The organism is Paenibacillus sambharensis, from assembly GCF_003233845.1.
In the GTDB taxonomy this organism is placed as follows: Bacteria; Bacillota; Bacilli; order Paenibacillales; family Paenibacillaceae; genus Paenibacillus_I; species Paenibacillus_I sambharensis.
In genome coordinates this window covers 57,672-115,342 of record NZ_QKRB01000053.1, presented here as the reverse complement: position 1 = coordinate 115,342, position 57,671 = coordinate 57,672, and the positions used below count along the sequence as shown (strand labels likewise).

Genomic DNA, 57,671 nt, shown 5'->3' with positions numbered 1-57,671 from the left:
GGCCAGCGGCATTATCGCAGGTTCGATTGTTCAATGCCCACCCGACTGGTGAGATGAACAAGGATGAGCGTCTGGAGACCCTGATGGATGACGGCGGCATTGAAGGCTGCGGCAACTCGCAGAACTGTGTGCGCGCCTGCCCGAAGGGAATTCCGCTCACAACCTCGATAGCAGCGCTGAACAAGGACACAAGCAAGCATATGTTCAAGAAATGGCTTGGCATGTAATACCATAATAATAATCAAGAGGCGCCCGGATTCCGGGCGCCTCTTATTCATACATGGGCATGGGCAATTAACCGTCACAGTGAGCTGTGAGAGAAGACCGGGAATACAGAAGAAGACCGCCAGGCACTAAAGGTGCAGAGGCAGTCTTCTTATTCGTACAGGCTGTATAGAGAAGAAAATGAGACGCTTACATCCACTGCTCGCCCCACTGCTGAATCGATTGAATGACGGGCTCCAGGCCGCGTCCCTTCTCGGTCAGCTCGTATTCAATACGAACCGGCATTTCAGGGTATACGTTCCGTTTGACGATACCGAGCAGTTCAAGCTCCTTCATACGGTCGGTCAGCATCTTGTCGCTCATCTCCGGAATCTGTTCCTTTATTTCCTTGAACCGCTTGGGTCCGCCGAGCAGTACACGGATGATGAGGCCAGTCCACTTCTTTCCGAGCAGTTCGGCTGCGGATTCGTATTTCGGGCACATTCTTGAGTAGTCCACAGATTCTCACCCCACTTTATATGCTCTATTGTACCACGATAGCTGCTAAAAGGTAAGAGTGCGGTTAACAAATTTATCATAACTAAATAAAAAATATCTACTTGACTTATGTAAGTGACTAAATTATGATGTGAATATCCGTAAGGAACTAAAGCAAAAGGATGAAGGAGAGAATTAAGATGATGGATACAGGATTGCTGATTATTCGAGTCATTATCGGCTTGTTGTTTGTGGGTCACGGTGCGCAGAAGCTGTTCGGCTGGTTTGGCGGATATGGCATTAAAGGGACCGGCGGCTGGTTTGAATCTATGGGCATGAAGCCGGGAGCGGCTATGGCCGTTGCGGCGGGTCTGTCGGAACTGATCGGCGGGCTTCTGCTTGGCTTAGGTCTGTGGATGCCTGTAGCAGCTGTTCTGATTGGCGGAGCCATGATTGTCTCTATTGTTAAGGTACACGGTCCTAACGGCCTGTGGGCGACCCAGAACGGCTATGAATACAATCTGGTACTGCTCGCCGTTGTAGTTGGTCTGGCCTTGACAGGGGCGGGGGATTTGGCCCTGGATGCGGTACTGCGTTAACGATTTTCGTTACACACAACCCCCTTGCTCCTCACGCATACAGCGATTTGGTGCAAGGGGGTTGTGTACTTTGTTATTCATGCGCCAAGGGTCCTGTCAGCTCTGGAACATACGGATGAGCAGGATGCCGGCCATCGTGAAGCAAAGCGCAGCCGTCTGGAGAACGGTAAGCCGTTCACGCAGCAGGACAATGGCTCCTAGAGCAACGACCAGACTGTTGGTGGCGAAGATCGGGGCAGCGATATTGGCTTTGCCCGCTGCCAGCGCATTCGCATACAGCTGCAGCCCGGCATAGGAGAAGATGCCGCTTGCCAGCCCCCAGTACATACCGGTCCAGCGGCGGCCTGCCGCAAGCTCACGCGAAGCGGCTGCCGGGGGTGCCGGCTGGCGTTCCCGCACAACATACGGCAGAAACCACAGCGCTGACAGGGCATAGCCGATCAGCAGAATCGGCGTGCTGTTCAGCCCCATCTCCTCCGTGACCTTGAGGCCTCCATTACGCAGGGTGAACAGTACGATACCAGCAGCGACATAGAAGAACCACCGCTTGTCCGACAAAGTCAGCTTCTCTCTGCGCCTGATGGAGAGCAGCATGACAGCGGCAAGCAGCAGCATGATGCCGCAGAGCTCGCCCAGTCCAAGCGGTTCACGGTAATAGAAGGTAGAGAAGAGCACAACGACAGCGATGTTCATGTTGGTCAGCGGAGCAGTCAAGCTTGCGGGTCCATATTCAAGCGCCTTCATGAAGACCAGATTTCCCCATGCGGAGCCTGCCCCGATAATCAGCGAGGCGGTCCAGAACCGCCAATCGCTCCAGGACACCGAGCCCCCGGTGATAATCAGATGCAGGCCAAAGCCCAGCGTGCCGGACAAATACAGCCCGAGCAGCAGCTGATTCATCGAGCCTTTCATCGTCTGGCTCAGCTTCATGCCAAGCCCGGCAAAGCCGAACAGGATGGCGCTGCCGGCTGCTGTTAAGATCCACATGCTGTTGATGCTTCCTTGGAATAATTAAGCGTGTGATACACGTGCATAAATAAGGGCCTCCTGGGCGTAACCGGCAGATTGCACTGCCGTTCATTTAGATGGAAAGACTTGTATAGGTATGTAACACAATTGAAATGTTCCTGTTACCCGCTTTTCACACAGGTGGGCTATTATAATAAACAAGACCCCCTTTTTTATATAAGACACTTGGGACCCGGCCGACGCGGCAGGGTCCACTTTTTTTGTATAGAGGAATTGGCTCACGGTTACAGCGGGACGGCAACGGGCTGCTTGCTCCGGTAGAATACCCACTGGGTAAACCCAATCTCCTTCAGCCTGCTGCGCACAAGCTCCCACTCGTCCCCAACGCGCGCTGGAACGTGGGCATCTGAACCGAAGGTGACTTGAACGCCGAAGTGAAGGGCTCTCTCCAGCATGGCATCGGATGGATACCAGCCGCCGACATCCTTTGTTTTGCCGGACGTATTAATCTCAATGGCTATTCCGCACTCACCGATCGTCCGCAGAGCTTCATCAACGGCCTCATCAGCCTTAATAGCGGAGAAGGCCGGGTAATACCCCTTCATGGCGTCAATATGTCCGAGCACCTGGAACATGCCGCTGCGTGCGGATTGCGCGATCAGGTCATAGTAATGCTTCTTCTCCACAATTTGCTCCGCATCGGACAGCTTCTTCCACCGGTTGCGATTGAAGATGCTGACCCCGCGGGTCTGGTGGACAGAGCCGATAATATAGTCGAAGGGGTAACGGGCATACGCTTCCTTGTAAGCATCCACCTGATCCGGGAAAAAGTCGGATTCCACGCCGAGCAATATTTCAATCTGGCCGCTGTACTGCTGCTTAAGGCGAAGCACTTCTTCCACATAGCGGGGAAATTCGCTGCGCGCCATGGCAATCCCTGGCTGGGGCTGGTCGTCCTTGTGGGCGAAATACGGCGAGTGATCCGATATTCCAATTACCTGCAGCCCGGCTTTGATTGCCGCCTGAACATAATCTTCAATAGTCCCTTCGGCATGGCCGCAGCGGAGATGGTGGGTATGCAGATCAAATTTCATCTTGAGTTGCGCCTCCTTAAATATGTAATCATACAGCAGCGTCCCTCCAGCAGCAGGGCGGGAGGGATTGCTTGCGCTATTCGCTGCTTATAAAGTGGTCCTCCGGCATGCCCTTCAAGTCGCTCAGAAACTGCTGCATGGCCGAGTTGAGATAACGCCCAGATTTATACACCACGCCAACCGGGTGACTGAGCTCCAGTTCATTGACCTTGATCATCCGCAGCGTGCCCAGCCTAAGCTCATTGGCGATGGACTGCTTGGAGACAATGGCTGCCCCGAGGTTAATTTCCGCCATCCGCTTGACCTCCTCGCTGCTCGACAGCTCCATTACGATGTTGGGCTGTATGTCATACTGCTTGAACAGCCGATCCACGAATCTTCTGCCGAGCGTATCGGGGGAGAGCATAATGAACGGAATGTCCTTTAGTTTGTCCACGGTGATATGTTTCAGTCCGCTGAGCGGGTGGTCGGGCGCAACAACAAGCTCGAATGTGTCGTAGTACAGCACAGAGGTAAGCAGGTTTGGGTTGCGCTCGGATAAGTAGGTTATCCCGATGTCCAGTGTCCCGTTCTCTACGCTCGCCATTACCTGAGAGGACGGCATGGTATGGATGGTTGTCTTGATCATAGGGAATTGATCCTGAAAATACGATAATACCCGAGGCAGGATTTGAATAGCGATGGATGACGTGGTGCCAAGTATGATATGGCCCTGCGGTGTTTCATTCAGGTCGGATAGCTTCTGCTTGAGCTCTTCGACGATGGCAAGAATACGCTCGGCATGTTCCAGAAACACCTGACCTCTGTCCGTAAGGGTCACAGGCTGATTCCGGTCAATAAGAACCGTCTTGAATTCATCCTCGAGGCTCTTGATCTGGGCTGAGACAGCAGGCTGAGTCAGATTGAGCAGCTCCCCCGCCTTCCGGAAGCTCATTGTCTTCGAAATTGTCAGAAGCGTTTCCAATTGGCTGATATTCATGTACACCCCTCCTTCGGCCGCAGCGCGGTATTCGTTCCGATCGGCATACTTCCTCTATTATAGGTCATTCCGTTACAGGCGGCAATTTCGTGAGAAAAAAAGCACAAGCAGTCAGCCTGCCCCGTTATACCGGCCGCAGGCTGCTCGCTTGTGCTTTGGTGGCTGTCTTGCTACTTCGCTCCCTTGCCTTCCTTAAGAAGAAGTAGAATGTCATCAGTAAGATCGCCGAACAGCGGTCCATTATTAAACTGATGGAAATTGATTTCCTGCCCAATGAGATTCAGCTCGACCAGGACCGGCCTTGCTTCCGGGTCAACAGCAATGTCCCAGGAGACAAGGTCGAAGTAGGGGAGCTGTGCATGAAGGTCGAATACATGCTGAACCGCCTGTTCATATTTCGGTATGACCTTTTCGCCGAATACGGCACCCGTATAAGGGTGGGCTTGATGCTTGCGTCCATATTTGTCTATAGCATAGGTGTTCAGCCGGCCATCCGGGTGAACGCTGCATGAGACGCCGCCTGCAGCCTGGTTATCGACGACACTTCCTTGATTGCCAAAGCGGGCAAGCGTGGACAGCAGATGAATACGCCCATTCAGCCGCAGAGTCAGGATGCGGAGCGTGTTAATGGCATTGGGGTAAATGCCGTTCAGGACGGCATGCTGCTCCAGCTTGTCCTGGACAATAAAGTCTCTGCCATAATAAGCGGCCACCTGAGAGAATGAAGCCGGCTGATCACGGAAGCGGATACGTCCCTGCTCAATATACAGGGCCTCCACACCCTTGCCTCCGCCGCTTTCGATACTCGGCTTGATGAAGAACATCCCGTTCCGTGCGAGAAGGCGCTTCTCCGCATCCTCCAGGGAAAGCGGGGCATCCGAACCGTCTGCGTAATACCCGTTCCTGTTCTTGAGTATGGTCTCGGGTGACAGGTAGCCCTTCAGGATCCGTTCGTAGCCGCTCTTGTCCACATAGGCCTTGAACAGCTCACGCCTGTTAAGCTTGGGCTCGATCTCAATATAATAGACATCCTCGGGAATATACCGCTCGTCGAACACCCCGTTGACGCTGGCATAGGCCTGATGCCAGGCTTTTTTAATTTTGCTCCCGTAGTGCTGCTCCCAGTATAGGTCAATCCGCTGGCTGTATTCCTGCTGTATCGTGCCGACATTCCCGTTGGAACGGGCGATGGATGCAATTTTGTTCTTATACTTGGCGCGTTTCATGGCAGTTTGGATCGTCTTTCCGCTTCTGCGGACTGTCCGCATGACGGTTTGTGCAATCATGGCTGTTTTCCTCCCGTGTTGACCATATTTGGTGGAAAAGATGAGTATTTGTAGTGTTTTGTCCCATATTTTGGTCAGGTATATTATAGTGGCGCCATTTTCAAACAACAAGGGATCTAATTTGTCGATAGAGAACTTCTTTTGCGGAACCCCGTCGAAACTGCTCGTTTTACAAAAATGATAAAAAGGAATGGAAGAGAAGCCGTCGAAATGTCATTCTACCGCTTGCAGACAGGACGGCTTCCCGTGCAGGGCAGGCGCAAGACGAATGGGAGGGAATTAACAGAAGTGAATAAACGGGCGGTTCGTTCCTGGATTATGTATGACTGGGCAAACTCGGCTTATGCGACCACGATGATCGCGGCCGTTATGCCCATCTACTACGAGAAGGTCGCAGCCTCGACGCTGCCGGGCAATATGCCTCAAAATTACTGGGGCTTTACGCAGACGATTGCCATGCTGTTCGTAGCGCTGCTTTCTCCGGTTCTTGGCGCCATATCGGATCAGAGCGGTTCGAAGGTCAGGTTCCTGGCTGGCTTCACGATCCTCGGCTCGATCTCCGCTTCGGCTATGGGACTTGTCGGGGAAGGGGGCTGGCAGCTTGCCTCCATCCTCGTTGTGCTTGGCACCATCGGCTTTTCCGTAGGCAACACCTTTTACGATGCGCTGCTGACGGATCTGGTACCGCTGGAAAAGCGGGATTATGTGAGTTCACAGGGCTATGCAATGGGCTACATCGGGGGCGGGGTGCTGCTGGCCATTAACCTAGTGATGATTAACAATCCGTCGCTGTTCGGTTTCCCTGATGAAACCACAGCAACACGGGTCGTATTTGTCACGGTGGGGATCTGGTGGCTGCTGTTTTCCATTCCGCTGCTCCGCCATGTGAAGGATCGGCCGCGGGCAGTCAATATGAAGATATCCGCTGTGGTCCGCACCAGCTTCTCCAATATGGGGAGGACATTCCGGGGAATCCGGCGGTACCCCCAGCTGCTAAAGTACATGCTGTCTTACTGGTTCTTCAATGATGGCATTAATACGATCATTATAATGGCGACCATATATGGCAGCGGCATTGGAATTGGTACCAGCGATCTTATTCTGGCGCTGCTGATCACGCAGTTTGTCGGCTTTCCAAGCACACTGCTGTTCGGCAAATTCGCCGTTCGCTCCGGCGCGAAGCGGGCGCTCTATGTCTCGTTGTCGGTCTACGTGGTGATCGTCATCCTGGGCTATTTCATGACATCAGCCGTCCACTTCTACATATTAGCGACGCTGGTTGGACTGGTGCAGGGCGGAAGCCAGGCCCTTGCAAGGTCGCTGTATGCGAACCTAGTGCCGCCATCGCGATCAGCGGAGTTCTTCGGCTTCCTCAGCCTGTCGAGCAAATTCTCATCGGTTGCCGGTCCGTTCGTGTTCTCGGTAACAGGTACGATTACCGGATCAAGCAGGCTGGCTATTATCTCGCTGCTCGCGTTCTTCGTAATCGGGATGCTGCTGCTTGCGCGGGTTGATTTCACCAGGGGGCGCATCGAAGCTCTGGCGGAGGAGCCGCATTAAGCAGGTCTGCCCGTAATAAAAGAAGGGACGGTCCTGATTTGGACTGTCCCTTACTATATAGAAGAATTAAAGGGGATATTGGTGGCGCCGCAAGACCTTCTACAGCCAGTCTTTCTTACGGAAGATGTAGAACATCCCGAAGCCGACTACAACCATGAAGGTCAGCAGGATCAGGGAACCGCCCTTCGTATGCAGACCGGGAATGTAGTCGAAATTCATGCCGTATATCCCGGTAATGAAGGTCAGAGGCATGAAGATCGTAGTCAGCGCGGTGAAGACGCGCATGATTTCATTGGCCCGGCCGGCGATGCTGGACTGATAGGCTTCCCTTAAGTTGGCCATCAGATCGCGGTAGGTGTCGAAGGTTTCACTAACCTTGACGGCATTCTCATAGATGTCGCGAAAATACTTTTGCAGCTCGGGATCGATCAGCTTCAGGTCCCGCTTGTTGAGTGTGCCGATCACTTCCCGCTGCGGTCCGAGAACCCGCTTCAGCCAAAGAATCTCACTACGCAAACCGATGATTTCGGTGAGGTGGGACTTCTTGGTGTGCATGAGGATATCCTCTTCAAGCTTCTCGATCCGGTCTTCGATCCGGTCGCCAACGACGAAGTAATTATCAACGACAAGGTCGGTAAGATAGTACAGGAACCGGTCGGGACTGCTGACCCTCTCTTCAAGCAGAAGCGGCTTCAGCGAGCGCAGCTCATTGATCTTCTGCTTGGTCACGGTAATGATATAACCCTTGCTGAGGAAAATGTTCAGGGAACGAAGGAAAATTTCTTCATCATCAAATCGGATGCTGTTAACGACAATAAAATAATGGCCTTCATGAACTTCAATCTTAGGCCGCTGCTCCTCATCATTGAGACAGTCCTCGACCTCCAGGTCATGGAGCCCGAAGAGCGGCTGCAGCACTTCAAGATCCTCCAGATCGGCATCAATCCAGTAGAAGCCTTCTGCAGGCGGCTTAAGTGCGGTCCGGACATCGTCCAGAACCGTAAATACACCGTTGTTAACCAGACGGATTTTCATCCGCGCTCACTCCTTTCATCCGCTCGTTCCCATTGGAACGGAGGACACCGGCAGGAGGCGGCAGTACGGCACTACACGAAGCTGCGCTTACAAAGGGTGAAAGGGCAGGTGCGCATATGCCGGCATGCGGCAGCCCGGACGGTGTCCGGTCGTCGACTCTGGCATGGGAACTGGCCCAGATCCGTCGCCTTCCATATGTTGCAAGCACCCCTTTGTCATGTAGTAGTACGGACGCCTGGTTACAAGCGTCAATCCTTGTCTAGTATACTCTCAGCCCCTATCACATTCAAGCAAAAAAACGGCTTCGGGCCTTACCCCATCGTATGCTTGCTCGGCCCGTCTGTGCCTGTACGAAAATACGCATCCAGCAGTGATTTTTCGTACTGGCAAGCCAGGTTCTTGACGGGGACTGAGGAATACGGTACATTAAGTGAAGCACGTAATTGAATAGTATTCTTTCTTATCAAGAGCAGGCGGAGGGACTAGCCCGATGAAGCCCGGCAACCGGCGAACAGCACGGTGCTAATTCTTGCGGAAACACAGGTTTCTGAGAGATGAGAGAGGCGCATGATGCAACCATTCGAGCCCTTTCTCTGCAGAGAAAGGGCTTTTGTTCATGCCTTCGCTCCGACCGAGGTATCAGAGACAGAGTCTACTACTAAGGAGTGATTATTAATGCCGATCAAGATACCGGACAGTTTACCGGCCAAAGAAATACTGATGAACGAGAACATCTTCGTTATGGATGAGTCGACCGCCTATCACCAGGATATCCGTCCCCTGCGCATAGGCATATTAAACCTGATGCCGACCAAGGAAACGACGGAAACCCAGCTGCTGAGGCTGATCGGCAATACGCCGCTTCAGGTCGAAGCCGTGCTCATCCATCCGAAAACCCATACATCTAAGAATACATCTTTCGAGCATCTGGAATCGTTCTACAAAACCTTCGATGAAGTGGCGCATCAATATTTTGACGGCTTCATCATTACGGGCGCGCCGGTTGAGCATCTGCCGTTCGAGGAGGTTACGTACTGGGAAGAGCTGAAGGATATTATGGACTGGACCCGCCGTCATGTAACCTCAACGTTTCATATATGCTGGGGATCGCAGGCAGGCTTATACCACCACTTCGGCGTGCCGAAATATGATTTGGACGAGAAGATATTCGGTGTCTTCCCGCATACGATCACCAAACGGAACGTGCCGCTGCTGCGAGGCTTCGACGAGCAGTTCTATGTCCCGCAGTCCAGGCACACGGATGTCAGACGTGAAGACATCGAAGCGCATCCGGAGCTGGAAATCTGGTCTGAGTCTGACGATGCCGGCGTCTATATCGCAGCGACCCAAGACGGCAAGCAGATTTTCGTAACTGGCCATTCCGAGTATGACCCGTATACGCTGAAGTGGGAGTATGACCGTGACAAGGCGAAGGGCCTGCGCGTCAATCTGCCGAAGAACTATTTTCCAGGCGATGACCCTACCCGTGTGCCGCTGTCATCCTGGCGGGCGCATGCCAACCTGCTGTACTCCAACTGGCTGAATTACTATGTCTACCAGCAGACCCCATATGATCTGGGCGCAGGCATATAGCCGGCGCTAATCCATATAGAAGGAGTTATCCGACCATGAAAATCGAAAGCCGTTTGGCACAAATCGGCTCTGTTCAGGAACCTGTTACAGGTGCTGTCAGCTTCCCGATCTATCCGGCAACCGCATTCCGCCACCCGAGGCTTGGGGAGAGTACAGGCTTTGATTATGCCCGTACGAAGAGCCCAACACGGAAGGTGCTTGAGGATGCAGCCGCTGAGCTTGAGAGCGGGGATGCAGGCTTCGCATGCAGCTCCGGCATGGCAGCCCTGCAGACTGTATTCGCGCTGTTTAGCCAGGGTGACCACCTGCTTGTCTCGCTGGATCTCTATGGCGGCACCTACCGCCTGCTTGAGCAGATTATGTCCCGCTTTGGGGTAACGGCCTCTTATGTGGATACGAATGATATCGATGCGCTTGAGTCGCTGCGGACTCCGAATACGAAAGCGGTACTGATTGAGACGCCGACGAACCCGCTTATGATGATTACCGATCTGGCCCGTGTAAGTGAATGGGCGAAGAGCAAGGACCTGCTGGTTATTGTGGACAATACGCTTCTTACTCCGTTCTTCCAGCGTCCGATCGAGCTCGGGGCAGATATCGTCGTTCACAGCGCGACCAAATATCTGGGAGGACACAATGATGTGCTGGCCGGACTGATCGTAACCAAGGGCAAGGTGCTGTCTGAGCAGATGTTTATCCTGCACAATTCGATTGGTGCCGTGCTCGGAGCACAGGATTCCTGGCTGCTGATGCGGGGCATGAAGACGCTGGCCCTGCGGATGGAGCGCCATCAGCATAACGCCACGCGAGTTGCGGGCTATCTGCTGGAGCATCCGGCTATCGCGGAGGTGTTCTATCCGGCGCTGCCGCATCATCCAGGACATGACATACAAAGCCGGCAGTCGTCCGGCAATACCGGCATTTTCTCCTTCCGTGTGAAGGATGCGCGTTATGTGGAGCCGATTCTGCGGCATATCAAGCTGATCGCCTTCGCAGAGAGTCTTGGCGGGGTTGAATCGCTGATGACGTATCCGGCTGTCCAGACCCATGCGGATATTCCGGAGGAGATTCGGCGCCGTGTCGGAGTGGATGACCGCCTGCTGCGTTTCTCGGTCGGAATCGAGCATGCAGATGATATAATAGAAGATCTTAGTCAGGCTTTAGAAGCCGCTTATTCGGAAATCGGGGAGTGATTGCGAAGTGGGAGAGCAGCCAGTTAACGGACAAGGCGACACAGGCAAGGAAGGCGGGGACCGGAAGTTCGCGACCAGACTGATCCATTTTGGCGGGGAAATTGATAAGACAACGGGCGCATCCAGCGTTCCGATCTACCAGGCATCCACCTTTCACCACCATGATATCTTCAATCCGCCGGAGTATGATTACAGCCGGTCGGGCAATCCGACACGGCAGGCTCTGGAGGACTATATAGCCCAGCTGGAAGGCGGAGCGCGCGGCTTTGCATTCTCGTCAGGCATGTCGGCTATCTCGACCGCATGTCTGCTGATGTCGGCCGGGGATCACATGATTGTGACGGAGGATGTGTACGGAGGTACATACCGGCTCCTGACTTCCATTCTCAGCAGGCTTGGCATTGAAGCGACATTCGTGGATATGACGGACTTCGAAGCTGTCAAGGCTGCCCGCAAGGATAACACGAAGGCGGTCTTCATGGAAACACCGTCTAATCCAACGCTGAAAATAACCGGTATCGCCGAGATAGCCGCTTGGGCGAAGGAGAATGAGCTCCTGACCCTGCTGGACAATACGTTCATGACACCGTATCATCAGCGGCCGATTGAGCAGGGCGTCGATATTGTGCTGCACAGCGCAACCAAGTTCCTCGGGGGGCATAGCGATGTGCTTGCAGGTCTGGCTGTTGCAGCAACCGACAGTCTGGGACGCCGGCTCAAGCAGCTGCAGAATGGTCTTGGCACGGTGCTGGGCGCGCAGGAGAGCTGGCTCTTGATGCGCGGCATGAAGACGCTGCAGGCACGGATGGAGCACAGCGAGCGGGGAGCCCGGAAGCTGGCCGAGTGGCTGTCCGAACAGCCTGAGATCAGCGCAGTCTATTATCCGGGGCTTGCCGATCACCCGCGCCGCGAGGTGCACGAGAAGCAGTCGAAGGGTTATGGCGCTGTCGTCTCGTTTGACGTGGGCAGCGGGGACCGGGCCAAGACACTGCTGAGCAGGGTGCAGCTGCCTCTGGTAGCTGTCAGCCTTGGCGCGGTGGAGAGCATCCTGTCCTATCCGGCCATGATGTCGCACGCGGCAATGCCGCAGCAGGTCCGCCATGAGCGGGGAATAACGGACGGGCTGCTCCGCTACTCGGTGGGCCTTGAGGATATAGACGATCTGATCGCAGACCTGGAGCAGGCGCTGCGCTCATGATCACTTATAACGGCTGGCAGGCGGTGACTCCCGGGTAGATGACGGGGGTCACCGTTTGTGTTACCATCAGTAGTGTGAACAACAGGGTTGGCTGTGCGGGTTTCACGCACGGCGCTATTAAGCGTTTCCGCCTGATTAGGCGGGATATGGTAAGGAGGCAGCGGCATGCAGCAGGTAGACCGCATTTTGGATAAAGCGCTGAACGGGGAACGTCTCAGCCTGGAAGATACGATAACGCTGTTTGAATCAGACGAGATTGAGAAGATGGGCCACGCGGCCAATCAGATTATGCTGCGGAAGCACCCGGAGCCGGTCACGACTTTCGTTGTGGGACGCAATGTCAATTACACGAATGTGTGTGATGTATACTGCCGGTTCTGTGCATTCTACCGCAAGCCGGGCTCGGAGGAAGGCTATGTGCTGCCTGACGAGGCGATCTTCCAGAAGATCCAGGAGACGATTGATGTTGGCGGTACGGAAATTCTGATGCAGGGCGGAACGAATCCGGACCTTCCGTTCTCGTATTATACGAACCTGCTGCGCGGGATCAAGCAGCGGTTCCCGGGCATTACCATGCATTCCTTCTCGCCTGCAGAGATTCGCAAGATGAAGGATGTTTCGGATGGGCTGTCCCTCGAAGAGGTCGTCCGCCAGCTGCATGAAGCGGGCCTTGATTCGCTGCCCGGCGGCGGTGCCGAGATACTGGACAACCGTACGCGCAAGAAGATCAGCCGGCTTAAGGGTACGTGGGAGGACTGGATGGAGGTCATGACGACCGCCCACCGGATCGGAATGAACACGACCGCGACCATGGTCATCGGCTTCGGCGAATCGATGGAGGAGAGAGGGCTTCATATTCACCGGGTACGCGAAGCGCAGGATCAGTGTATCCAAAACGGCTATAACTCCAAGGGCTTTCTGGCCTTCATTCCATGGACGTTCCAGCCGGATAACACGAACATGAAGCGTGAGAAGGCATCCCCGGAGGAGTACTTGAAGACATTGGCGATCAGCCGGCTGACGCTGGACAACATCGACAATTTTCAGTCCTCATGGGTAACGATGGGACCGGAGATCGGCAAGCTGTCCCTGAGCTACGGCTGCAATGATTTTGGCAGCACGATGATTGAAGAGAACGTTGTATCGGCGGCAGGCACGACCCACAAGGTCAACATTCAGCTGATCCTCCAGCTGATCCGTGAATGCGGCAAGATACCGGCCCAGCGCAACACGCGGTATGAGATCTTGAAGACGTATCATGAATCCGAAGCAGCGAGCACAGACTTTATCATGCAGAATTAATTCATCCCTTCCCCGCCTCATCTCTTACTAGCTGCGGGGCTTGGCAACGCCAGTCAGATCTCTCCCTATCCCGGGAGGGGCACAGACTGGCGTTTTTTTATTTGGCGCATCTGTTAATCCAGTTATTAAACAGCATACGGTTGTGGTTAAAGAAGATATAAGCTGGCAGCAGCTGGAAAGTGGCCGCAAGCTGTTAAACCTTTTCAGTCATTCCACACCCTTCATTGTATATCCGCTAAGCAGGGACCATATACTGTAACGGAAAGGAGTGAGCGTATGGAGTTATTTGCGGTTACCCTGGGAGCCGTGTCTGAAGAGAAGCTCTCCTGTTTAACCCGGTGTTTATCGGATGCATTCGCGGATTTGCATCGTGAGACAGCCGATATCGGTTACTGGGAAGTGGACGCAGATCACGGAAGACTTGCGTATATAAGCCGGACACCCGCCGCAGCTACGGACACCAACCGCAAGCTGGTTCATTCCCTGGCCGCCAGCGGGATGGCGGCTTATATTATGACGGAGACGGAACCGTTACTTCTTCGTACGATTGCCCGCAAACAGTTCCGGTATGAACATGATGAAGATTTGGACCGTATTATATGGCACTGCCGTCAGCAGCTGGACGGACCTGAAGCAGATTCGGATGAAGAGGCAGGCATGCTTTGGGATCCCGAAGCCAAGGCCCGCCGGAAAAGCCTGATTGCCGGGGAGCTGGAGCAATTTCTGGCCAATCAGCATCGCGTCCATCTGGAAGGCTTCATAACCTTCCGCCTGTCCTCCTATTGGCAGGAGCTGAGGGAAGTGGTTGAATATGCGGTGGACGAATTCGTCATGGACAAACAGTATCAGGAGTTTATCTCGCTGCTGCGATATTTCGTATGCCTGCAGGAGCCGAAGCTGGAGCTGCTGCATGTGATTCACCGCAATGACAACGATTTTGCCTTCTACGATGCCCAGTACGAGCCAATCGAGCATCGGCAGGTCGACCGGATTGTGGCAGATATGCTCGAAGCTGAAATGAATGTCGAAGATATGGTGGTCAGCAATCTGATCTCGATATCGCCGCAGGAGATCATCATCCACACACGAGAGCCTGAACAGCAGGTGATTCGGACCATTGAGTCCATATTCGACAGCCGGGTTACGATCTGCACCAGCTGCCGGACATGCCGCCCGGCATTCGACGGACATGTTCAGCCGCGTGACCAAAGGCTGACCTGACCCTTGACCAGTCCTGCCTTTAGCAGGTATAATTTGTTTCATCAGCAACGACAAAGACATGTTTCGGCTTACAAGGTACGGCTCAGAGAGAGGAAACGAGGCTGCAATTTCCTCCCGTAACCGAGGCACGGAATACCCCTTTGGAGCTGTATGGCTGAAGCCGGTTAATCCGGTGGGTAGGCTGTACCGGTTCATCACCGTTACGTGATGGTCAATGAAGGATAATGCATGACGAACCGGGAATGGAGGGCCGTGCATTGTCGAATCAGGGTGGAACCACGGGTATACAAGCACTCGTCCCTATCGGGATGTGTGCTTTTTTGTATTTATTCACAGTTGGAGGTTGAACGAGGATGTCAGTGAACGTTACGTTTCCGGATGGAGCAGTCAAGCAGTTTGAGCAGGGAACGACGATTGAGGAGGTAGCCGGTTCGATCAGCCCGGGCCTGCGCAAGAACGCGATTGCAGGCAAGCTGAACGGCAAGGTGGTCGATGTATATACGCCGATCCGTGAGGATGCCTCGATTGAGATTGTGACGGTTGACTCGCCGGATGGCCTTGAGGTATACCGCCACAGCACCGCGCATTTGATGGCACAGGCGATTAAACGGCTGTATGGTAAAGAAGCGAACGTTAAGCTTGGTATTGGTCCTGTTATTGAAGACGGCTTCTATTATGACATTGACATGGATCAGTCGCTTACGCCTGAGGATCTGGAGAAGATTGAGAAGGAAATGGCCAAGATCGTTCAGGAGGATCTGCCGATCCGCCGCCGGGAAGTAAGCCGGGAAGAAGCGATCAAGATCTATACGGAGCTGAGCGACAACCTGAAGCTGGAGCTGATCCGTGATCTGCCGGAGGACTCGGTTATCACGATCTATGATCAGGGCGAATTCTTTGACCTCTGCCGGGGGCCGCATCTTCCTTCAACCGGCAAGATCAAAGCGTTCAAGCTGCTGTCCGTTGCAGGTGCCTACTGGCGCGGTGATTCCAAGAACAAGATGCTGCAGCGTATTTACGGAACAGCCTTCCCTAAGAAAGCACAGCTGGATGAGCACCTGCATCTTCTGGAAGAGGCTAAGAAACGCGACCACCGGAAGCTTGGCAAGGAGCTCGGAATGTTCACCTTCGCCAAGGAGGTCGGACAAGGACTGCCGATCTGGCTGCCAAACGGCTCCAAGGTCCGCCGGACACTGGAACGCTATATTGTAGATCTTGAAGAACGTCTCGGTTATGAGCATGTTTACACGCCAGTTATGGGCAGTGTGGAGCTGTACAAAATTTCCGGACACTGGGAGCATTACCAGGAGGATATGTTCCCGCCGATGCAGATGGATAACGAGGAGCTTGTGCTGCGTCCAATGAACTGTCCTCATCACATGATGGTCTATAAGAGTGCGATGCGCAGCTACCGTGATCTGCCGATCCGGATTGCTGAGCTCGGAACCATGCACCGCTATGAGATGTCAGGCGCGCTGACCGGTCTGCACCGTGTACGCGCCATGACGCTGAATGACGCGCACATCTTCTGTCGTCCTGACCAGATCAAGGAAGAGTTTGCCCGTGTTGTCAACCTGATCCGCAAGGTTTATGAGGATTTTGGCATTAAGGATTACCGCTTCCGCTTGTCTTACCGCGATCCGCAGGATACGGAGAAATACTTCCAGAATGATGAGATGTGGGAGATGTCCCAGCGTATGCTGAAGGAAGTAGTGGAAGAGCTCGATCTGCCATTCTTCGAAGCGGAGGGCGAAGCGGCATTCTACGGACCGAAGCTTGATGTACAGATCAAGACGGCGCTTGGCAAGGAAGAGACGCTGTCAACTGCACAGCTGGATTTCCTGCTGCCAGAGCGATTCGAGCTGGAGTATGTCGGTGATGACGGGAAGAAGCACCGCCCGGTTGTTATTCACCGCGGCATTATTAGCACAATGGAGCGCATGACGGCGTTCCTGCTCGAGAATTTCGCGGGCGCGCTGCCGCTCTGGCTGTCACCGGTTCAGGCGCGTGTTATCCCGGTCTCAACCGTTTACGAGGAGTACGCGAGGAATGTTCAGGAGCAGCTGGTTGAAGCGGGCATCCGCGCAGAATCCGATCTGCGCAATGAGAAGCTTGGCTATAAGATCCGCGAAGCGCAGCTGGAGAAGATACCGTACATGCTGATTGTAGGCGAGAATGAAGCTGGCAGCGGCACAGTATCGATCCGCAAGCGCGGGGAAGGCGACATTGGCGCCAAGACAATTGCGGAAACAAGCAAGCTGCTGCTGGAAGAAATTATATCAAAACAGGTGTAAATCTAGCATTCTAGCAAAAAAAATAGCGGAAACTGAATAAAGCTTGTTGACATTGGGTAACCTTCGATAAGAGGGGGAGATCAGCCAAATGTTAACAAGCTTTAAGCTTTCCGCACGATGGGTGAATGCACTGCTGATACTCTTGACGGTTGTGGTGGCCTACGGCACCATAAGGACAATCGCCATATCAAGAGCCCAACTGCCGGCTTCAGGCATCGTAGTGGAAGAGCAGAGTGATTATAAGAAAGCGGATTTGCAGCTCAACATAGCGAGCCCTGCTAACTTGTTTGCCATTAAGCCCGAACAGATAAAGAGAATCCGGGAAGCCGCAAGCAAGAAGGCGGACAAGCAGGCGGACAAGAAGGAAGTCCGCGCTTTAGCTGCTTCGCCGGTTGGCAAGGCTGCGGCGGACGGGATAGCCGACGCCCGGACACTGGACAAGACAACCGGAGCAAATGCAATACTGACACATAAGGCAGTTGATACCGTGCAGGTAACCGCGACCGGCTATACAGCAGGCGTTGAATCAACCGGGAAGAAGCCGGGCATGCGGGGGTACGGCATTACATACTCGGGCGTTAAGGTGAGAAGGGATCATGTGTCGACGATCGCCGCCGATCCAAAGGTGTTTCCGATCGGGACGCTGCTGTATATACCAGGGTACGGCTACGGCGTGGTAGCAGACACGGGTTCCGCGATTAAAGGCCGTAAGATTGACCTTTACTTTGAGACCACCAAGCAGGTATTTAAGCAGTGGGGTAAGCGCAAGGTGCATGTTGATGTGATTAAGATGGGAGACGGCAAGCTGGACGAGGATTGGCTGAAGGAGATCAACCGCGCGGTTTCTGCCGAAAAAACGATTCCGACTGAGTTTATTGCCTCGTAAAAATAAGTCTTTCGTCCTGCCAGGAATTTGGCAGGACGAATTTTCTTTTTCCGGTTTACATGGTATGATAACAATGTATTTACCAGTTTTGTAAACGTTATCATAGCGGGGCGATCAACCAATGTCCAACTGGTTACCGGACGGCGATCTGCCGCCTTTGAGCGCAGAGTCGTCCAAGCAGGAAGCTGTGCTTCGGGAGCTGTACAACCACATGATTCGAGTGGCCTATTCGAAGGTACGGAATAAGTCCGATGCACACGATGTCGTTCAGGATGCATGGGTCAAGATGCTCTCCAATCACGCGACGCTTCGCGAAGAGAGCAAGCTGACGGCATGGGCCAAGGCGATTACCAAGAACGTGGCTCTTAATGTCAACAAGACGGCAGGACGCATCCAGCCCTGCGAGGAATGGCCGTCCGCAGTCGATCACTCGGCTGCGCTAACGGAAGCCGAGCTTATGATGGAAATTTCCGAGCTGCTCGGCGCATTGGACCCGACGACCAGAACCTTGATATTGTACAAGTTCTATTACGGGTTCAAGGACCAGGAAATCGCAGATGTGATGAAGATGCCTGTCGGTACTGTCAAGGCGAAGATTCACCGCACCAAGGAACGTCTGAAGAGAACGGATATTGCGCCCAATATGTAGATATAAGGATCCGCAGCAAGCGGCGCGGCAATCGGATCAATTATTATCACGCTGTGCAAGGGGCTGTCCTGTGCTGGTTCACGGGAGCCCCTTCTTTGTGCTGTGCGTTTTGGGTGGAGCTGTACGCGGGAGCGCACAAGAGAAGGTTATCAGTCAGCGGAAAAGACTTGCTCTCCGTCTCGGGACCGAGGCTGTTTTCAATCGCTCGGCCCTGTGCGGGCAGGGGAGTGTCAGCTATACTAAGTTTATAACGAAGCGGTAAGGGTGATAGCGAATGAATAGAAACGTTGTTAACCGGCTGTTCTGGGGGCTGTTTATCGCAGGTCTCGGTGTGTTGTTTCTGCTGAAGCAGACAGGCTTTTTCCCTGGTTTGGAGCTTGGCAGTCTGATCGGGAAATTCTGGCCGGGTATTCTGATCCTGCTTGGCTTACAGAGCATTATAGACGAACGAAAGCACGGCGGCGGATGGTGGGGAAGCGTTCTGCTCGTGCTGGGCTGTTACTTCCTCGCCCGAAATTTTGGTCTGATCGGATTGTCAATTGGAGATCTGATCCGTGTAGGCTGGCCGGTCATCCTGATTGTTGTTGGGATTAATATGATATTCAAACCAGGCAGAGGGAGCAGGGACCGTACAGATGAGGATTGGAAAGCTTATCCGGATTATAAGGCTGAAGCGCCGGTTCCGCCGGCACCGCCGCTTCACCCGGATCCGTTAGCCAAGAAGGATTTCGAGGAGGAGAACGGTGCTCAAGGCTATAATCAGGGAGTGCCTCCTCATCCGGATGAATTGAACGGGCAGTACGGCAGCAGCCGGGAGAAAGGGTACCGCGATCACGGCCACCAGCATAGCATGGGCCATAATCAGCGCAAGCAGCGTGATGCAGGCGAACGTGTGGAGTGGTGGGATTCCAACCCGAAGACGCAAACAAGATCCGGGTTTATCGGCGACATCCATCTGGGTCAGGATTATTGGGAATTAAAACCGATGAACATCTCTCACTTTATCGGGGATACGGTGATTGATCTGACCAAAGCGCAGATTGCGCCTGGCGAGACGAAGATTACGGTTTCTTCCTTTATCGGTGATGTGAAGGTGTTCGTTCCGAATGACTACGAGATAGGAGTTCAAGTGGTGTCGAGCTCATTCATCGGGGATGCCAAGGTTCTGGACCGCAAGGAAGGCGGTATATTCAGCCATATGAATATCGAGACGCCGCACTATCATGAATGTGACAAGAGAATCCGCCTCGTCGTCAGCTCGTTTATCGGTGATGTGCGTGTGACTAAGGTGGGGTGAAGCGGCGTTGATCGTGAGATTGTGGAGAAGCAGCAAATGGGAGCTCATTCTATTGATGATGAGCTCCTCTCTCCTGTCGCTGGGTGTCTGCGGGGCAGGCTTATATTTTATTCCGCCAGGGACGCCGCTAACCGAAAAATGGCTGGCTGTTGCGGCTGCATTTGTCGTTATCAACCTTGGTTTCGGCTACTGGGCCGGCCGGCGTGTGCAGCGCGGAATTGATTCGCTTCACCTGGCGGTCAAGCAGGTGTCCAGCGGCAATCTGGCAGTCCGGCTGCCTGAAGGAGGAGCCCGGTCCTTTACGGCGACCTTCCGGGAATTTAATGAGATGGCCGCTGCTCTTGAGCGGAAGATGAAGTGGCAGCAGCGGGAGGGTGAGCAGCAGGTCATGCGGGAGGCGGCCTCCAACGAGGCGGCTATTCTGGAGGAGCGCAAGCGCCTTGCGCGGGATCTGCATGATACGGTAAGCCAGCAGCTGTTCGCGATTCACATGGCGGCATCCTCCATGCCGAAGCTGCTGGAGCTCGACCGGGCACGGGCAGACAGTGTGATGCAGCAGCTCATTGATATGTCGTCCATGGCACAGCGGCAGATGAGGGGGTTTATTGCGCAGCTGCGCCCGCTAGAGCTTGAGGGGAGGTCGCTCCAGCAGGCACTTGATAAGTGGTTTCCGGATTACTGCCGCCAGAACAGGCTGCAGGGGGAGCTGAGCTGCCGGGTACAAGGGGAGCTTTCGGAGGCTAAGGAGCATCAGCTGTTCCTGATCATTCAAGAGGCGATGGCTAACGTGGTGAAGCATGCCGGTGCCAACAAGGTAATCCTCAGTTTAATGGAGTATGAACGTAATTATGTCATGACGCTGCAGGATGACGGAGCGGGCTTCCGGGCAGACCAGGTCAAGACTGGTTCTTATGGGCTGTCTACGATGCGTGAGCGCTCACAGAAGCTCGGCGGAGACACTGAGATTCTCAGCAAGCCGGGTTCAGGCACACGGATCAAAGTAACCATCCCGAAATATGAACAAGAGGAGCAGGACGACGATGAGCGAAGCGGATAAGTGGAAGCTGATGATTGTAGATGATCACGATATGGTGAGGGCTGGTCTCCGGACTTACCTCATGCTTGAGCCTAAATTTGAGGTGGTCGCCGAGGCGGGAAGCGGCGAGGAGGCCGTCAAGACGCTGGCGGGCATGCCGGATGAAGGCAAACCGGATGTCGTCCTCATGGATTTGATGATGCCGGGAATGGATGGGGTGGAGACAACCCGTCAAGTGCTTGAGGCTCACCCGCATCTTAAGATCGTGCTCTTAACCTCCTTCCTGGAGGATGAGAAGGTGGTGGCTGCCATTGAAGCCGGCGCGGTCAGCTATGTGCTAAAGACGGTATCGGCTGAGGAGCTTATCTATGCGCTTAATGGCGCGGTTAGGGGAATGCCGGTGATGACCGGCGACGTATCGCAGGCATTAACACGCGGTCTGCGCCAGCGCTCCTCCCAAGGCGCGGATGAGGGGCTGACGGAGCGGGAAAAGGAAGTGCTGTATCTTGTAGCCGAAGGCCGCTCCAATAAGGAGATTGCCGAGGAGCTCCATATCAGCATCAAGACGGTGAAGACGCATGTGAGCAATCTCTTGATGAAATGTGAGCTGGAGGACCGTACCCAGTTAGCCGTGCTCGCCCACCGTAAAGGCTGGATTCGTCCGGTCTGATTACATAAGTGAGGGAGGAGAGGGCATCCTAACCTGTAACAACGCCCGTTAAGGAGAAGAAGCCCATGATTCCACTCTCATCCAGTCTGGAGAACAGCCAACATGAGTTTACGGAAGTAAGAAATTTATTAAAGGACTATAAATTCAGCCTCGGCGGTAATTGGGACTATAAGAGCGGCTTTTTCGACCGGTTTCTTGATGAGGAGGCTCACAAGGTTTGGCTTCGCCTGCCTTTTGAAGTGACCAATGGCAATATTGATGAGGACCGGGAGGAGCTTGATGCCAAAATCCGGTTTGGACAGCCTTTTATCCTTAAGCATGTCTATAACGAAGGGATTGAGCATGACGCAACGCCGCGCGTTTTTGGAGCGCTGTTCGATCAGTTCCAGCATCCGCTTGACCCTGACGCTCCGGTAGAGGATAAATGGCTGCGGAAGGGTGAAGAGGTATTAAGACAGATTGAGCGGGCTGTACCAGGCTGATCGCAGCAGAAGCAATCCGTCAAACGCGGCAAAGGGCCCTGCAGCCCGTCATAACGTACAGTAACAAGGCTATAATCGCCGGCTTCGTTCCGGGGACTATAGCCTTTTTGCCGTTGGGCGGAAGAATCGCTGGCACATCTTGCTATATTAATGATTGACAGGCAATGAGGGTTGTGGTTTACTAGTTTGTGTTGCTAATGATAATCAATATCAATTAGAGGCGATTTTGTAGACAGAAGGGAAGAGGGGCATATTGTTTAGAACAAAGAAGGCATTATTTACTCTTACAGCTTTAATTACGGTCCTGCTGGTTATCGCGGGCTGCGGAGCAGCAAAGCCTGCTGGGACGAACACAGAGGCAAGCCAGACTGCGGCGGAGGGCCAACAGGCCCGGAACAGCCAGGCTGAGCAGCCTGCAGCGGAAGATGCGGTACGTGTTATTGAGCATGCAATGGGCAAGACCGAGATCAAGGGCACACCAACACGTATTGTCACCTTGTACCAGGGAGCGACGGACGTTGCAGTTGCTTTGGGCGTTAAACCGGTGGGCGCCGTTGAATCATGGCTGGAGCAGCCCTTTTACCAATATATCCGCAGCGATCTTGAAGGCGTAACGGTTGTAGGCGAGGAAACGCAGCCCAACCTTGAGGAAATCGCCAAGCTGAAGCCTGATCTGATTATTGCCTCGAAGATGCGCCACGAGGAGATTTACGGGCAGCTGTCCCAGATTGCGCCAACGGTAACGCATGAAACGGTCTATAAATTTAAGGATACCGTTGCATTGATGGGTAATGCGATGAACAAGCAGGAGGAAGCGGATGCGCTCCTGGCCGAATGGGATGCACGCGTAGCGGATTTCAACGGGAAGATCGCCACTAAGCTGGGCGAAGAATGGCCGATTGAAGTCTCTGTCCTTAACTTCAGAGCTGATCATGCGCGTATCTATGTAACAGGCTTCGCAGGCGACATTCTTGATGAGCTTGGATTTGTGCGGTCGGAGCTCCTGCAGAAGGAAGCGGATAACGGCGGGGTTGTGCTGAAGCTTACGGATAAAGAGAGTATTCCGAGCATGAACGCCGACGTGAGCTTTGTGTTCCTGACTGACCCTGGCAGTGATGAAGCGGTTCAGAAGACGTATGAGGAATGGACAGCTCATCCGCTGTGGAATAATCTTGACTCGGTTAAAGCGGATCAAGTGTACCAGATTGATGAAGTAACCTGGAATATGGGCGGCGGCCTGATCTCAGCGAATCTGATGCTGGATCAGCTTTACGAGCATTTCGGGCTGCAAAAATAATACGAACGCAAACGGGTGACAAGGATAGAGGCCGCACAGGCCTTCTATTCTTGTCATTTGCATGAAAAATATAGAAGTGAAAGAGAGAATTATGACACATTTATTCGCTGGCCGCAGAGCTAAAGTTCTAGGCTTAATCCTGGGATTATGCGTTTTTATTGTTTCTTTTATTTCGAGTATCGTTTTTGGCCAGACCCCGATTCCGCTGTCAGCAGCTGCAGATGCCTTTTTCCACTATGACAAAGATTCCACCGAGCATATCATTATAACCACTTCCAGGCTGTCAAGGGCGGTTATCGCGGCGGTAATTGGAGCCAGCTTGGCAATAGCGGGAGCGCTTATGCAAGCGCTGACGAAGAATCCGCTGGCGTCGCCGAGCGTGTTCGGGATTAATTCAGGCGCTGTATTTTGTGTGGTGCTGGGGCTGGCCTTCTTTCCGGTATCGTCTCTGACCCACTATATGTGGTTCGCCTTTGCCGGAGCCGGCCTATCCGCTGTCATGGTCTATTTCCTGGGATCGCTTGGCAGAGACGGCCTGTCACCCTTGAAGATTGTATTGGCGGGAGCGGCCATTAATGCGCTCTTCGTATCCATGTCGCAAGGTCTGCTGGTCATCGGCCAGCAAAATCTGGAGGGAGCGCTCTTCTGGCTGGCCGGCTCTGTCGCGGGACGGTCACTCGATATGCTGGAGCCGATTCTTCCGTTCATGATTGGAGGATGGGCGGTTGCATTAGTAATCGGCCGGCATGTAAATATTCTCAACTCGGGCGATGACATTGCCAAAGGCCTGGGGCAGCGGACCATTGCAGTCAAGGCTGTAATGGCGCTTGTTATTATTGTCCTGGCAGGGGGCTCTGTTGCAGTTGGCGGTTCAATCGGCTTCATCGGGCTGGTCGTGCCTCATATCGTCCGGGGATTAGTGGGAACGGATTATCGCTGGGTGATCCCGTACAGCCTGTTCATCGGGGCAAGCCTGCTTCTGCTGGCGGATGTTGCCGCGAGGTTTATCATAATGCCTCAAGAGGTGCCTATTGGTGTTATGACAGCGATTATCGGAACCCCGTTCTTCGTCTATATCGCACGCAGGGGGTTCGGTAAGGGATGAATAAATACATAACGCTTCGCGCACGGTCGGGAAGCTTCTCTCTGCTGCTTGAGAAGAGAGCCATTATTGTTTTGCTTATACTAGCCGGTCTGTCTTGTCTGCTTGTTATAGCCGGATTATCGGTCGGAAGCTCTCTGGTCTCTCCGCTGGAGGTGATCCTGCATCTGGCTGGGGCGGGTACAGGTGAACATGCCTTTGTCATTGAGACGCTGAGATTGCCGCGCATTCTGCTTGCCATGCTTGTCGGGGGAGCGCTTGGCGTATCGGGCTTAATCCTGCAGGGGATAATCCGGAACCCGCTTGGTTCTCCGGATATTATCGGCGTTACGGGAGGCGCTTCGTTAGCTGCCGTTATATTCATTACTTGCTTCGCGGGTGGGGTTAGCATGGACTGGCTCCCTCTGGCTGCAATTGCCGGAGCAGCCTGCATGTCTTCGTTGATCTATCTCCTGTCATGGAAGAAGGGCGTGACCCCGATCCGGCTAGTCCTTATCGGAATTGGCATGGCTGCAGCCGCTAGCGCAATGACAACGATGATGATCGTGCTCGGTGATACCTACTCGACAGCCCAAGCATACCTCTGGCTGACCGGAAGTGTATACGGGGCAGATTGGGTGGATGTCCGGTCTATGCTGCCCTGGGTACTCCTGTTCATCCCCCTTGCCTTGTTCTTCTCCAAGACGGCTAATGCCCAGGAAATGGGCGATCAGGTTGCTGCAGGGATAGGCGTGAAGGTACAGCTGCACCGGTTCGTCCTGCTGTTTATCAGTGTTGCGCTCGCTGGATCAGCTGTCGCCTTTGCCGGGGGCATTGCGTTCGTAGGCTTGATTGCGCCTCATATTGCCAGGAAGCTGGTTGGACGGTCCTTTGGCAGCCTCGTGCCGGTCTCGGCGCTAGTTGGAGGAATGATCGTGTGTTTGGCCGATATTGTGGCTAGGACGGCCTTTCTGCCGCTTGATCTTCCGGCGGGGATATTTGTCTCCGGTATTGGCGCTCCCTTCTTTATATACCTGCTCTATCGTAACCGTCACCAATAATGCATAGGAGAGGTGTCTGACTATGGCTGTTCTGGAAACTCAAGCTTTAACGCTGTCATATGGGGGCAGTCCCATCATTGATAACCTGGATTTAACGATTCCGAAAGGCGAAATCACCGTCTTCGTGGGGAGCAACGGATGCGGCAAATCCACGCTGCTCAGGTCAGCCGCACGGCTGCTTAAGCCGGCTAAAGGGGCGGTTCTCCTGGACGGAAAAGAAATCGGCAGGCTGCCTACCAAGGAAGTGGCCCGAAATATTGCGATCCTGCCGCAGGGCCCGATTGCTCCGGAGGGTTTAACCGTCCACCAGCTTGTAAAGCAGGGAAGGTATCCGCACCAAAGCTGGCTTCAGAATTGGTCTGAAGAGGATGAATATAGAGTGAACAAGGCCATGGTAGACACGAATATACAAGATTATGCCGATAAGCCGGTCGATTCCTTGTCGGGCGGCCAGCGCCAGCGGGCATGGATTGCCATGACCTTGGCCCAAAATACCGATATTCTTCTCCTTGATGAGCCCACGACCTATTTGGACCTGACGCATCAAATTGAAATACTGGACCTGCTGTTTGAGCTCAATGAGCAGGAGCAGCGGACCATTGTAATGGTGCTTCATGATTTAAATCTTGCGGCGCGGTATGCGCATTATATGGTTGCTATTCATAACGCTGCGATCTACGCGCAGGGAAAGCCGGAGGATATTATGAACCGGGAAATGGTCCGGACGGTATTTGGCATGGAGTGTGAGATCATGAAGGACCCCTTGTTCGGCACGCCTGCTTGCATTCCTCATGGCAGGGGGAGGAAGCTGACAAGTGAACATCAGGATGCCCTCATCGTTTAGTGCCGCTGAATGGCGCATACTGACTGAGGACTATCGTCTGACCAAGATGAGCTCGCCAGACCGGTCTTTGTCTGTGCCTTCCCTTGATTTGCTGGATACCAATCGCTGCCGGTCCTATATGGAGGGGGCAGCAGAGATTTTCGGAACCACTGTCATCGCGGCTGCGGCGTCACAATTTTCCAAGCGTTATGCTTACATGACGATGGCATCCGGGTTGTACGCGATGACGATGTTTGATAAAGCACTGGATTACAGCCTCGAGAATTGCCGCATTGAATCCGTATACCAGGGAAGCTCCTGGCTTCCCGAGGTGAGATTAAGCGATTGGCAGGTCAGCAGTCCGGCGGCTGAAGGGCGTAAGGAATGGCGCGATCAGGTCGTTAGCCGCATATTCGCCGGCAATATAGCCAAGGTGTGGCGGTCTATTGCGGCAGCAGCTCGAATTCCGGCATCGACTCTATGGGAGAATATGGCCATATCGGTATATTGGTTATATGAGAAGCGTATGGTAGAGGGCGCGGATGAAAGCGGACTGCGGCGGATTGAAGAAGACCTCCGGTATTTGCTTGAGGAAGCGCCGGCCGAGCTGTTTGGTGAGCGCGAGAATCCCCTCATGAAGTATAACAACGCCGAAACAGTCATCTCATCCTCTGGCGAGCCAAAGCGCAAACGGAGAACCTGCTGTCTGCTATACAAGGTTTCCGGCTCCTCTCCCTATTGTGTGACATGCCCCCTGGCAGGAAAATAATGATTCAACAGGCCAGCAGCTTGCTCGGCCTTTTTGCATTGCTCTAAACGAGCAGTTCCTTCCAGCAGGAGGCCTTCAACGAATGGCTAGTTCTAAATTTATGCTTGGCAGGCCGGATTTCCTTTTTTTATTTCTGTTTAAATCTTTTTTAAGATTGGTTTAATGTAGAATGTGCATGATAGTAATACACAATCATTCCGTGTTGAATCTTATCTTACAACCGGATTAAGGATATAAGGAGGAGAAGAGCATGGACGATCAGAACAAGAAAAATCCTTATGATGACTTCTTTCGGGGAGAAGAGGAAGACGGGCGCCAGCGTTCAGAGAAGCCGGAGTCAGAGCAAACGGAGAAGCCGTCTTATTATTATTCATATGGTCCCTTCAAGTCAGCAGCCTATGATAACGAACAGCCACAGGCAAGAACGGAGACCTCCGAGCTGCAGCGCAGGGATTCCGCAGAAAGCTCCCAGAATGCTGTGGAGGTTACACCGCCAAAGCCTGTTCCCCACTATACCCAGGCTCCACCTGTCGGGGGGAAGGGCGGATGGCAGCTGAAGGAAAAGCGCCGCTCGTCCTGGAAGCCGATGTTCGCTTCCTTTATGGCGGGAGTCCTAGTACTGGGCGGGCTGATGGTTACAGCCGACTATCAGAACTGGTTCACGCCTGAACAGGCTATTGTTGCACAGTCGGGAGAGAGCGGTTCCGGGGCGCTTGCCAACTCCCAGGGGAGCAGCACGGTATCCAACGCACTCGATATCGTACGGCCCAACAATATTGCAAAGGTATTCGAGCAGTCAAGTCCTGCAGTGGTGAAGATTGAAACGTATATGCAGAGCCGTGGCAGCAGCGGCGGCACACTGTTTGAGGATCCGTTCTTCCGCCAGTTCTTCGGAGACAACTTTACGGCTCCGACTCACCCGGAGGCGAACAATGGCAGCCAATTAGTGCCAAGCGGACTTGGTTCCGGATTTTTCTTCGATGAAACAGGCTATATCCTGACCAACCAGCACGTAATCGGCAATTCAGAACAAATCAAGGTAACGGTTCAGGGTTATGACCAGCCCTTGGAAGCTAAGCTTCTCGGCTCAAGCTACGAGCTTGATCTGGCCGTCCTGAAAGTGGAAAGCGACAAGGCATTCCCAACGCTCAAGCTGGGTGATTCCAGTGCTATCAATATTGGGGACTGGGTAGTTGCCATCGGTAATCCGAATGGATTCGACCATACGGTTACCGTCGGTGTATTGAGTGCGAAGGAACGCCCGATCAGCATCCCGGACACGGAAGGAACGCGCAACTACGAGCATCTGCTGCAAACAGACGCATCCATTAATCCGGGCAACTCCGGCGGTCCGCTGATTAATCTGAACGGTGAAGTGATCGGCATCAACACCGCTGTAAGCACACAGGCCCAGGGCATCGGCTTTGCGATCCCGACAAGCACTATCCTTGAAGTGCTTGATAACCTGAAGAATAACAAGGAAATTCCGAAGGAGCCGGTACCGTTTATCGGTGCGACGCTTGGTGATATCAATGAACAGATCGCGGCAGAGCTTGGTCTTGACACGACCAAGGGAGCGATCGTCTCGAATATTACGTACAAGTCGCCTGCTTATATTGCAGATCTGCGCCAGTATGATGTGATCACCGGCATGGATGGCACAAATTACGACACAAAAGAAGGACTAATCGCCGCTATCCAGAAAAAGAATGTAGGCGATACAGTAACCTTGCATGTCATCCGCAACGGACAAAAGATTGATCTGGATGTTGTCATCGGCAATAAGAACGATTTCAATATACCCGGATAACCGGCAGTAATTGCGGAGCGCAGGCAGGCTGATAAGGCCTGTCTGCGCTTCTTGCTATGAGAGGAACATTTAGGGGGAAGCGGAATGAGACCTAGGATTTTGGTTGTGGACGATGATGAGAAGATCACTTCGCTGTTAAGACGCTCGCTTGCGTTCGAGGGCTATGAGATTATGACGGCCAATGACGGCTTGAGCGGGCTGAAGACGATGCTGACGAGCGAGCCGGATATGGTTGTGCTCGATGTGATGATGCCGAATGTGGATGGCTGGGAAGTATGCCGGCGGATCAGAGAGAGCGGGAGCACCGTGCCGATTCTGATGCTGACAGCGAAGGATGAGATCAAGGACCGGGTCAAGGGACTTGATATGGGTGCTGACGATTATCTGGTTAAGCCGTTCGCGCTGGAAGAGCTGCTGGCAAGAGTCCGCGCACTGCTGCGCCGCAAATCGGATAAGGCGGATACGGGTGCGGGCAGACTGGTATTTGAAGACCTGGTGCTTGATATTGATTCGCGCGAAGCGATCCGTTCGGGCAGAGCCTTTGACCTGACAAGCAAGGAGTTTGACCTGCTGCATCTGTTCATGCAGAATCCCCGCCGCGTCCTGGCAAGGGAGACCATCATGGAGAAAATATGGGGCTATGATTACAGCGGGGAGTCCAATGTGCTGGAGGTATATATTGCCATGCTCCGGCAGAAGACGGAAGAGGGAGGAGCCAAGCGGCTTATCCAGACGGTAAGAGGTACAGGTTACGTGCTTAAAGGGGAGAATGGCTGATGTCGATCAGGCTGCGTCTTACCCTGTGGTACTCCGGCATACTGGCCGTTACGATGGTCATCCTCGGCACGGCTATCTACTTCTTCGTCAACTACAACACGTACGGAGACATTAAGGAGCAACTGAAGAATCAGGCTCAGAAGATCCGTGCTGTGCCGATCAGTAATCTTGATATCGTGCCTTTCGTCAGCCTGCAGTATGAGGGTGTCTTCATCCAGTTCGTCAATTACAATACCCAGGAAGTATTTCCGTTATCGGATACGATCCGCCGGTTTCAGCTTCAGCTTCCGTACCCGGCCAAACCTTCCGGATTGAAGGAAGGCTTTGCCGATATGATGGTCGAAGGCTATCACTTCTTGTCCTATCAGGTACCGCTGCGTATGGAGGCGGATGGCGAGGTCGTCGGTCTTATTCAGGTAGCTTATTATACCGAACAGCAGGAGCAGTATTTGAGCAGCCTGCGAACCATATTAGTGTTCACATCCATCGTGGCGATCTTTCTGGCCTTTACCCTGGGCCTGTTCCTGGCCCGCAAGGCGCTGCGGCCAATCGAGGATGTCATCCGTGCAACCAACCGGATCGAGAACGGCTCGAATCTCAGCGTGCGAATTCCCCGCGGCGCCCCTAATGATGAGCTGGGGCAGCTAACAGATACGCTCAACGGTATGCTGGGGCGGCTGGAGAAGACTTATAATGACCTTGCTGATGCCTACAAGACGCAGCGAAGGTTTGTTTCCGACGCATCTCATGAGCTGCGGACGCCGCTGACTACAATCCGGGGCAATATTGACCTGCTGGAGAAAATGTGGCGGCCCGAGCTGTCCGAAGCCTCCGCCGTATCAGAAGGTGATGGCGGCAGGGGAGTGGTGCTGAGCCCTGACCGGGCAGAGTTGTCGCTGGAAGCGATGAGAGATATATCGGATGAGGCGAAGCGGATGAGCCGCCTGGTGGCCGATATGCTATCCCTTGCACGTGCGGATGCGGGTTATGAGATGGAGAAGGAGCCTGTTGAGCTCCTGCCGCTTGTTGAAGAGGTCGCCCGCCGGGCGAACCTGCTTCCGCGCAGAGCGGACTGGCAGATCGGGGACCTGTCGCCCATTGAGGATATCCAGGTTATGGGGAATGCGGACTACCTGCGTCAGCTGATTTTCATATTCGTCGAGAATGCATTCAAGTATACGGCGGAAGGATATGTGGAGCTGAGAGCGGTCCGGGTAGATGGCCAAGCAGGGTTAATCGTTCAGGATACCGGGATCGGCATGGACAACGACGAGGTGCCGCATATCTTCGAGCGGTTCTACAGGGCGGATGAATCACGCGGCAAAACGGCGGGAACGGGACTCGGGCTTTCCATTGCCAAGTGGATTATTGACGAGCATGGGGGCTCGGTTGAGGTGAAGACACGCGAAGGAGAAGGAACGACCTTCATCGTGTGGCTGCCGGTATTCTTTCCTCCAAAGGACGATTCAGGTATAATGAAGGAGCCGGACCAACACTAGCGGGTTAGGGCAGAAAGCGGGTGTACGATGGAAATTGTGAAAATTTCTCCCCGCGGCTACTGCTATGGTGTCGTAGATGCCATGGTGCTTGCGCTGCAAGCAGCGAAAAATATGGATTTGCCGCGGCCTATTTATATTCTCGGAATGATTGTTCATAACAAGCATGTAACAGACGCCTTCGAACAGGAAGGCATCATCACGCTTGACGGCGAGAACCGTCTTGAAATACTGGAGAAGATTGAGCAAGGAACTGTCATCTTCACCGCACATGGCGTATCGCCAGAGGTCCGCCGCAGAGCGGAGCAGAAGGGACTGGCTGTCGTGGATGCGACCTGCCCGGATGTGACCAGAACGCATGATCTGATCCGTGATAAGGTGGCTGAGGGCTACGAGATCGTCTATATCGGGAAGAAGGGACATCCTGAGCCGGAAGGTGCGATTGGAATCGCACCGGAGCATGTCCACCTGATCGAGCGGGAGGAAGAGATTGCCCGTCTAGAGCTGGGAGACGCCAAGATTCTGATTACCAACCAGACGACCATGTCGCAGTGGGATATCCGTCACCTGGTAAACAAGCTCGTAGAGAAGTTTCCGGGCGCAGAAGTCCATAATGAGATTTGTCTGGCAACGCAGGTAAGGCAGGAAGCGGTCGCCGGGCAGGCGGGACAGGCACAGCTGTGTATTGTCGTTGGCGATCCGCGAAGCAATAACTCGAACAGACTGGCACAGGTATCCGAAGAGATATCAGGCGTGAAAGCATACCGGGTTGCGGATGTGACCGAGATCCGCCGGGAATGGCTGGAGGGGATTGACCGCGTAGCGGTAACCTCAGGAGCTTCGACGCCGACTCCTATAACGAAGGAAGTCATCACCTATCTGGAGCAGTATGACCATGCGAACCCTGAAACATGGGAGGCAAGGCGCACAGTGAACATGAAGAAGCTGCTGCCGACCCTTCGGGAGAAGACAGCGAGCCAGACAAAATAGCAAATGAGAAAAGACGGTTGACGATCAGCCGTTTTTTTTGTATAGTTGCTTTAATAGATAAAAGCATAAAAGCATGAAAGCTTGAAAGCATATAAGCGTTTAAGTGAAAAAGGGAGAGATGAATATGATCGTAATCACGAAGCCGGAAGTAACCGAAGAGCGGATTAATGAAATTGCAGGCCATATCCTCAGGGCAGGCGTTCAGCCGCATGTTTCCCGCGGCACGGACCGCACCGTCATTGGCATTATCGGACAGGCGGATCCGGCACTGGCTGAGCATCTCCGTTCCATGAAGGATGTCGAGAATGTCATCAAGATCTCGAAGTCTTACAAGCTGGCTAGCCGCGATTTCCATCCGGATGATACGGTCATTGACATCAAGGGCGTGAAGATTGGCGGAGACAACCTGGTTGTCATGGGCGGTCCATGTGCCGTTGAATCCCCAAGGCAGATCGACGAGATCGCACGTCTGGTCAAGAATGCGGGCGGCCAGGTGCTGCGGGGCGGGGCGTTCAAGCCGCGTACCGGGCCGTACAGCTTCCAGGGCATTGGTGTGGAAGGGCTCGTCATGATGGCGGAAGCTGGCCGCAAGCATGGGCTGCTGACGATTACCGAGGTCATGACACCCGAGTACGTGGACATCTGTGCCGAGCATGCGGACATCCTGCAGGTCGGAACGCGCAACATGCAAAACTTCGATCTGCTGCGCAAGCTGGGCTCAATCCAGACACCGGTTCTGCTTAAGCGCGGCTTCAGCGCCACTTATGATGAGTTTCTGAATGCGGCGGAATATATTCTGGCGGGCGGAAACCCGAACGTCATGCTTTGTGAGCGCGGCATCCGGACCTTTGAGTCCTATACCCGCAATACGCTGGATCTGGCTGCGATTCCGGTGCTGCAAAGCCTCAGCCATCTGCCGGTTATATCGGACCCAAGTCACGGAACGGGACGCCGCGAGCTTATCGAACCGATGGCGAAGGCGTCAGTAGCGGCAGGAGCGAACGGTCTGATTATCGAGATGCATACCGATCCCGACAACTCTTCGACAGGCGACGGGGTGCAGTCCTTGTTCCCAGACCAGTTCGCAGCTCTCTTGAAGGACCTGGAGAAGCTCGCCGAGGTCGTGGGCAAGAGGTTTAACACGGTGAAAGAGCCGCAGGAAGCATTTGCCGTCTGGACTCGTTAACGTTCGGAAATGAATGAACCGGCAGCTGAAGGGGTGGATAAAATTCCCATACCCCTTCGGCTGCTTTTTGTCATGAGCCGAAAGCCATGATCTTTTTATGAATAAACGCTCAAAAGTGTGAGCATACCTGACATGCGCGCAAAAAATACCTGACATAGCTATTGACGACTGGCAGCGGCTGGTTCTATAATAACGACAGGTTTCAAGAAAAAAGTAGAACGATCTGAGTTCTAACTTACGCAAATGTTCGGAAATGGAGGAAATTCAAGATGTCAGTTCAAAATGTTTTGAACACGATTAAAGAAAACAGCATCCAGTTTGTCGATTTCCGTTTCGTAGATCTTGCGGGACGTGCGCACCATATTACGCTTCCTGCGACTGAGGTGGACGAGGATACCTTCGTTAACGGCGTTGCGTTTGACGGCTCTTCGATCGCGGGCTTCCGCGGCATTGAAGAATCCGACATGGTTATGATGCCGGATACGGAAGCTGCTTATGTTGATCCTTTCACAGATCATCCAACACTCAATATCATGTGTAACATTCACACGCCTGACGGCGACCGTTACGAGCGCGACCCGCGCAGCATCGCCCAGAAGGCTGAAGAATACCTGCAGAAGTCCGGTGTTGGTACGGCTGCATTCTTCGCACCGGAATCCGAATTCTTCATCTTTGACGACGTTCGCTACGAAAGCTCGATGCATACGTCTTCCTTCACGGTTGATTCCGAAGAAGCGGCTTGGAACACGAACCGCAAGGAAGAAGGCGGAAACCTTGGCTTCAAGGTTGGCGTAAAGGGCGGCTATGTGCCGGTTGCACCAATCGATACGCAGCAGGATATCCGTTCCGAAATGGTACGCCTGATGCAGGAATCCGGCCTTCGCGTTGAGCGTCATCACCATGAAGTTGCTACGGCCGGCCAGGCTGAAATCAACTTCCGGTTTGATACGCTGACCAAAACAGCTGATAATCTTCTGAAATATAAATACATCGTACACAACGTTGCCCGTCAATACGGCAAAACAGCTACCTTCATGCCGAAGCCGCTGTTTGGTGACAACGGCAGCGGAATGCACGTTCACCAGTCGATCTTCAATGGCGACACTCCGCTGTTCTGGGAGAAGGGTGCCTATGCTAACCTGAGCAAGATGGCCCTGAACTATATCGGCGGCATTCTGCATCACGCGCCGGCGCTGATCGCGCTGACGAACCCGTCGACCAACTCCTTTAAGCGTCTGGTTCCAGGCTATGAGGCACCGGTTAACCTGGTATTCTCGAAGGGCAATCGTTCCGCAGCTGTCCGTATTCCGGTTGCTGCTGTAACGCCAAAAGGCTGCCGGATCGAGTTCCGTACACCGGACTCCACGGCTAACCCTTATATCTCGTTCGCAGCTATGCTGCTTGCTGGCCTGGACGGCATCAAGCGCGGTATCGACCCGACTGCACTGGGATATGGACCGTTCGATAAGAACATCTATGACCTTTCCGACGAAGAGAAGAGAGAAATCCGCAGCGTTCCAGGCACTCTGGACGAAGCGCTTGATGCTCTGGAAGCGGACTATGAGTTCCTGACAGAGGGCGGCGTTTTCACGAAGGACTTCGTTGAAAACTATGTTTCCTTGAAGCGCGCTGAAGCTAAAGCTGTATCGATCCGTGTTCATCCGCACGAATACAGCCTGTACTACGACTGCTAATTCCAGCACTTATACATGCCAAGAGCTCCCGTTTCGGCGGGAGCTCTTTGTTTAACTGTGATTATTCAGACAGCGGAGACCGGTGAATGATCGAGTACATCGGGGGTTGTCCCAGCCGGCTTTCATAGAGAACGGCTTCCTGTGCGCGCCAGGATACAGAGAGCTCCGGCAGACCCGCCAGCATATGATCGCTGCTCCAGCGGTCCTTGCCCTTGTATTTGCGGGCAATGGTCAGATGCGGGTGGAAGGAGCGCTTCTCTGGCTTGAAGCCCGCCTGCTGTTCCAGTGCAGAGGCCAGTCTGGCGTGAAGGGCTTCGAGCTCGGGGACGGGCTGGCTGATTCCTGCCCAGAGAATAGACGGGCTTCCCGGCGGACCAAATACGCCGTAGCCTTCAAGATTAATCATGAACGGGCTGCTGTCCGATGCGGCCTGGTCCAGCGCCGAGCGTATGTCATTCACCTTCCCTGCAGGCATCTCGCCGAGGAAGTGCAGGGTAATATGCCAATCCATCGGGTGCGGCCACCGTTCAAAGGCGAGTCGGCTCTTCCATCCGGGAAGAAGACGCTCCAGCTCCTGGCGAACCGTCTCAGGTACCGCTATGCCAGTGAATAAGCGCACAGATTGTTTCATGTAAATTCCCCTTTGTCAATGTCATATTTACTTGAAGCATATCACTAAACTTGCTATCATAACCATATCCTATACAGAAAGCCAGGGGTGGAAACGTGACTAACCGTGCATACAATTTCAATGCAGGACCTGCGGCACTTCCATTGGAGGTACTGCAGCAAGCACAAGAGCAATTCGTTGACTATCATGGGGCAGGCATGTCTATTATGGAAATGTCTCACCGCAGTGCCGCGTACGAGCAGGTCAACAACGAGACACAGGCTTTGCTTCGCGAGATGTACGGCATTTCGGATAATTACCATGTTCTGTTCCTGCAGGGCGGAGCTAGTACGCAGTTTGCCATGTTCCCGATGAACCTGCTTGCACCTGATCGTGTTGGCGCTTATGTAATGACCGGCAGCTGGGCGGACAAAGCGCTGAAAGAGGGCAAGCTGATCGGTGAGACAGCAATTGCTGCATCCTCGGAAGCGGACGAGTACCGCCGGATTCCCGCATTATCCGATATTGTAATCCCGGAGCGCGCGGCTTATGTACATATTACATCCAATGAGACCATTGAAGGCACGCAGTTCCAGGCCTTCCCGGATACAAAGGATGTCCCGCTGATCGCGGATATGTCCAGCGATATTCTGAGCCGTCCGGTCGATATCAATAAATTCGGCATGATCTACGCAGGTGCTCAGAAGAACCTGGGACCTTCTGGTGTTACCGTTGTTATTATCCGCAAGGATCTGGCAGAATCATCACCCAAGACACTGCCTACGATGCTGCGTTACGACACGCATGCCAAGAACAATTCCCTGTATAATACACCGCCATCCTTCTCGGTATTCATGGTTAATCTCGTATTGAAGTGGATTCAATCGAAGGGCGGAGTAGAGCAGGTTGCCGAATTGAACCGCGCCAAGACGAACCTGATCTATAATGCCATTGACCAAAGCGGCGGCTTCTACAAAGGCTTCGCTCATACGGACAGCCGTTCGATGATGAACGTAACCTTCCGCATCCACAGTGAAGAGCTGGAGAAGCAGTTCGTGAAGGAATCGGAGCAGCAGGGCTTTGTTGGTCTGAAGGGTCACCGCAGCGTCGGCGGTCTAAGAGCTTCGACTTACAATGCGGTTACACATGAGAGCTGCCAGGCACTGGCTTCCTTCATGGCAGACTTCCAGAAACGGAACGGCTAATCGGACTTTTATAGTAAGTTACTATAGGCAAGACAGAGAGAAGACCGCCCGGCTGCCAAGCAGCAGGGCGGTCTTTCGCGAGAGGAGCGCAGCCAATAATCAGGCATGCGTCAAGTCTTTTACCTGGGGACCGGTCAGCTTGTAGCCGACGTTGCGAACTGTCATAATATATTCCGGGGTACGGGCATTCTTCTCGATCTTGTCGCGAAGATGACTGATATGAACATCCACAATACGGGTATCGCCCAGAAAGTGATAATCCCATACGCCGTGAAGCAGCTGCTGGCGGCTAAGTACTTTACCGCGGTGCTTGCACAAGAAGAGGAGAAGCTCAAATTCCTTAGGCGTTAGATCGATCAGATTGCCGTCGAGACGGACCTCACGCTGCTCGGCATGAATGCTCAGACGTCCGATCTCATGAACAGGGCCATCTCCGGTGGCCGGAAGCTGCTGGACGCGGCGAAGGATTGCCTGGATGCGGGAGATCAGTTCCTGCGGGCTGAACGGTTTGGTCATGTAATCATCGGCGCCATTATCAAGGCCGGCAATCTTGTCTGTCACATCCTGCAGCGCTGTCAGCATCACGATCGGCACCGCGTTGTTCTGTTCACGGAGCTCCCGGCAGACCTGTATGCCGTCCATCTTGGGCAGCATAAGGTCGAGCACAATAAGGTCGGGGCGAAACGGCTTCAGCATATCGAATACGGCCTCTCCGTCATGAACACAGCGTACATCATAGCCTGCAAGCTTTAAATTAAACTCAATGAGCATGGAAATGGATGGTTCATCGTCGACGACTAATATTTTCTTCTTCACTCTGATTCTCCTTTGCCGACTTTAGTAATCCTATTATGTACGCTGACCTTATGCGAAAGATTAAGTAAAAGTAAAACGAGTGTAAAATATCCGAACATCTGGAATTTTAAGAGGGAAATTTGAGGAGGAACTGCGTTTGGCATTTCATATCGTATTGGTAGAGCCGGAAATTCCGGCTAACACGGGCAATATAGCCCGTACATGTGCGGCGACGGGGGCACATCTGCATTTGGTTCATCCGCTGGGCTTCCTGACGGATGACCGCACACTGAAACGGGCCGGGCTGGATTACTGGCATGCTGTGCATGTGGAGCATCATGACTCTTTCGAAGAAGTTCGGCAGGCTAACCCGGAGGGCAGGTTCTTTTTTGCGAGCACCAGGGCCTCCAAGCGTTATTCAGATTTCGAGTTTCGGGACGGGGACTTCTTTGTGTTCGGAAAGGAAACCAAAGGCCTCCCGCAGGAGCTGCTGGACCGCAATCTTGAAACCTGCCTGAGAATTCCAATGACCGGCGATGTGAGATCGCTAAACCTGTCGAATTCGGCAGCTATCGTTTTATTCGAGGCATTTAGACAGACGAACTTTGCCGGGTTGGATTAGAATTGCTGGAAATTCAGGTCTGAAATACCTGCAAAATCAAGTCTTTAGGCCAGCAAATAGCACCCTGGTTGCAGGATATTAAGAAAAAACGAAAGTTGGGGAGGAAAAGCAAGTTAGCCCACGAACTCTATAGAGCCTAGGTTTCTACACATGTAGTTGACAAGGAACAAGGAATACAGGAGAGGTGATACATTTGAAACCGGCTGGTGTCGTTCGTAAGGTAGACCAATTGGGCCGTATCGTACTGCCCAAATCGCTTCGCAAGAGGTATCAGATGAATGAAGGGGACCCTGTCGAAATTCTGGTTCAAGGGGACCACATTATTTTGGAGCGTTACCGTCCAAGATGTGTATTTTGCGGTGCAATGGATGAGGTTCGTGAATTTAAAGACCGTTACCTGTGCTCATCCTGCATCACCGACATGACGCAGCTCCGCAGAGGTTGATTAAGGCTTAGTGAAATAGTAAGGTATCGTATGCCTTCTTCGGCTTCCGGCTGAAGAGGGCATATTTGTTATCCGGACGGGAAGCTGGCACTGGCTTGAGGTTCTTGAAAAACAAACCGGCTGCTCCTTGAAGGAGCAGCCGGCTGCACACGCGCATTAGAGACCTTTGGTCTTGTCATCGTTATACGACGACGTCAGAATAGCGAGGACGAACAGGACCATAACGGTCATGATGATGATAAAGTTAACGCTCATTCTGTACACCTCCAATGATTGCTTATATTATACCCAAGCCCAGCCAAAAAGAAAACGAAGCAAATTGTGAACAGATTGTTACAAAGAGCTGATTGTGAGATTAATCATGGACGTTTTTGCGGTATTGTCCTGGCGATACCCCGGTCTGCTTCTTGAAGACCTTGCTAAAGTATTTATCATCGCTGTATCCAACCATGCCGGCGACATCGGTAATGCGGAGCTCGGCGTTGCCAAGCAGAAGCTTAGCCTTATCCATCCGCATCCGCTCCACGTATTCGGATAGTGTCGTTCCTGTCTCCTGTCTGAACCGGCGCGAAATGTATTCTCTGCTCAAATAAAATTTGCTCGCAACAGCAAACAATGACAGATCATCATTGATATTCTGTTCAATGTACTGCAGGATGTCATTGATCACATTGCGCTCGGAGCGCTTCTTCGCAGCCATTGTTTCGGCTAAGGCAACTGTATGGCGCAGTATAGCTTGTTCGGTTTCGCGCAGCGAGAATTTGCCATCGTCTTGGAAGGCAGCGGGAAACTCTGCAGTCTTGGGGATGGAATCAGAATTGTCGGCCAAGGATTGCGTCCACCTGCTGTAGAGGAGACGGTATTCCTGCTGCCAGCTCTCCACATCGGCCGGAGTCAGTATGGTCATGGCAGCCGCTTCACTGGACCAGCGCCGGATAGCGGCGGCGATTTCTGTCTCACTGCGGCTTAGAATGGCAAGGCGTACGGCTTCTTCGATATCACTGAGATGCGGCCTCTTGCCAGCAGGGGGAAGCAGCTTGTCATAGAAGTGCAGGAATTGATTCCCGTCTAGGAGATTGCGTCTATGAAGCGCTTCTCTTGCTTCACGGGCGGATTGCTTGAGGCCTGACGGGAATGCCTGAACACCACCCGTGCCAAAATGCAGCCGGGCGCCCATCGTTGCGGCGAGAGCATCCTGCAGCTCACGAAGCCGGCGCTCAAGCATGGATAGGCCGTCCCACAGTACGACATAAACAGCATCACTTTGGCTGGGAATCCGGAAGGCGTAGCCGGACTTCCAGTTCAGTCTGACGAAGTCGTTCAGTATATTCGTCATGGCGAAGGCGATCAGCTCCCTGTCCTCGCGGAACCGCTTGACCAGGAGAGGAGGGAGCGGTTCCAGCGAGCAGATCACGGCCCGGCACGTGGTGCCGCCGGAAGGGATGCTGAATTCCGCGCTGACCTGCTCGATCAGCTGAACGGGGATCGACGAGTCGGAGGCCATGCGCGTAAACACGTTATCCCAGTACACAGGCTTGAACTGATTCCGCTCTATATTCTCGGCGGACTGCTTAAGCTTATCCTCCCTTGACTTGCGTGCCGCTTCAACGGATTTGCGGACGGACTCATTCAGCTGATCCGGATCTAGCGGCTTCAGAAGATAGTCGGAACCGCCATACTTGATAGCATGGCGCATGTAATCAAAGTCACTGTAGCCGCTGATGACGATGATCTTGATGTCAGGGTAATGTCCGGCTATCCACTCGAGCAGTGCCCGTCCGTCAGAGATCGGCATGTGCATATCTGTCAGCACAAGCTCGGGCCGGTGTTCGACGATCATCTGTTTGGCTTGTTCCCCATTGTCGGCCTCCAGCTGCCTTGTGATCCCATAGCTGTTCCAGTCAACCAGCAGCTTGACGGCTTCGCGCGCATGCTGCTCATCATCCACAATCAATATGTTCATTCCTGTTCCTCCTTGCTGCCGGGCAGCTGCAGGATAACCCGCAGTCCGCCTGCCCCCTTCTCGTAATTGCCGGGCTGTTCAAGCATAATATCAGCTTCCGGTCCGCTGTATAAGCGCATCCTGGTCATAACATTAACAAGGCCTATATGCTCGTCAAGCCACTGCTCGTGCTCATTAACCCGTGCAATCCGAAGGGCATCTCTCACCTGACCAAGACGCCTTTCCGTCATACCCGGCCCGTCGTCCTCTACCGTAAGCTGCAGGAGGTCTCCTATGATCCTGGCGGTGATCGAGATATGAATCCTTCCTCCGGCGGGATCGAAGCCATGCTTGAAGGCATTCTCCACAAGCGGCTGAACCAGCATGCGCGGCACTTTCACCGCAGCGGCCTTGTCCTGAATGTCATATTGAACGGTGACCTTGTCGCCGAAGCGCTGCTGCTGCAGGGCGAGATAGGCTTTGACATGCTCAAGCTCATCATGGACGGTTACCGGCTGATCCGAGGTGCTCATCGAGTACCGCATCATTTTGGCCAGCTGTGCAATAAGCGTATAAACCTTAGGCGCTTGATGCTGCAGGGCCAGCGTGCCGATAGACTGCAGGGCATTATATAGAAAATGAGGCTGTATCTGGGCCTGAAGCGCCCTCAGCTGATTGGATTTGCTTGCAAGCTGCAGCCGGTACTCCCGTAATATCAGATTGTTGATCGTCTCCATCATCTTGCGGAACTTGCCGGCGAGCATGCCGATCTCGTCCGTACCCTGAATGCGGATATCGACATCCAGATCGCCGGTCTGCACTTGATTGATATATCGGATCAAGTGTTTCATGGGACGGGTAATTCGAAAGGATACATAGACAGCCGCTGCAATTGCAGCAAGCAAGAAGATGGTCAGGATGACCGTATTTACAAACGTAACCTGGCGCGTGCTCTCCGTCAGGACAGACTGGGGAATCAGCTTTACGAGTGTCCAGTTCATGTAGGACGTCTCCAGCTTCTCATACACATACCAGCTGCTGGTGCTGCTGCTGCCGGTGCGTCCTGTACCGCTGGGGCCGCCGGCTTCGGTCAGCGTCTTAACCCATGGCTCGTTCAGTATGGCACCACTCTCAGCGCCTTGTGGGCCGTATACAATGGAGCCATCCTCACTTAGCAGGTACAGCTGCTCCTTACTGGGGTCATAGAGCTGGCTGCAGATGGAATCCACGACATCCTTCTTCAGATCAATCGAGATGGTGCCGATCTGCTTGTAGGAGGGAATGCGGATAATTCGGCGGTGTATCGTAATGACTTCCTCCGGCGGATAATAGGGATTGGTATGAATGCCGTATTCATGACTCTTATGCGCCGCCTGGACGCTCACATTGCGGTCCTCCGGAAACGTTACACCCTCATGTGGAGCGGACTGCTCGGCTTTCTTGAGGTTGCCCTGAATAATCAGATATCCCTTTTCCGCCATTTCGGCATGCAGATAGACCTGCCGGATCTCTCTTACAGAACGGGATATAGACTGGATTGTGCGGTAGATTTCCTCCTCGGACAAGTAGTCGGTCTTGCCTCTCTCCAGTATCCGGTACAGGGTGTCCCCAAATTTGGTATCGTTATAGGGCAGCAGAGAGGCCTGATTCGTGACATCAAAATAATGAATAAGATTCGTCTTACCCTGAAAAACAAGATTGGATGCCTGCTGCAGTGCATCCTCGGTCACAATCTCGGTGGTTCGGGAGTTCGTCAGGTAAATCGACAGCAGCATGGGTACGGTAATCGCAATGATGAGAAATACAATTAACTTGGTGCGAAGACTGCGTTTCATCCACTCCAGCAGCCCCATAAGCATTCCCCCGTGTGTGTATAATCGTAGTGCAAACGCTCGCACTAATTATAGTGGCGGTTAGGAGAAAGATCAATATGTTCCACCTTTCGCGTCATTCGTATCGGTGTTGGCAGGCCCTGCGGCTTTTTATACTAGATATAAAGGCCGAGCCGTCTGGCTGTGCGCCAATTACGATATTTTACAGACAAAGGGGGAAGACGGGCATGAGCAAGAAACGGAACAGCGAATGGATGCAGCAGCTCGTTTTTACTGGACCGGCAACCGTGGTATTTGCGGTTATTGTCATATTGCCGTTCATTATGGGTATGTATTATTCCTTCACAGACTGGAATGGGGTTTCAGGCAGTATCTCATTCGTAGGGCTGGACAACTTCAAGGCCCTCTGGAGCGATGCAGGCTTCAAGAATTCTTTTGATTTTACAGTCAGGTTCACTATAGTTGCCGTTGTGCTGACGAATCTGATGGGGTTTATTCTGGCGCTGCTGCTGACACAGGGTCTTAAGCTCCGGAATATGCTGCGGACGCTGTTCTTCCTGCCGAACGTGATCGGCGGTCTGCTGCTCGGTTTTATCTGGCAGTTCATCTTCATCAAAGGCTTCTCGGCAATCGGGGATTTGACGGGGCTTTCGTTCTTCAACCTTCCATGGCTTGGCGATGAACAGACAGCCTTCTGGGGCGTCGTCATTGTCAGTGTCTGGAACGGGGCAGGCTACTTGATGATTATCTATATCGCCGCGCTGATCAACGTGCCTAAGGATTTAAGCGAAGCGGCATCCATTGATGGCGCCACTGCCTGGCAGCGTCTGCGTCACATTACCGTTCCGCTCATTATGCCGGCTGTAACGATCTGTCTGTTCCTGGCATTATCCTGGTCCTTCAAAACCTTCGATGTCATCCTGTCGCTTACGAAGGGCGGACCTTATAATTCCACTCAGTCAGTAGCTCTTAATATATATCTTGAAGCATTCCAGAATAACCGCTACGGTCTGGGCACTGCCAAAGCGCTGGTATTCTTCATCGTGGTGGCATTGATTACAACCCTGCAGGTATGGCTGACTAAGCGTCGGGAGGTGCATGCATAATGGAAACCAAGCGATATACCGCCCGTACATTTACGACTGAAATTCTCGCGGTTCTGCTTGTGCTGGTATTCCTGGTGCCGTTCTACTTTCTGCTGAGCAACTCGGTTAAATCATTCGCAGATATCCTGCTTGACGCAGCGGCGCTTCCGAATGCTATTAACTGGGAGAACTACACGAAGGCATGGGAGATCATGAAGTATCCGCAGGCTTTCACCAACTCGCTGTTGATTACGGTATTCAGCATTACAGGCCTTGTTATTATCAGCTCAATGTCCGCTTACAGAATGGTGCGCAGGCCGACAAAATATAACAGCGTTCTCTTCCTGATGTTCGTAGCCGCCATGGTTATTCCGTTCCAATCCATTATGATTCCGCTGATGAAGGTAGCCAGCTGGTTCTCGCTGGTAGGCAGCCTCCCGGGGCTGTGGGTATGCTACCTGGGCTTTGGCTCATCGCTGACAATCTTCCTGTATCACGGTTTCATTAAGTCTATTCCGCTCGAGGTTGAGGAATCAGCGGTCGTTGACGGCTGTACACCGTACGGGGTATTCTGGCGGATCGTATTCCCGCTGCTTAAACCAATGACGGTCACTATTATTATTCTGAACAGCTTGTGGATCTGGAATGACTTCCTGCTGCCGCAGCTGATTCTAAGCAAGCCGGAGCTTCGCACTATTCCGCTGTCCACGTTCTCCTTCTTCGGGCAGTATACGAAGCAGTGGGATCTGGCGCTGGCCGCACTGGTAATGGGTGTGGTGCCAATCGTTATTTTCTTCCTGTCCCTTCAGCGGCACATTATCGAGGGAATTACAGCGGGCTCGGTTAAAGGCTAGTTAATCGGGCAGCAGGATAATGCGGCGGATTGGTAGTCCTGGCCGGGCAGCCGGCCATCAATCCGCCTAAAGCGTCAACATTCTACACTTTTTTGTTCAATGTCGTCGGTGTAGGCGTTTTCATAAACGAGCTATACTTAATATTGTAAGGATGGTACAGACGGCCGAAACAACAGAGAGCGTACGTACCAGACTCAACAAGCTGGATTAAAAAAAGGGAGGCACAAACATGAAAAAATGGACCACGACTCTGCTGTCACTAATCCTGGTTGCTGTACTGGCTGCCGGCTGCGGCGGCGGTAATAACAGTACAACGGGAACAGGCGGCACAGATACCGGAAGCAGTACCGGAACAGATACAGAGAAGGCGAAGGATCCGGTTAAGATCCGTATGTTCCAGTTCAAGGTGGAAATTGCAGAAGCGCTTGAGCGTCTGAAAGCTGAATATGAGAAGGAAAATCCAAATGTCAAAATCGTCATTGAAACGGTTGGCGGCGGTGCGGACTACGGTGCTGCACTGAAAGCGAAATTCGCATCTGGCGACGAGCCTGACATCTTCAACAACGGCGGATACCAGGAGATGGAAACCTGGATGGAACACCTGGAAGATATGTCCGATCAGCCATGGGTAGCAGATGTAGTGGACGCAGCGAAGCCTCCGATGACCAAGGACGGCAAAATCTATGGTATGCCGATGAATCTGGAAGGCTATGGCTTCATCTATAACAAGGAGCTGTTCGCCAAAGCTGGCATCACCGAGACACCAAAGACGCTGAGCGAGCTGAAAGCAGCGGCTCAGAAGCTGCAGGACGCAGGCATCACGCCGTTTGCCAACGGCTATCAGGAATGGTGGATCCTTGGCATTCATAATTTCAACGTGGCGGTTGCACAGCAGGAAGACCCGACTGCATTCGTTAACGCAATGAACGATGGAACCGGCCAAATTCCAGGCAACCCTATCTTCAATGATTGGGCGAATCTGCTGGATACGACGCTGGAGTACAGCAACAAGAACCCGCTGACGACGGACTACAACACACAGGTTACACTGTTTGCGAGCGGTGAAGCAGCTATGATGCAGCAGGGCAACTGGACGCAGGTGCAGATTGACGGCATCAACCCTGATCTGGACCTGGGCGTTCTGCCTATGCCGATTAATGATGATGCAGAGAAGAATGACAAGCTGTATGTAGGCGTTCCGAACAACTGGGTTGTGAACAAGAATTCTGCTGTGAAGGAAGAAGCCAAGGCGTTCCTGAACTGGATGGTTACCTCTGACCTCGGCAAGAAGTACGTTGTAGACGAGTTCAAGTTTATCCCGGCATTCAAGTCGATTGAGGTAACGAATCCAGATACATTGGGCGATATCGCCAATGACATTATTGCCTACAGCAAGGATGGGAAAACACTGACATGGAACTGGTTCCGTTATCCGGAGGGCGTAACGCAGGAGCTTGGCTCCACCATACAGGCTTACATTGCCAAGAAGCTGACCCGGGAGGAAATGCTGGAGGCTTTCCAGAATTCCTGGAATAACCTGAGAAGTAAATAATCATTCAGATCTATAAGAACAAAAATTACGGTTTGGACAAGAAATCCTTGTCCAGGCCGTTTTTTTGTGGAATGTTACGGCAATATGTTAATGATTAGGCGGGTCTTGGCGTACAATAGATTGCCAGATCACAACGGAAGGCGGCGGGCCTATTGAAATACCGGTATTCAGCGAGGCTGCAGGAATCCGATTATAGTCAGGGAATGCTGCAGGGATGGTGTGGGGGAGAAGGGCTGCTGCCCTTAGCGGGAGAGCTGCCTGCCACGGAAGATTGGCTTCCGCCCCAAGTCATAAGCCAGGCGGCGAAGCAGGTACTTGCCTCAGAGAGCTTTATGGCTGGGGACATGGAAGGGCAGGGCTATAGGCCGCTGCGGGAGCAGCTGTGCATTCCTCTTGCGGCTGCAGGCATTGATGCGGCTCCCGAGCAGCTGCTGGTCATGCCAGGCCCCCGAGCGGCACTGGAGCTCTGTATGAAGGTGCTGACTGATCCAGGAGAGACGGTGCTCGTCGAGCGTCCCGCATCCGCTGAAGCTCTTCAGGTCATCCGAATGAATAATTTGCGTGCTGCGGATGTAGCGTGCGACGAGGAGGGGATGCTGCTTGATGCGGCAGAGCAGCTCCTGAAGACGCGGAAGCCAAGGCTTGTGTATGTCATGCCGGACTTCGGCAGCCCTTCTTCCCGCATCTGGAGCCTGGAGAGAAGAAGAGGGCTTGTTGAGCTCTGCCGTCGGTACGAGGTGCCGATCATAGAGGATGGCTCGTATCGTGACTTGCTCGGTGATTCCGGCACCAGCTATCCAGCGCTGCATGCACTGGCAGAAGATAAGGATCAGGTGCTGTATACAGGAACTTATGCGCGGACTTGGCTGCCAGGGATCGGCGCGGCATGGATCGCGGCAAGCCCGGAGCTTATCACCGTGATGGCGAGTGTCACGGGTGAGGAGGAGCAGCGCGGGCATATGCTCCATCAGCTGCTGCTCCATCAGCTGCTGATGAATGACGTGCTGGAGCGTCACAGTCGGGAGAGAGCAGAGAGATTTAGAAGCCGGATGCAGCTGGCGGAGCAGCTATTGCGAACAAATGGCAGTCCGGGGCTCGCGTGGCATTCTCGAGATGGCGGCCTGTTCATGTGGCTGGAACTCCCAGAGGGGCTCGACGGAGAGGCGCTGCAGCGGGCGGCGCTGATGAAGGGAGCAGCTATAGCGCCTGGCGCGAGATTCTATGCAGAGTCGCCTGTTCGCAGCAGGGCGAGGTTAACTGTAGCAGGCGTGAATGAACAGCAGCTGGCAGCAGGCATTGAAGGGCTCGTAGAAGCCGTAAGCGAGTTTACCGCCCGCAGCTGACAAGTCCGGACACAAGCAGCGTCACGACAGACCACTGCTTATGTCCGGCCGGAACGAGACCGCAGTGGCACCGGCAGCTTGGATTACAGGCTGCAATATCTTAGCTGTCCCCGGCAATCCCTCCGGCAGCAGACTGGCGCCAGGCTTCTACGACATCGGCGTAGTCAATAAGCGCCTGCACGCCCTGCGGGCGCAGGCGGTACACACCGCGGTCCACACGCTCAAACCAGCCATAGTAATCGTTAAGCAGGATGCGGGCGGCCTGCGGGCTTCCGCTGAGCTCTCTTACGCGGCGCGGCGGCAGTTCGCCTTCCTTGTGCAGCGCCCAGGCGCAGCGAAGCGCCTTCTCCCGGTAGGAGGTTACCAGCTTGCGGCCCGTGCTGCCGCCCACATTATAATCGCCGGAGCGCTCACGGAACTCCGTCAGCAGTCTGGACTGCCGCTTCCTCCTCATGCCCCTTGCAGGCGGGTCCCCCGGCTCGCACAGCACTTCGACGGCCGGTGCTTTGGTCTTATAGAAGGTTACGGTCATCAGCCCAAGACCCAGCAGCCGGCACAGCTCCGTGAGGTCGCCGAAGCGCTGGTTAACCGCACCAGACTTCTTCCGGTTGCGCTCGACGGCCAGCATGACACGGTCAGTGAGCCGCAGCCGTTCAACCCCCTGAAGCAGCAGTGCCAGATTAAAGGTCTTCTTCATCTCCACAATCACGGTTGCTTCCTCGCCCGGCTTCACAGCTACAAGATCGCAGTGGAGCACCTCACTTTTCACCTCATAACCGAGCTTCTCATAGTAGGCTTTAACAGGTGTGTACAGCTCGGTTTCATGCTTGACGGCCACAGACAGCTTCCCCTTTCCCCGGTACCAGCAGCTCGTTAACCAAACTGCCGTAAACATAAGTAACCGTATTATAGCACAGGACGGGACTCGCGGCTCTCCATGCAAAAAACCGCCTTCCCATACGGAAGACGGAATATCAATGCGGCGTTGGCGGCTGCAGTCAGGCTGTCAGGTGCCGGGGCAGAATGCCGGGCCGGACAGCAGCGAAGCAAGTTTGACAGCTAATCTGCGCTTTCGGGTACGGAGCGATCGTTTCATCGGAACCTCCTCTTGGCACAGGTCTGATTAGAACCAGCTTAAGCCGCATTTATTACGGCTGTATCAAGCCTCCGTTAACATTTTGTGAAGCGTATCCCGCAATTAGGCGGAAGAAGAAACAAAATATGGGGCAATTTCAGATGCGAACACGCATAGGTATATATCACTCAACATCGGAAGAAAGCCGCAAAACCTCACATGGCGGCTCAGGGTTTGGGTGAACGGCGGCCGCTTGACGGCGGAGCGTTTGCGAGCAGGAAGTTCGGCATGTTGGCGGGCAGAGTCAAGGCGAACAAGCGGCAGGGAGAGACAGGGAGGAGGCGCAGCATGGATATTTTCAAACGGATCTCGGATTACAATCAGGAAAGTGAGAAACTTGCGTGGACAGGGACGTTTAAAGACTATGTAGAGCTGTTGAAGAAGGACCCGACACCAGCGATGACGGCCCACTCTCGGGTTTACGAAATGATCAGGAATGAAGGTGTCGAGGAAGACAACGGGCATAAGCGATATAAGTTTTTTGAGAAGGAAATATTCGGGCTGGACCGGGCGGTTGAGAAGCTTGTCGAGGAATATTTCCATTCGGCTGCCAGGCGGCTGGACGTCCGCAAGCGGATTCTGCTGCTGATGGGACCGGTCAGCGGGGGCAAATCTACACTGGTGACACTGTTAAAACGTGGACTGGAGCAGTTCTCCCGGACGGAAAAAGGCGCAGTCTATGCCATTCAGGGCTGCCCGATGCATGAGGAGCCGCTTCATCTGATACCGCATGAGCTGCGGCCGGATGTCGAGAAGGTGCTTGGCGTCCGGATCGAAGGCAATCTGTGCCCGTCCTGTCAGATGAGATTGAAGACGGAGTATGATGGCATCATTGAGAATGTGGCGGTTGAGCGTGTGCTGATCTCCGAGGATAACCGGGTTGGCATCGGAACATTCAGCCCGTCGGACCCCAAATCACAGGATATTGCGGACCTGACAGGGAGTATCGACTTCTCGACCATTACGGAATATGGCTCGGAATCCGATCCGCGCGCTTACCGGTTCGACGGAGAGCTGAACAAGGCCAACCGCGGTCTGATGGAATTTCAGGAGATGCTCAAATGCGATGAGAAGTTTCTGTGGAACCTGCTGTCGCTGACCCAGGAAGGGAACTTCAAGGCGGGAAGATTCGCGCTCATATCCGCTGACGAGCTGATCGTAGCACACACGAATGAGACGGAGTATAAGTCGTTCATCAGCAACAAGAAGAATGAAGCACTGCAGTCCCGGATGATCGTCATGCCGATTCCTTACAACCTGAAGGTATCCGAGGAGGAGAAAATATACAAGAAGCTGATTGAGCAGAGCGATATGAAGCACATTCATATTGCGCCTCACGCGCTTCGGGCAGCAGCGATCTTCTCGATCCTGACGCGGCTCAAGGAAACGAAGAAGCAGGGCATGGACCTGGTGAAGAAGATGCGCATGTACGACGGAGAAGAGGTGGAGGGCTACAAGGCTGCTGATCTGAAGGAGATGCAGAACGAGTTTCTGGAGGAGGGCATGTCCGGAATTGACCCCCGCTATGTCATCAACCGGATCTCCAGTGCGCTGATCAAGCAGGATCTGCAGTGTATCAATGCGCTTGATGTGCTGCGTGCGCTCAAGGATGGGCTGGATCAGCATCCATCGATCACGAAGGAGGAGCGCGAGAAGTACTTGAACTTCATCTCCATTGCCCGCAAGGAGTACGACAGCCTGGCTAAGAAGGAAGTTCAGAAGGCGTTCGTGTATTCCTTCGAGGAGTCGGCCCGGACGCTGTTCGAGAATTATCTGGATAACATCGAGGCTTACTGCAACTGGACGAAGATCAAGGATGCGCTGACAGGTGAGGAGCTTGATCCGGATGAGCGTCTGATGCGTTCCATTGAAGAGCAGATCGGCATTTCGGAAAATGCTAAGAAGGCATTCCGCGAGGAAATCCTGATCCGGATCTCGTCCTACTCGCGCAAAGGCAAGAAATTTGACTATTCCAGCCACGACCGGCTGCGGGAAGCGATCGAGAAGAAGCTGTTCCATGACTTGAAGGATATTGTCAAGATTACGACATCCACCAAGACACCGGATGAAAATCAGCTGAAACGGATCAACGAAGTATCCAAGCGGCTGATCGACGAGCACGGGTACTGCCCGGTTTGTGCCAACGAGCTGCTGCGCTACGTGGGCAGTCTGCTGAACCGCTAGAAGCAGGCGGTCAAGTTCATGTTTTGCAAATACAATCAAGGAAACCGGCCGGTCGCAAGCGACCCGCCGGCTTTTTTTATGCTGCGTGCCCAGCTAAGCAGGAGAGAAAGAGTTATAAACATGGCAGCATGGACCCGACGGATTATAGGTAATACCCTGTTGAACTATAGGAAAATTACTTTTTTGCAGGTATATGGAAGGCGAGTGGAGAAACCGATTTATATCAGCTGTGCATAACTCTACGTAATTCCATGTTTAGCAGCATCGAAAGGAGGCGGTATAACAACTCTATTTGAAAACGCTTTAATTTCGGATGCCGAATCAGTGAAGCGAGCTTAAATTAAATTTTTAGGAGGAGATTGTTGTGATAGGAACTGAACGTATGCGAAAGCTTTTAGTTTTATGGCTGGTATTTGTCCTTGGCCTGCCTGTCATGTTGACTGCACCAAGTCCGAATGAAGCTTTTGCTGCAAGCGATACTGTCATTAACTTATCTGCAGAGAGACAGTTGATTAAAGGTTTTGGCGGCATGAATCATCCCTCCTGGGCAGGTGATTTAAGTTCATCTCAGAGAGAAACAGCCTTTGGAAACGGACAAAATCAATTAGGGTTTTCGATCGTCAGGATCTATGTCGATGAGAACAGTGCTAACTGGCATAAAGAAGTTCCTACTGCCAAGAGGGCAGCTGAGCTTGGAGCATTAGTAATCGCTTCGCCTTGGAATCCGCCCAGTCATATGGTGGAGAAATTCAATCGAAACGGAGATACGAATGCCAAAAGACTTAAATACAATATGTACAATGAGTACGCGCAGCACTTGAATAACTTCGTATCCTTCATGGCGAACAACGGAGTTGATTTATATGCCATTTCTGTTCAAAATGAGCCAGATTATGCTCATGAATGGACATGGTGGACACCTGCTGAAATCCTTACGTTTATGAAAAACAATGCTGGCTCAATTAAGACAAGAGTGATATCGCCCGAATCGTTTCAATACCTTAAGAATTACTATGACCCCATCTTGAATGACCCGCAAGCTCTAGCCAACATGGATATTCTTGGAGCACATCTATACGGTACAAGCTTCAATAATTTCCCTTATCCGCTCTTCAAGCAAAAGGGAGCTGGTAAAGAGCTGTGGATGACAGAGGTATACTATCCCAACAGCGACATGACCTCTGGAGACCGGTGGCCAGAGGCACTGGATGTTGCCCATCATATTCACCATGCGATGGCAGATGGAGAATTCCAGGCTTATATCTGGTGGTATATTCGAAGAGGATACGGGCCGATGAGAGAGGACGGAACGATAAGCAAGCGCGGCTACAGCATGGCTCACTTCTCTAAATTCGTCCGTCCAGGCTATAAAAGAGTAGATGCTACAAAAAATCCGAATACGAACGTATTTGTTTCCGCATATAAGGGGGGCAACAAGGTCGTAATCGTCGCTGTCAACAAAGGAAGCTCAGCGGTTAATCAAAACTTTGTCCTTCAAAATGGATCGGTATCTGCCGTCTCTAGATGGGTCACGAAAGCAAACAGCAATCTGCAGCCGGAGGCAACGATCCAAGTAACGGGCAATAACTTTTCGGCTAATCTGGCTCCTCAAAGTATTACGACCTTCGTCGCTGACTTGAGCGGGGGTGGCAGTGGCGGCGGCAGCAGTACAACTTATCAAGCCGAGACAGGCGCGACATTGGCCAGTGCAGTGACCGAATCGAATTACTCTGGGTATACCGGCAGTGGGTACGTAAACTTTAACGCCTATTCCGGTGCGTCCGTTCAGTGGAACAACATCTATTGCGCGATAACAGGAACGAAAAATATAAAAGTCAGATATGCACTTGAGAGCGGAACGAGAAATTTGGATGTTTATGTGAATGGGACAAAAATGACAGAAAGTGCTTCTTTTGGTCCAACCGGTTCATGGTCGAATTGGGCAGAGAAAACGATTACTGTACCGATGAATACAGGAACCAATACATTGCGATTCGTAACGAATGGTACGGAAGGTCCAAACATTGATTACATTGAAGTATCGGCAGTAGAATAATCTCTGCAAGTTCACCAGAAATCCCGTCCGTGCGAATGAGCTGCTGCGTATACGGACAGTCTGCTGGACGCTGGAGAGCAGGAGATCTAGCGAGGCTTGACGTATAAAATCAAGGAAGCCGGCCGGCCGATCGAAGGATCGGACGGCTTTCTTTTTAGCCGTTACATAGGTTTAAACTATAAACTATATTGATTCTATATATTTAACTTATTAAAATAGGCGTGTTACAACTAAGTTAACCAATAGGAAGGAAGTGGAACATATGGCTGCTAACAGCTGGCAAGCGGAAGGTTATGACGATGCAATGGCATTCGTATCCAAGGGGGGCGAGGATCTGATAGAGACAATCGGACTGCAGCCCGGAGAGTCGGCAGTGGATTGGGGCTGCGGCACGGGAGATTTGACAGCAAGGCTGGCAGGCGGCGGTGCCACGGTTACAGGGGTCGACTTTTCCCGGGAAATGATTGCGCGCGCCCGGAGCAAATACCCGCATCTTCAGTTCGTGCAAGCCGACGGCCAAACATATCGGACCGCACAGCCGGTAGATGCTGTCTTCAGTAATGCGGCTCTTCACTGGATGACCGATGCAGAGCAGACGGTTTCTTCGATTGCAGCTTCGCTTCGGACCGGCGGCCGGTTTGTGGCTGAGTTCGGCGCTGACGGGAATATCGCCTCGATTGTGCATGCGCTGCAGAAGTCGGCGCAGGTGCTGAGCCTCGGGAGCCGCATCGTCCTCCCTTGGTATTTCCCGACTCCGGAGGCATACCGGCAGCTGCTTGAGAAGCACGGCTTTCGGGTTTTATCCATTTGCAGCTATGACCGTCCGACACCGCTCAGCGGAGGAGAACAGGGACTTCAGATTTGGCTGGATCATTTTGCAGGCGGCGTATTCGCAGAGTTGCATGAGGAAGAGGAGCGGGAGGTTAGATGTTATGTGGAGGAAGCCGTGAAGCCATTGTGCTTCAGGAACGGCAGCTGGACGGCCGATTATAGAAGGTTGAAAGTGTCGGCTGTAAAGCAATAATAAAAAATCCCCGGCTCTCTCCATAATAAGAGCCGGGGCATCTGCCGCTTGAACTGCAGCACTGCTTCTCTGTTTAATAGATTATGCCGAACCACACGGCTGCCGCAGTAATTGGCTTACTGCACTGCCTGACGTTACAGTCTGACACCTTCATCATGCTGTACTTCCTGCTCAAACTGCTGGAGCGCCCGCTCAGCTTTATCCAGGTCGCCCGCGTTAACCTCCAGCCGATAGACGGTATTGTCAGCGGTATCCGCTGAGCCGAACGACGTATCCATCGGCCCGGTTGTGGAGGCGACCCCCGCAACCGGTGTTCCTCCATTTTCGACCTTAACCCTGCTGCGTATATCTTTATCCTGCAAATAAGCATTTTTCACTTCAAGTGCATCAACATTTCCGCCTTTGGCGGTTTCGATTGTTTTCCACCGGCTTTTACTGAACCAGACGACAGCACCGACCAGAATGGCTGCGCCTACTATTATGAGAAGCGTCTCCATCTCTCATCACCTCATTAGTTGTCTGGGACGAAAAGTCCCGTAGTTATTCAGTATGGACGCGGCAGCTTACATAATCGATACCCGCATCAAGCCTGTTCTGAAACGTTAATAAATTCACAGAAACTTGCGGCTGATCTTCTTGCCGTCACAGCTGAAGACAAGCTGCTTGTCTTCCACGTATGTCTCCAGATGAACGTTCTTGCCCCACAACTGAACTACATAAGGAAGGGTGCGTTCCACGTACTTCAAGTCGAGCTCAACCCCTTCATATTGGTGAGACAGGTACAGCTCACCGGTACGGTTGTAGTCACCATCGGAGACGACGATGCTCGGGAATCCGCCGTTGACGCGGGACACAACAAGCTGATCACGGATATTTTCCCATGCTTTATCTGTAATCTTCCACTCGGGGCCCTTCTTCTCGAAGACATACAAATCCAGATCGTCGACCAGCTGCTTGTTCAGGTAATTCCGCAGGAAAGAGATGTCCGAATCAAGCTCCCGCACCTCGAACATCTTCTCCCGCCCCTTGCCGGGCTTGCGGCCTGCGCGCTCACGTTCCTCATCAGTCGGGTTGTCCCAGCGCTTCTCAATGTCCTCGAATATCTTAAGACCCAGGTAATAAGGATTCAGGCTGTTCCTTGACGGCTGAACGACGGAGGAGTTGAGCTTGGCGAACTCGATCGTCTCTTCGCTCGTCAGGTCAAGCTCACGGATGATCCGCTGATGCCAGTACGAGGCCCAGCCTTCATTCATAATCTTCGTCTCAATCTGCGGCCAGAAGTACAGCATTTCATCCCGCAGCATGGACATGATGTCGCGCTGCCAGTCCTTCAGAACCGTGGAATATTCCTCGATAAACCAGACAATATCCTTCTCGGGGTGGGGCGGGAACCGCTTCGACTTATCGGTGTCTTCATCCTCTGTGTCCTCCTTCTCAAGGTCCCACAGGTCGCTGTAGGGGCTGCTTTTGACCGGCAGGCCATGCTCTTCCTCCTCCTGCTGCTGCTTGCGGAGCATCTCGATGTAGCGGGTCTTGTCGAGCTGATACGGCTTAATAAGCGTAGGATCAATATGCTCCTGAACGGCCAGGACAGCATCAATGAAGCGCTCGACTTCCTTGGCGCCATACGCCATTTCGTACTGGGCGACCCGCTCGGCTGTCGCAGACATGCTCTCGACCATGTTGCGGTTGGAGGCGCTGAAGCGCACATTGTTCTTGAAGAAGTCGCAGTGCGCCAGCACGTGAGCGACGATCAGCTTGTTCTGAATCAGCGAGTTGCCGTCGAGCAGGAAGGCATAGCATGGATTCGAGTTAATCACGAGCTCATAGATTTTGCTGAGGCCCAGGTCATATTGGGTCTTCATTCTGTGGAAGGATTTTCCAAAACTCCAGTGGCTGAACCGTGTAGGCATTCCATAAGCGCCGAAGGTATAAATGATTTCTGCTGGGCATATTTCATAACGCATCGGGTAAAAATCCAGGCCGAAGCCTGTCGCAATCTCGGTAATCTCATCAATCGCCCGCTCCAGCTGCTGTATCTCATCTTGGTTCACCGGCCGTCCCCTCCTACTGTTGTCCGCCTGCACATAAGGCGCGGATTTGTATTTTAATCTTATGAGCAGGCAGGCAGGGGTATGCTTTGACGCGGATGGCCCAGCCAGCTTCTGCTATTTCTAACAATTGGGCGAAACGCTAGTCAGCTCTACCCGTATTACCTAACATGACCGGTGAAGGGGAGTCAGAGCCGGTGAGAAGCAAGAGAGGGGATGGCACGATGGAGGTTTATCAGGGCGGGTTGAACGGCAATACGAAGCGCAATATGGAGCTGCCTCCAGGGCTGTGGAAGAAGGTGCTGATCGGAGCTGTAGTCGCAATTGTGGTTGGTTTTGGCCTCACAACCTTCTATACGGTAGAGGAGCAGGAGGAGGCTGCGATCCTGAAATTCGGCAAATATACGTCGACCCAGGAGAGTTCAGGCCTGCATTTCAAGCTGCCTTATCCGATTCAGCAGGTTGTGAAGGTGCCGGCGAATCTGACTCAGAAGATTCATATTGGGTACCGGGAAGAAGGCGGAAAGATCACACCGGTTGAGGAAGAAGCACTCATGATTACCGGTGACGAATATATCGTGTCCGCTGATGCGGTGGTGGAATGGAAGATTGCGAACGTTCGGGACTATCTATACAACATCGAAGAGCCGGAGCAGTTCCTTCGCAATTCAGCCAGCGCGGCCATCCGTTCCGTCATGGGATCGACTAAGCTTGATTATGCGATAACGGAAGGCAAGACGGTTATCCAGGCAGAGGTGAAGAAGAAGCTCGAGGATATCCAGGACCAGTACAACACCGGCATTCAGATTCTTGATTTGAAGTTCCAAGACATTGAACCGCCTGAAGGCCAGGTGCAGGAGGCGTTCAAGAATGTTACGAATGCCCGCGAAGAGAAGAATACGAAGATCAACCAGGCGCAGAAATATGTGAACGACCGGCTGCCGAAGGCCAGAGGTGAAGCACAGGCGCTGATCGAAAATGCAGAAGCGTCGAAGAAATCACGGATTTTGAACGCAGAGGGCGATGTGGCGAAATTTAATGCCGTCTACAATGAATATGTGAAAAATCCTGCGGTCACCTCTGACCGTCTCATACTGGAGACGCTGGAGCGGATACTGCCGAACGCGAAGATTGTGATTACAGACGGAGGCAGTGATACGGTGAACTATCTGCCTCTTAATGAGCTGATGGGCAAGTCTTCAGCCGCCAAACCGGGGACGTCCGGTTCCCAGCAGACAGATAGCGCAGGCACGAATGAAGGAGGCAGCGGACAATGACCATAGACAAGCGGAAGTGGATTATAGCCGGGGTGGCGGCGGTTCTCATTCTGATAGCTTTGTTCGGCTCCATGTTCATCGTCAAGGAAGGCGAGTACAAGGTTGTGATGAAGTTCGGCGAAGCGGTGCGCGTTCATGGCGAGCCGGGCATCAAATTCAAAGTGCCGTTCATTGAAACGGTTGCCTCACTTCCCAAATACCAGAAGGTTTACGACAGCCAGCCAACGACAATATTGACCAAGGACAAAAAGCCGATAATCGTCGACAACTATATGGTTTGGCGCATCGACAACCCCCAGCGCTTCCTGCGGTCGCTTCATTCCGTATCGGCTGCTGAGAGCCGGTTAAGCGACGCTGTATATAATGCTCTGCGTCGCAAGCTGTCGGAGATTGAGTACGGCAGCATCATAAGCGAGAACACATCCCGAGGCAACCTGAATGATGAGATCACAGAGATCGTTGCGGAGGTGGCGGAGCGCCAGAACTATGGGGTTTCAATCGTCGATGTGCGCATCAAGCGTACTGACCTGCCGGAAGAGAACAAGCAGAGCGTATACAACCGGATGATATCGGACCGTCAGTCGATCGCTGCGGGCTATCTGTCAGAGGGGGATGAGGAATCGAGGAAAA

General features: G+C 53.0%; 51 protein-coding genes and 1 riboswitch (2 of these 52 cut by a window edge). Of the genes, 38 read left to right on the top strand and 13 right to left on the bottom strand.

The window, feature by feature from the left end; genetic code table 11:
* Positions 1–227 carry the end of a succinate dehydrogenase iron-sulfur subunit gene (gene sdhB, locus DNH61_RS18170; protein WP_111148106.1) on the top strand. It extends 538 nt beyond the left edge of the window, so only the last 227 of its 765 coding nucleotides appear in the window; its start codon lies beyond the left edge, outside the window; its stop codon occupies positions 225–227.
* A 187-nt stretch (positions 228–414) separates the two neighbouring features.
* Here sdhB and DNH61_RS18165 read toward each other — a convergent pair whose 3' ends face one another.
* Entirely contained in the window at positions 415–723 is a 309-nt protein-coding gene (locus DNH61_RS18165; protein ID WP_111148105.1) for a winged helix-turn-helix transcriptional regulator, read from the bottom strand.
* A gap of 179 nt (positions 724–902) precedes the next feature.
* Here DNH61_RS18165 and DNH61_RS18160 point away from each other — a divergent pair, with 179 nt between their 5' ends.
* Positions 903–1,301: a DoxX family protein gene (locus DNH61_RS18160; RefSeq protein WP_111148104.1), complete on the top strand. Its 399-nt coding sequence runs from the start codon at positions 903–905 to the stop codon at positions 1,299–1,301.
* Between the two features lie 96 nt (positions 1,302–1,397).
* Here the strand turns inward: DNH61_RS18160 and DNH61_RS18155 are convergent, their stop codons facing one another.
* From DNH61_RS18155 to DNH61_RS18140, 4 genes are all read right to left on the bottom strand, one after another.
* Positions 1,398–2,288: a DMT family transporter gene (locus tag DNH61_RS18155; RefSeq protein ID WP_111148103.1), complete on the bottom strand. Its 891-nt coding sequence runs from the start codon at positions 2,286–2,288 to the stop codon at positions 1,398–1,400.
* A 266-nt stretch (positions 2,289–2,554) separates the two neighbouring features.
* A complete protein-coding gene (locus DNH61_RS18150; RefSeq protein ID WP_111148102.1) occupies positions 2,555–3,364 on the bottom strand; it encodes a histidinol-phosphatase in 810 nt (269 codons plus the stop codon).
* Between the two features lie 76 nt (positions 3,365–3,440).
* Positions 3,441–4,343 carry a LysR family transcriptional regulator gene (locus DNH61_RS18145; protein ID WP_111148101.1) on the bottom strand — a complete coding sequence of 301 codons (903 nt, stop codon included), beginning with the start codon at positions 4,341–4,343 and terminating at the stop codon, positions 3,441–3,443.
* Positions 4,344–4,513: 170 nt separating this feature from the next.
* Complete coding sequence (locus DNH61_RS18140) at positions 4,514–5,629, bottom strand: sugar-transfer associated ATP-grasp domain-containing protein (RefSeq protein WP_111148100.1); 1,116 nt, start codon at positions 5,627–5,629, stop codon at positions 4,514–4,516.
* A 210-nt stretch (positions 5,630–5,839) separates the two neighbouring features.
* Between DNH61_RS18140 and DNH61_RS18135 the strand changes: the two genes are divergently transcribed.
* The gene (locus tag DNH61_RS18135; RefSeq protein ID WP_342771457.1) at positions 5,840–7,189 is read left to right on the top strand and encodes an MFS transporter; all 1,350 of its coding nucleotides are present in this window, start codon (positions 5,840–5,842) and stop codon (positions 7,187–7,189) included.
* A 99-nt stretch (positions 7,190–7,288) separates the two neighbouring features.
* Here the strand turns inward: DNH61_RS18135 and corA are convergent, their stop codons facing one another.
* The gene (gene corA, locus DNH61_RS18130; protein WP_111148099.1) at positions 7,289–8,224 is read right to left on the bottom strand and encodes a magnesium/cobalt transporter CorA; all 936 of its coding nucleotides are present in this window, start codon (positions 8,222–8,224) and stop codon (positions 7,289–7,291) included.
* A gap of 457 nt (positions 8,225–8,681) precedes the next feature.
* Positions 8,682–8,785, top strand: a riboswitch (SAM riboswitch).
* Between the two features lie 114 nt (positions 8,786–8,899).
* Here corA and metA point away from each other — a divergent pair.
* The 23 genes from metA (at position 8,900) to glnA (ending at position 35,029) form a co-directional block, all read left to right on the top strand.
* On the top strand, positions 8,900–9,817 hold the full coding sequence (gene metA / locus DNH61_RS18125) for a homoserine O-acetyltransferase MetA (protein WP_111148098.1): 918 nt from the start codon (positions 8,900–8,902) through the stop codon (positions 9,815–9,817).
* A 35-nt stretch (positions 9,818–9,852) separates the two neighbouring features.
* The gene (locus DNH61_RS18120; RefSeq protein WP_111148097.1) at positions 9,853–11,010 is read left to right on the top strand and encodes a PLP-dependent transferase; all 1,158 of its coding nucleotides are present in this window, start codon (positions 9,853–9,855) and stop codon (positions 11,008–11,010) included.
* A 7-nt stretch (positions 11,011–11,017) separates the two neighbouring features.
* Positions 11,018–12,208, top strand: a complete 1,191-nt coding sequence (locus tag DNH61_RS18115; protein ID WP_111148096.1) for a trans-sulfuration enzyme family protein — start codon at positions 11,018–11,020, stop codon at positions 12,206–12,208.
* Positions 12,209–12,373: 165 nt separating this feature from the next.
* On the top strand, positions 12,374–13,510 hold the full coding sequence (gene mqnC / locus DNH61_RS18110; protein ID WP_111148095.1) for a cyclic dehypoxanthinyl futalosine synthase: 1,137 nt from the start codon (positions 12,374–12,376) through the stop codon (positions 13,508–13,510).
* Between the two features lie 276 nt (positions 13,511–13,786).
* Positions 13,787–14,731, top strand: a complete 945-nt coding sequence (ytxC, locus tag DNH61_RS18105; protein WP_111148094.1) for a putative sporulation protein YtxC — start codon at positions 13,787–13,789, stop codon at positions 14,729–14,731.
* A gap of 353 nt (positions 14,732–15,084) precedes the next feature.
* Positions 15,085–17,025, top strand: coding sequence for a threonine--tRNA ligase (gene thrS, locus DNH61_RS18100; protein WP_111148093.1), 1,941 nt, complete (start codon positions 15,085–15,087; stop codon positions 17,023–17,025).
* 316 nt (positions 17,026–17,341) lie between these two features.
* Complete coding sequence (locus DNH61_RS18095; protein WP_425452277.1) at positions 17,342–17,911, top strand: 3D domain-containing protein; 570 nt, start codon at positions 17,342–17,344, stop codon at positions 17,909–17,911.
* A gap of 121 nt (positions 17,912–18,032) precedes the next feature.
* On the top strand, positions 18,033–18,560 hold the full coding sequence (locus tag DNH61_RS18090; RefSeq protein WP_111148091.1) for an RNA polymerase sigma factor: 528 nt from the start codon (positions 18,033–18,035) through the stop codon (positions 18,558–18,560).
* Between the two features lie 274 nt (positions 18,561–18,834).
* On the top strand, positions 18,835–19,857 hold the full coding sequence (gene liaF, locus DNH61_RS18085; RefSeq protein ID WP_111148090.1) for a cell wall-active antibiotics response protein LiaF: 1,023 nt from the start codon (positions 18,835–18,837) through the stop codon (positions 19,855–19,857).
* A gap of 13 nt (positions 19,858–19,870) precedes the next feature.
* Entirely contained in the window at positions 19,871–20,914 is a 1,044-nt protein-coding gene (locus DNH61_RS18080) for a sensor histidine kinase (protein ID WP_342771463.1), read from the top strand.
* Positions 20,898–21,563 carry a response regulator gene (locus tag DNH61_RS18075; protein ID WP_111148088.1) on the top strand — a complete coding sequence of 222 codons (666 nt, stop codon included), beginning with the start codon at positions 20,898–20,900 and terminating at the stop codon, positions 21,561–21,563. The genes DNH61_RS18080 and DNH61_RS18075 overlap by 17 nt, the downstream gene beginning before the upstream one ends.
* A 65-nt stretch (positions 21,564–21,628) precedes the next feature.
* The gene (locus tag DNH61_RS18070) at positions 21,629–22,045 is read left to right on the top strand and encodes a YugN family protein (RefSeq protein ID WP_111148087.1); all 417 of its coding nucleotides are present in this window, start codon (positions 21,629–21,631) and stop codon (positions 22,043–22,045) included.
* Between the two features lie 253 nt (positions 22,046–22,298).
* Positions 22,299–23,342 (top strand): ABC transporter substrate-binding protein, encoded by a 1,044-nt coding sequence (locus DNH61_RS18065; RefSeq protein WP_245948238.1) that lies wholly within the window; start codon positions 22,299–22,301, stop codon positions 23,340–23,342.
* A gap of 91 nt (positions 23,343–23,433) precedes the next feature.
* The gene (locus DNH61_RS18060) at positions 23,434–24,447 is read left to right on the top strand and encodes a FecCD family ABC transporter permease (protein ID WP_111148086.1); all 1,014 of its coding nucleotides are present in this window, start codon (positions 23,434–23,436) and stop codon (positions 24,445–24,447) included.
* Complete coding sequence (locus DNH61_RS18055) at positions 24,444–25,484, top strand: FecCD family ABC transporter permease (protein WP_111148085.1); 1,041 nt, start codon at positions 24,444–24,446, stop codon at positions 25,482–25,484. The genes DNH61_RS18060 and DNH61_RS18055 overlap by 4 nt, the downstream gene beginning before the upstream one ends.
* Positions 25,485–25,506: 22 nt before the next feature.
* Positions 25,507–26,328, top strand: coding sequence for an ABC transporter ATP-binding protein (locus tag DNH61_RS18050; protein ID WP_111148084.1), 822 nt, complete (start codon positions 25,507–25,509; stop codon positions 26,326–26,328).
* The gene (locus tag DNH61_RS18045; protein WP_111148083.1) at positions 26,300–27,076 is read left to right on the top strand and encodes an IucA/IucC family C-terminal-domain containing protein; all 777 of its coding nucleotides are present in this window, start codon (positions 26,300–26,302) and stop codon (positions 27,074–27,076) included. The genes DNH61_RS18050 and DNH61_RS18045 overlap by 29 nt, the downstream gene beginning before the upstream one ends.
* A 250-nt stretch (positions 27,077–27,326) precedes the next feature.
* Positions 27,327–28,886 carry a S1C family serine protease gene (locus DNH61_RS18040; RefSeq protein WP_111148082.1) on the top strand — a complete coding sequence of 520 codons (1,560 nt, stop codon included), beginning with the start codon at positions 27,327–27,329 and terminating at the stop codon, positions 28,884–28,886.
* An 84-nt stretch (positions 28,887–28,970) separates the two neighbouring features.
* Complete coding sequence (locus tag DNH61_RS18035; protein ID WP_111148081.1) at positions 28,971–29,663, top strand: response regulator transcription factor; 693 nt, start codon at positions 28,971–28,973, stop codon at positions 29,661–29,663.
* Positions 29,663–31,162 carry a sensor histidine kinase gene (locus DNH61_RS18030; protein ID WP_111148080.1) on the top strand — a complete coding sequence of 500 codons (1,500 nt, stop codon included), beginning with the start codon at positions 29,663–29,665 and terminating at the stop codon, positions 31,160–31,162. The genes DNH61_RS18035 and DNH61_RS18030 overlap by 1 nt, the downstream gene beginning before the upstream one ends.
* A gap of 27 nt (positions 31,163–31,189) precedes the next feature.
* Entirely contained in the window at positions 31,190–32,149 is a 960-nt protein-coding gene (locus tag DNH61_RS18025) for a 4-hydroxy-3-methylbut-2-enyl diphosphate reductase (protein ID WP_111148079.1), read from the top strand.
* Positions 32,150–32,273: 124 nt separating this feature from the next.
* Positions 32,274–33,335 carry a 3-deoxy-7-phosphoheptulonate synthase gene (gene aroF / locus DNH61_RS18020; protein ID WP_111148078.1) on the top strand — a complete coding sequence of 354 codons (1,062 nt, stop codon included), beginning with the start codon at positions 32,274–32,276 and terminating at the stop codon, positions 33,333–33,335.
* A gap of 269 nt (positions 33,336–33,604) precedes the next feature.
* Complete coding sequence (glnA, locus tag DNH61_RS18015) at positions 33,605–35,029, top strand: type I glutamate--ammonia ligase (RefSeq protein WP_111148077.1); 1,425 nt, start codon at positions 33,605–33,607, stop codon at positions 35,027–35,029.
* Positions 35,030–35,090: 61 nt separating this feature from the next.
* Here glnA and thpR read toward each other — a convergent pair whose 3' ends face one another.
* Positions 35,091–35,660: an RNA 2',3'-cyclic phosphodiesterase gene (gene thpR, locus DNH61_RS18010; RefSeq protein WP_111148076.1), complete on the bottom strand. Its 570-nt coding sequence runs from the start codon at positions 35,658–35,660 to the stop codon at positions 35,091–35,093.
* A gap of 95 nt (positions 35,661–35,755) precedes the next feature.
* Between thpR and serC the strand changes: the two genes are divergently transcribed.
* The gene (serC, locus tag DNH61_RS18005; RefSeq protein ID WP_111148075.1) at positions 35,756–36,844 is read left to right on the top strand and encodes a 3-phosphoserine/phosphohydroxythreonine transaminase; all 1,089 of its coding nucleotides are present in this window, start codon (positions 35,756–35,758) and stop codon (positions 36,842–36,844) included.
* A gap of 99 nt (positions 36,845–36,943) precedes the next feature.
* On the opposite strand, the gene DNH61_RS18000 is transcribed toward serC, so the two are convergent.
* The gene (locus tag DNH61_RS18000; RefSeq protein WP_111148074.1) at positions 36,944–37,660 is read right to left on the bottom strand and encodes a response regulator transcription factor; all 717 of its coding nucleotides are present in this window, start codon (positions 37,658–37,660) and stop codon (positions 36,944–36,946) included.
* A 136-nt stretch (positions 37,661–37,796) separates the two neighbouring features.
* On the opposite strand from DNH61_RS18000, the gene trmL reads away from it, so the two are divergent.
* Both trmL and DNH61_RS17990 read left to right on the top strand, forming a co-directional pair.
* Positions 37,797–38,261, top strand: coding sequence for a tRNA (uridine(34)/cytosine(34)/5-carboxymethylaminomethyluridine(34)-2'-O)-methyltransferase TrmL (gene trmL, locus DNH61_RS17995; RefSeq protein ID WP_111148073.1), 465 nt, complete (start codon positions 37,797–37,799; stop codon positions 38,259–38,261).
* Positions 38,262–38,454: 193 nt separating this feature from the next.
* Positions 38,455–38,706, top strand: coding sequence for an AbrB/MazE/SpoVT family DNA-binding domain-containing protein (locus DNH61_RS17990; RefSeq protein ID WP_111148072.1), 252 nt, complete (start codon positions 38,455–38,457; stop codon positions 38,704–38,706).
* 355 nt (positions 38,707–39,061) lie between these two features.
* Here DNH61_RS17990 and DNH61_RS17985 read toward each other — a convergent pair whose 3' ends face one another.
* Positions 39,062–40,669: a response regulator gene (locus DNH61_RS17985; RefSeq protein ID WP_111148071.1), complete on the bottom strand. Its 1,608-nt coding sequence runs from the start codon at positions 40,667–40,669 to the stop codon at positions 39,062–39,064.
* Complete coding sequence (locus DNH61_RS17980) at positions 40,666–42,501, bottom strand: sensor histidine kinase (protein ID WP_181438769.1); 1,836 nt, start codon at positions 42,499–42,501, stop codon at positions 40,666–40,668. The genes DNH61_RS17985 and DNH61_RS17980 overlap by 4 nt, the downstream gene beginning before the upstream one ends.
* A 206-nt stretch (positions 42,502–42,707) precedes the next feature.
* Here DNH61_RS17980 and DNH61_RS17975 point away from each other — a divergent pair, with 206 nt between their 5' ends.
* From DNH61_RS17975 to DNH61_RS17960, 4 genes are all read left to right on the top strand, one after another.
* Positions 42,708–43,586 (top strand): carbohydrate ABC transporter permease, encoded by an 879-nt coding sequence (locus DNH61_RS17975; RefSeq protein WP_111148069.1) that lies wholly within the window; start codon positions 42,708–42,710, stop codon positions 43,584–43,586.
* Positions 43,586–44,419 carry a carbohydrate ABC transporter permease gene (locus DNH61_RS17970; protein WP_111148068.1) on the top strand — a complete coding sequence of 278 codons (834 nt, stop codon included), beginning with the start codon at positions 43,586–43,588 and terminating at the stop codon, positions 44,417–44,419. The genes DNH61_RS17975 and DNH61_RS17970 overlap by 1 nt, the downstream gene beginning before the upstream one ends.
* Positions 44,420–44,648: 229 nt before the next feature.
* Positions 44,649–45,971 (top strand): ABC transporter substrate-binding protein, encoded by a 1,323-nt coding sequence (locus tag DNH61_RS17965; RefSeq protein WP_111148067.1) that lies wholly within the window; start codon positions 44,649–44,651, stop codon positions 45,969–45,971.
* Between the two features lie 152 nt (positions 45,972–46,123).
* Positions 46,124–47,314 (top strand): aminotransferase-like domain-containing protein, encoded by a 1,191-nt coding sequence (locus DNH61_RS17960; RefSeq protein WP_111148066.1) that lies wholly within the window; start codon positions 46,124–46,126, stop codon positions 47,312–47,314.
* A gap of 100 nt (positions 47,315–47,414) precedes the next feature.
* Here the strand turns inward: DNH61_RS17960 and DNH61_RS17955 are convergent, their stop codons facing one another.
* On the bottom strand, positions 47,415–48,152 hold the full coding sequence (locus tag DNH61_RS17955) for a DUF2161 domain-containing phosphodiesterase (protein ID WP_111148065.1): 738 nt from the start codon (positions 48,150–48,152) through the stop codon (positions 47,415–47,417).
* 585 nt (positions 48,153–48,737) lie between these two features.
* On the opposite strand from DNH61_RS17955, the gene DNH61_RS17950 reads away from it, so the two are divergent.
* The 3 genes from DNH61_RS17950 (at position 48,738) to DNH61_RS17940 (ending at position 53,713) form a co-directional block, all read left to right on the top strand.
* Complete coding sequence (locus DNH61_RS17950; protein WP_111148323.1) at positions 48,738–50,633, top strand: PrkA family serine protein kinase; 1,896 nt, start codon at positions 48,738–48,740, stop codon at positions 50,631–50,633.
* Between the two features lie 382 nt (positions 50,634–51,015).
* Positions 51,016–52,689, top strand: a complete 1,674-nt coding sequence (gene xynC, locus DNH61_RS17945) for a glucuronoarabinoxylan endo-1,4-beta-xylanase XynC (protein ID WP_111148321.1) — start codon at positions 51,016–51,018, stop codon at positions 52,687–52,689.
* Between the two features lie 262 nt (positions 52,690–52,951).
* Positions 52,952–53,713, top strand: a complete 762-nt coding sequence (locus DNH61_RS17940; RefSeq protein WP_111148064.1) for a class I SAM-dependent methyltransferase — start codon at positions 52,952–52,954, stop codon at positions 53,711–53,713.
* A 134-nt stretch (positions 53,714–53,847) separates the two neighbouring features.
* Here DNH61_RS17940 and DNH61_RS17935 read toward each other — a convergent pair whose 3' ends face one another.
* Positions 53,848–54,210, bottom strand: coding sequence for a hypothetical protein (locus DNH61_RS17935; RefSeq protein ID WP_111148063.1), 363 nt, complete (start codon positions 54,208–54,210; stop codon positions 53,848–53,850).
* A 114-nt stretch (positions 54,211–54,324) separates the two neighbouring features.
* On the bottom strand, positions 54,325–55,767 hold the full coding sequence (locus tag DNH61_RS17930) for a SpoVR family protein (protein WP_111148062.1): 1,443 nt from the start codon (positions 55,765–55,767) through the stop codon (positions 54,325–54,327).
* 194 nt (positions 55,768–55,961) lie between these two features.
* Here DNH61_RS17930 and hflK point away from each other — a divergent pair, with 194 nt between their 5' ends.
* The gene (hflK, locus tag DNH61_RS17925) at positions 55,962–57,041 is read left to right on the top strand and encodes an FtsH protease activity modulator HflK (protein WP_245948237.1); all 1,080 of its coding nucleotides are present in this window, start codon (positions 55,962–55,964) and stop codon (positions 57,039–57,041) included.
* Positions 57,038–57,671, top strand: partial view of a protease modulator HflC gene (hflC, locus tag DNH61_RS17920; RefSeq protein WP_111148060.1) — the 5' portion only. Its footprint extends 245 nt past the window's final position; only the first 634 of its 879 coding nucleotides appear in the window; the start codon lies at positions 57,038–57,040; its stop codon lies beyond the right edge, outside the window. Before hflK ends, hflC begins: the two co-directional genes overlap by 4 nt.

Excerpts from the sequence above, each read along its gene's own strand:
- mqnC (WP_111148095.1), top strand. The coding sequence starts at position 12,374 with ATGCAGCAGGTAGACCGCATTTTGGATAAAGCGCTGAACGGGGAACGT.
- DNH61_RS18120 (WP_111148097.1), top strand. The coding sequence starts at position 9,853 with ATGAAAATCGAAAGCCGTTTGGCACAAATCGGCTCTGTTCAGGAACCT.
- DNH61_RS18040 (WP_111148082.1), top strand. The coding sequence starts at position 27,327 with ATGGACGATCAGAACAAGAAAAATCCTTATGATGACTTCTTTCGGGGA.
- DNH61_RS18160 (WP_111148104.1), top strand. The coding sequence starts at position 903 with ATGATGGATACAGGATTGCTGATTATTCGAGTCATTATCGGCTTGTTG.
- thpR (WP_111148076.1), bottom strand. The coding sequence starts at position 35,660 with ATGAAACAATCTGTGCGCTTATTCACTGGCATAGCGGTACCTGAGACG.
- metA (WP_111148098.1), top strand. The coding sequence starts at position 8,900 with ATGCCGATCAAGATACCGGACAGTTTACCGGCCAAAGAAATACTGATG.
- DNH61_RS18025 (WP_111148079.1), top strand. The coding sequence starts at position 31,190 with ATGGAAATTGTGAAAATTTCTCCCCGCGGCTACTGCTATGGTGTCGTA.
- DNH61_RS18150 (WP_111148102.1), bottom strand. The coding sequence starts at position 3,364 with ATGAAATTTGATCTGCATACCCACCATCTCCGCTGCGGCCATGCCGAA.
- DNH61_RS17970 (WP_111148068.1), top strand. The coding sequence starts at position 43,586 with ATGGAAACCAAGCGATATACCGCCCGTACATTTACGACTGAAATTCTC.
- liaF (WP_111148090.1), top strand. The coding sequence starts at position 18,835 with ATGAATAGAAACGTTGTTAACCGGCTGTTCTGGGGGCTGTTTATCGCA.
- DNH61_RS18090 (WP_111148091.1), top strand. The coding sequence starts at position 18,033 with ATGTCCAACTGGTTACCGGACGGCGATCTGCCGCCTTTGAGCGCAGAG.
- DNH61_RS17985 (WP_111148071.1), bottom strand. The coding sequence starts at position 40,669 with ATGAACATATTGATTGTGGATGATGAGCAGCATGCGCGCGAAGCCGTC.
- DNH61_RS18035 (WP_111148081.1), top strand. The coding sequence starts at position 28,971 with ATGAGACCTAGGATTTTGGTTGTGGACGATGATGAGAAGATCACTTCG.
- DNH61_RS18050 (WP_111148084.1), top strand. The coding sequence starts at position 25,507 with ATGGCTGTTCTGGAAACTCAAGCTTTAACGCTGTCATATGGGGGCAGT.
- thrS (WP_111148093.1), top strand. The coding sequence starts at position 15,085 with ATGTCAGTGAACGTTACGTTTCCGGATGGAGCAGTCAAGCAGTTTGAG.
- glnA (WP_111148077.1), top strand. The coding sequence starts at position 33,605 with ATGTCAGTTCAAAATGTTTTGAACACGATTAAAGAAAACAGCATCCAG.
- DNH61_RS18030 (WP_111148080.1), top strand. The coding sequence starts at position 29,663 with ATGTCGATCAGGCTGCGTCTTACCCTGTGGTACTCCGGCATACTGGCC.
- DNH61_RS17980 (WP_181438769.1), bottom strand. The coding sequence starts at position 42,501 with ATGGGGCTGCTGGAGTGGATGAAACGCAGTCTTCGCACCAAGTTAATT.
- aroF (WP_111148078.1), top strand. The coding sequence starts at position 32,274 with ATGATCGTAATCACGAAGCCGGAAGTAACCGAAGAGCGGATTAATGAA.
- ytxC (WP_111148094.1), top strand. The coding sequence starts at position 13,787 with ATGGAGTTATTTGCGGTTACCCTGGGAGCCGTGTCTGAAGAGAAGCTC.
- DNH61_RS18070 (WP_111148087.1), top strand. The coding sequence starts at position 21,629 with ATGATTCCACTCTCATCCAGTCTGGAGAACAGCCAACATGAGTTTACG.
- DNH61_RS17950 (WP_111148323.1), top strand. The coding sequence starts at position 48,738 with ATGGATATTTTCAAACGGATCTCGGATTACAATCAGGAAAGTGAGAAA.
- DNH61_RS18075 (WP_111148088.1), top strand. The coding sequence starts at position 20,898 with ATGAGCGAAGCGGATAAGTGGAAGCTGATGATTGTAGATGATCACGAT.
- DNH61_RS18055 (WP_111148085.1), top strand. The coding sequence starts at position 24,444 with ATGAATAAATACATAACGCTTCGCGCACGGTCGGGAAGCTTCTCTCTG.
- DNH61_RS18145 (WP_111148101.1), bottom strand. The coding sequence starts at position 4,343 with ATGAATATCAGCCAATTGGAAACGCTTCTGACAATTTCGAAGACAATG.
- DNH61_RS18135 (WP_342771457.1), top strand. The coding sequence starts at position 5,840 with ATGTCATTCTACCGCTTGCAGACAGGACGGCTTCCCGTGCAGGGCAGG.
- DNH61_RS17975 (WP_111148069.1), top strand. The coding sequence starts at position 42,708 with ATGAGCAAGAAACGGAACAGCGAATGGATGCAGCAGCTCGTTTTTACT.
- DNH61_RS18060 (WP_111148086.1), top strand. The coding sequence starts at position 23,434 with ATGACACATTTATTCGCTGGCCGCAGAGCTAAAGTTCTAGGCTTAATC.
- DNH61_RS18155 (WP_111148103.1), bottom strand. The coding sequence starts at position 2,288 with ATGTGGATCTTAACAGCAGCCGGCAGCGCCATCCTGTTCGGCTTTGCC.
- DNH61_RS17965 (WP_111148067.1), top strand. The coding sequence starts at position 44,649 with ATGAAAAAATGGACCACGACTCTGCTGTCACTAATCCTGGTTGCTGTA.
- corA (WP_111148099.1), bottom strand. The coding sequence starts at position 8,224 with ATGAAAATCCGTCTGGTTAACAACGGTGTATTTACGGTTCTGGACGAT.
- DNH61_RS17940 (WP_111148064.1), top strand. The coding sequence starts at position 52,952 with ATGGCTGCTAACAGCTGGCAAGCGGAAGGTTATGACGATGCAATGGCA.
- DNH61_RS18140 (WP_111148100.1), bottom strand. The coding sequence starts at position 5,629 with ATGATTGCACAAACCGTCATGCGGACAGTCCGCAGAAGCGGAAAGACG.
- DNH61_RS17935 (WP_111148063.1), bottom strand. The coding sequence starts at position 54,210 with ATGGAGACGCTTCTCATAATAGTAGGCGCAGCCATTCTGGTCGGTGCT.
- xynC (WP_111148321.1), top strand. The coding sequence starts at position 51,016 with ATGCGAAAGCTTTTAGTTTTATGGCTGGTATTTGTCCTTGGCCTGCCT.